Below are 56307 nucleotides of genomic sequence, written 5' to 3' on the forward strand. Positions count from 1 at the left end.
CGCGAGCGCACGACGATCCACGCAACCGCTACCCCACTGACGAACAGTTCTACGGAAGCGATCGCCCGGGCCGCGCCGAGATCCCGGAGGACCGCCCCCGAGGCGGGAACCGGGAGGTCAGTCCGCTGAAGCACCGCGGGACGTGGGCCACGGTCGGGCTCGTCGCCGGCGTCATCCTTCTCATCCTCGTGGGAATCGCGCTGTTCCCGTGACAGGGGCGAAGCCCCCGGGCCACAGCCGCCCTCATGAGTGAGGTGGTGCGTATGAGCGAAGACGGTCGTCGACGGCGTACCCCCGAGCGGGGTGCGCCGTCCTGACGCGTGTACCCCCGTCCACCAGCAGATCGGCGCCGGTGACCCACTGCGCCGCGTCCGAGGCCAGCCACAGCACGGCCCGCGCGACGTCCTCCGGCTCGCCGATCCGCCCGAGCGGCAGCCCGGCGGCCAGCTGCTCCTCGCCCGGCTCCCACACGAACCGCGCCATCTCGGTGCGGACGAGCCCGGGGGAGACCGAGTTGACGCGCACCTTCGGCGCCAGCTCGCCCGCCAGCTGCTGGGTCAGGTGCAGCAGCGCCGCCTTGCTCGTGCCATAGGCGCCGACGTGGGGTCCGACATGCCCGGCGCCCTCCGTGCAGATGTTGACGACGGAGCCGCCGTGATCCCGCATCCACGCCCGCCACGCGCACTGCACGAGCCGCAGCGGTGCCTCGACATTGATCGCGAACGCCTCCCGCCATGCCCCCGGATCGGCATCCATGAGAGGTCCGTACGGCTGGTTCGTCGCCGCGTTGTTGACCACCACGTCGATCCGGCCGAACGCGCGCAGGGCCAGCTCCGTGACCTCCCGCAGATGAGCCGGATCACCGACGCTGCCGGCCAGACCCACGCCCCCCAGCTCCTCGGCCGTGCAGCGCACCTCGTCCGCGTCCCGGGCGGTCACGCACACCAGCGCCCCCGCCGCGGCCAGCTGCCCGGCGACCGCGCGTCCGATCCCGCGCGTCGCCCCGGTGACGACGGCGGCCCTGCCCTTGAGTCCGTACGACGACGTCATCGCCGTACCGTCTCATGGCGGTCCGTCAGTCAACAGCCCCGAGGCGGGAGTTGCGCGCGGCGACGAGTTCCAGGACCGTGCGCCAGTCCTCCAGTACCCCCGCGTCGAAGCCGGCGCTGCGGCCCTCCTCGTCCGCCTGGCGCAGGCGCAGCAGATCGTCGTCCGGGGGTGCGTCGGAGCGGTGGTGCTCGCGGACGAGCCGGGAGACCCGCTCGCCGAGCAGGGGCCGCACGGCGTCGGCCGCACAGCCCGGGTGGGCGGACTCGTCCCCCGGCCCCAGGAGCGGCCCGATGACGTGGACCAGGCCCGCCACCTGCAGTTCCTTGTCGGCGGGGCGGCGACGCCGCAGCAGGGCGGCGGTCTGCAGCGCGTGTTGGTGCAGGTCGACCCGGCGACTTCGCAGGCCCGGGGCGTCCCATGAGCCCCGGCAGGCGTACAGCAGATCCATCAGCTCTTCGACACTGCGCAGCTCCATGCGCCAGTCCTCCCGCCGGACAAGCCGTTGCCTCCGAAAGCAGATCATGGCCGCCTTGCGATTCGGCCAACGGGACCTGAACTGCGTGGCCTGTCCGGCGCTCGCCGTCAGAGTCCTGGCCCTGACGCGGGCGCTCAGCTCACGGTTGATGTGTCCGGGTCCTCCGGGAGCCGCCGTCCCGTAGCGGCCGAGAAGCAGTGCACGGCGTCCGCGCGTATGGCCACCCGCAGCGCCGCACCTGAGCCGTGGGCGGGGCGCCCCGGGAGCCGGACGACGATGGAGGCGAGCCCCTCGCCGGTCCATGCGGTGGTGTGGAGGAAGACGACGGCGCCGGTGTCCTCGACCGTCTCGACGACGAGGTCCAGTCCGGGAGTCTCCCGGTCCCCGGGCGGGAGCAGCTCGAACTGTTCGGACCGGACGCCGAGCACGATCTCGTCGGCGCCCCCCGCTGCGGCCGCCCGCAGGGTGGCGCGGGTCAGCGGTATGTTCAGGGCGCCCAGCCGGGCCCCGTCTGCGGACAGCGGAAGCCGGAAGAGGTTCATCGCGGGCGAGCCGACGAAACCGGCCACGAAGGTGTTGGCCGGGTGCGCGTACACCTCCTTCGGCGTGCCCACCTGCTGCAGCACGCCGTCCTCGAGTACTGCCAGACGGTCGCCCACCGCCATCGCCTCGGTCTGGTCGTGGGTCACGTACACGGTCGTGATGCCGAGGTGGTTCTGCAGCCGGACGATCTCCGTCCGGGTCTGTGCCCGCAGCCGGGCGTCCAGGTTGGACAGCGGCTCGTCCATCAGATAGACCCGCGGGTCCCGCACCAGCACGCGCCCCGTCGCGACGCGCTGCCGCTCGCCGCCCGCGAGTGTCCTGGGCCGGCGGCCGAGGTACTGCTCCAGGTCGAGCACGGCGGCGGCGTGGTCAACTCGCTGCCGGGCGGGCACCTTTGACATGCGAGCGATCTTCAGGGCGAAGCCCATGTTGTCGGCAGCCGACAAATGTGGGAGGAGGGCGTAGTCCTGGAACACCATGGCGATGTCGCGATCCCGGGGCGGAAGATGGGTCACGTCCCGTACACCGATCAGGACCGAACCCGAGTCGACCTCCTCCAGTCCGGCGAGCATGCGCAGGCAGGTCGACTTCCCACAGCCGGAAGGACCAAGCAGGACCATGAACTCACCGTCCTCGATCTCGAGGTCGAGCGAGTCGACGGCCGGTCGTTCCATCGAGGGGAAGCGCCGGGTGGCCTTGTCGAAGGTGACAGATGCCATGACATCCCCCTCCCGGACATGTCCCTGGAACCCAGCATGGAACGGGTGTTGCCCTTTCGGCAGGCCTGTAGGCCGAATGAGTGACAGAAGAGGGCCCTGAAGTCGGACAATTTACGACAGTAGGCCCAAGTTTTGAGCCCCATAGAGCGTAGGTCTGCTCATTTGGTTAATCTGGAGCGGACGGACAGTAACACCGGGTTCCACCCACACCCACGTCCGTCCCGGGGCAAGCCGGTTCACAGCGGCCTGTTCACGCACGAGTTACCGGCGCCACCGCGTCCGAACTGCTTTCCACTCACACCCGAGCGGGCGTCAGGCGCCGGACCGCAGAGTGACCGGCCCGCCCCGAGGGTGACCCGACACATAAGGAGTGCGCGGTGACACCAGAGAAGACGAATCGCGAAAAGCGCCCCAAGGAACGCACGGAGCGCGGCGCCGGCCACCGGCCCGGCGAGATCGGCAGCCTGGACGTGTGGGCCCGGTCCGCCCCGATCCGCCTGGCAGGTTACGAGGACGACCTGGCCGAGCCTCACATCCTGCCCAGCGTGGACTGAGCCACCGGCAGGACTCTCGCGATCGCCGACGGCATGGGCGTGCGACACTCACGCCCATGCAGATCAGAGAAGCCGCGGCCGACGACTGGCCGCGGATCTGGCCTTTCTGGCACCGCGTCGTCGCCTCCGGCGAGACGTACACCTGGGACCCGGACACCTCCGAGGAGGCTGCCCGGGTCCTTTGGATGAATCCGGCCAAACGCGTCTACGTCGTCGAGGACGACACCCGCGCGATCGTCGCCTCGGCCTACGTCACCCCCAACTACGGCGGCCCCGCGGCCGGCATCGCCAACGCCGGCTTCATGGTCGACCCCGACCGGGCCGGCCGGGGCATCGGCCGCGCCCTCGCCGAGCACGTCCTGGCCGCCGCCAAGGCCGACGGATACCGCGCGATGGTCTTCAACGCCGTCGTCGAGACCAACCCCGCCGTCCGGCTGTGGACGTCCCTGGGCTTCACGATCCTGGGCACGGTGCCGGACGCGTTCGAGCATCCGCGGCACGGCCGGGTGGGTCTGCACATCATGTACCGGGCGCTCTGAGCGGGCGAGGAACACGGCACGCGTGAACAGGATGGCCGGCCCCGGGGCGGACCGGGGCCGCGGCACAGGTCAGGGATCAAGCTGGTCCAACGGTGCCGTCCGCCGCCACGGATGCAGCTTCTCCAGCTGCTCCGCCAGGTCCAGCAGCAGTGCCTCCGCGCCCGGGCGGCCCACCAGTTGGACGGCGCAGGGGGCGCCGGACCGGAGGGCGCCGAAGGGGAGGGACAGGGCCGGCCAGCCGGTGAGGTTCCACGGCGGGGTCAGGGGCGAGTAGGTGGTGTTGGCGAGGAGGTTGGGGAGCCAGCCGCGTTCGTGCCAGGCCACGGACTTGGGGGAGCGGCGGGCGAGCGTGGGCGTGAGCAGGACGTCGTACTCGGCGAAGAACGGCTCCAGGCGACGGCGCAGTCGGTCCCGGCTGTCGCTGGTGCGGACGCTGCTCACGAAGCGGCGGCCGACGGCGGCGTGTACCCGGGTGCGGCGGGTGAGCAGGCGTGGGTCCAGGGCCGCCGCGTCCACCGCCGTGCCCGCCGTCCAGTGAGCGAGGGACGTCGTGCTCAGGGAGAGCGGGTAGGGCGGGTCGGCGCGGCGGACCTGGTGCCCGGCCTTGATGAGGACGGCGCCCGCGTCACGGGCCGCGGTCGTGTACGGCTTGGTGATCGTGACGCCGAGCAGGGGACTGCGCAGCGAGACGGCGATCTTGCGCATGGCGGGCTCTGGCGGTCGTACCGCCTCGGTGCCGGCGTCCGCCAGGATCGACAGCATCAGGCGGGCGTCCTCGACCGTCGTGGCGAGCGGACCGTTCTCGGACATGCCGAACCAGTCGCCCTCGCCGATGCCCGCAGGGACGACGCCGTGGCCCGGCTTGATGGTGACGAGACCGCAGTTGGCGGCCGGGATGCGCAGCGAGCCCATGCCGTCGTTGCCGAGTGCGACCGGCACCAGCGCCGCGGCGACCGCGGCCGCGCTGCCGCCCGAGGAGCCGCCCGCCGTGCGGGTCAGGTCCCAGGGGTTGCGGGAGGTTCCGTGCACACCCTCGGTGGTGCCGAAGACGCACAGTTCGGGCACGTTCGTCAGGCCCACGACCACCGCGCCCGCCGCCCGCAGCCGGGCCACCGTCACATGGTCCTCGTCGGCGGGGGTGTCCGGCGTCGCCGCGGAGCCGACGCGGTTGGACTCGCCGCGTACGGCGAGGTTGTCCTTGACGGCCACCGGCACGCCGGCCAGCGGCAGTTCGGCGAGATCGGCGCGGGAGGCCACCTCGTCGGCCTCGGCGAGCGCCGCCCGGCCCCGCACCACACGGAAGGCTCCGACGCGGGCGTCGAGCCGCGCGATCCGCTCCAGGTGTTCGGCCACCACCTCCCGAGGCGTGGCCCGCTTCTCGCGTACGGCGGCGGCGATCTCGGCAGCGGTCCGGCCGACCCAGCTGGTCACAGGGCTCCTCGGGAGTGCGGTAAGCGGGCTACTCGTGAGTATGGGAAGCACTCTGCCCGGCGACGGCCCCCGCCGTCGAGACCATCGGCTCTTGGACATTCGGGCGGCTCTTCGTGGACCTTTCACGGGGTGGCTGCCGGTCGCCTGCCCCTGACCTGTCGTTCATCCGATCACTTGGTCAGCTGTTGGGCGTTCACGCCTCGTCGACAGGACTTCACCGCTCGCTCAATGATCAGACATCCGATGAATTGGGCCACTCATGAGTCCGCATCCAAGACGTCAGGTCCTGGTGCCGCGGTGGCGGTCACCGCCTCGACCGGCCGGCTGTGGGTCGAGGCGGTGCGGGACACCGTGCGGATCGCGCGGTTCGAGCTGTACCGATCAAGGGACTGAGGGGTACCAGCAACGAGGTGGTCACCGGGGTGTCGGCGCTCCGGTGGCCGCCTCTTCGCCGAACGGGGCTTCAGCTGCCGGAGCCGCGGTGCCGGCGGATGTGCCAGACGACGAGGGCCACGAGGACGAGCGCGGCCGTGGCCAGGGCCAGGGTTCGGCCGACCAGGCCCACGACGCGCTCGTAGGCGGCCCCCGCGGCATAGCCGACAAGGACGTTGCCGACGCCCCAGAGCAGGCCGCCGATGGCGTTGTAGAGCAGGAAGCGGCGGTACGGCATGTTCGACGCGCCCGCCAGTGCCGGCACGAGCGACCTCAGGAAGGCGAGGAAACGGCCGACGAAGACCGCCGCAGGACCGCGCCGGCGGATCAGGTCGCGTGCCTTGTCCACGCGCGCGGCCCGCCGGCGCAGGGGGCGGCTGCCCAGCAGCGGCGGTCCCAGGCGCCGGCCGATCTCGTAGCCGACGCTGTCCCCGGCGATCGCCGCGAGAACCACGGCGAGCGTCAGCCAGGCCAGGTCGACGTTGCCCCGCCGGGCCAGCACGCCGCCGACGATCGCGGCGGTCTCGCCGGGCAGCACGAACCCGAAGAACAGCGCGTCCTCGGCGAACACCAGGGCCACGACCACGACGTAGACCACGGATCCGGACAGATCGGCGAGCCAGTCGACGAGCGCGTGCATCTGGCGCCTCCCTTCCGTTCCGGCTACGAGTCCGGTTACGAGTACCCGTCGGAGGCGATCTCCTCCGGGACCGTCCGGCGCAGCAGGAAGTTGACCGCGGTCATGGTCAGGACGGGCTCGCCGTGCCGGCCCAGGACCTCGATCCCGGTGTGGACGAGTCCGCGGTCCGGCTTGGACCGGGAGACGCGGGTCTCCAGGACGGTCGTACGCAGGGAGAGGCTGTCGCCGGGCCGTACCGGGCGTACCCAGCGCAGATCGTCGATGCCCGGGGAGGCCAGGCCGCCGACCTTGCTGATGTAGTGGTCGGCGTACATCCGCATCATGACGGCGCAGGTGTGCCAGCCGCTGGCGATCAGCCCCTGGTAGGGGCCCCGCAGCGCGGCCTGCGGATCGGTGTGGATGCCCTGCGGATCGAAGTCGCGGGCGAAGCGGAGGATGTCCTCCTCCGTCATGGTGATGCTGCCGTAGACGTAGACCGCACCCGGCACGTAGTCCTCGAAGTAGCGGTCCCCGATGGGCACGGCGAAATCCGCGTCGCCGATCGTGGTGGTCGTCGGTGCTGACATGCGCGGCACGATAGCCGCCGGGTGGGGCGATCTCGGGGCGCGACGGGCTCAGGTCTGCTTCAGGACCTGTTCCAGGAAGGTCACCGAGTCCGCGGCCGGTGCGGCGACCAGGCTGAGGCGGTCCATGACCGCGAGATAGTGGTCGACCTCCTCGGGCTTGTCCAGGTACAGGGCGCTGGAGAGCTGCTCGAGGTAGACGACGTCGGGCAGGTCGGGCACCGGGAAGCGCAGCACGGTGACCGGGCCCCCGGCCGCCGCGTGGCCGCCGACATGGAAGGGCAGCACCTGGAGGGTGAGGTTCGGCAGGGCGGCCACCTCGATCAGGTGCTTGAGCTGGTCCCGCATCACCTCGCAGCCGCCGAGCGGACGGCGCAGCGCCGCCTCGTCCACCACGACCCACAGCTTCGGCGCGCCCGGCTTGGCGAGCAGCTCCTGCCGGGTCATGCGCAGGTCGACGCGGCGCTGGATCGCGTCCGGGTCGGAGATGGCGTGGCCGAGCCGGATGACGGCTTCCGCGTACGCGGGTGTCTGCAACAGCCCGGGAATGAACTGGACTTCGTAGGTGCGGATGAGTGACGCGGCCTCCTCCAGGCCGAGATGCTGCTCGAACCAGCTCGGGAAGGCGTCTCCGTACGCCCGCCACCAGCCCGGTTCGTTGGCGCGCTGCACCGAGTCGAGGAACTCCTGGCGTACGTCCGGGTCCTGGACGCCGTACAGGGTGAGCAGGTCGGCGATGTCGCGCTGCTTGAAGCCCACGCGGCCCAGTTCCATGCGGCAGAGCTTGGCGTCCGAGGCGCGTATCGCCGAAGCGGCCGTGTCCCGGCTGATGCTGAGGGATTCGCGCAGGCGGCGCAGCCGGGTGCCCAGCATGATGCGCTGCACGGTCGGCCCGCCCCGCTGCAGGCTCAGAACATCGGGAACGGAGGGAACGGGTGCTGGTTGAACTGCCGTCATGGTCATCCCCTTGGCCGCCGCCCCGGCTGCGTCTGCATGTGTTCGGGACTCAACCATGGAGGGTAGCACCGTGCCGTCGAACGGCTGCGGTGCGTGAAGTGGCCGGAAGGCGCCGATCGTTGACCAGCGCCTTCCGGCCGTCCGCGAGCGCTGCCTGACTTCAACGGCCGGGGAGTAGGCCGTCGAAGTCGCCGTCCTTCACGCCGCGGACGAACGCGGAGATCTCGGCGCCCGTGTAGACGAGCGCGGGACCTTCGGGGTGGCGGGAGTTGCGCACGGCGACGCTGCCGTCCGGAAGCGCGGCGAGTTCGACGCAGTTGCCCTCGGGGTTGCTGTGATGGCTCTTGCGCCAGACCACTCCTGTGAACTCGGTGGCAGGCATGCCGTTGCTCACGTGCTGCATCTGAAAGCCTCTTTGAGACGAAGTCGCGGCCAGCTCTGCAATTGCATCTTCAATTGCATCCACGGGTGGTGTGCGGGACGATAGCGCCCGGCATCCAACGCTCGCAAGATCATCTGCAATTGCAGCGGTAATTGCCGATGCACTTGCGTGCGGACTGCTGGACGTAGCACGATACTTCGCACAGGTGTAGCGCTCGGTAGTTCTCTCCGCAGGGGTCTCAGGGGTCGCAATGTCCGCAGAGCAAGTCGCAGAACCGGCGAACCCCCCGCGTATCGAGGCGACTTGGGAATGGCTGTGCCGGGCCGTGGACCGCGTAGGCCGCCCCGCCCCCGGGTTGAGTCTGCCCCTCGCTCCCGCCTCCGAGGACGGCCCTGGACCGGCCCACTGTTCGGTGCTCGTCGTGCCGCCTGTTCCCCAATCCGCCCACATCGCCCGCGGCTTGATCCGGCGGACGCTCGTCGACCGGGCCGCGCACGAGCGCGTCGAGGACGTGGCCGTCACCGTGTCGGAACTGGTGAGCAACGCCCTGCGCTACGGCCGGGCGCCGGGCGCCGAGGGGGAGTTGCACCCGGCGCTGTGGCTCGCGTACTGGGACCGCTGGTCGTGCGTGGTGTGTGCGGTGAGCGACGAGAGCGACCTGGTCCCCGTCGCCGTGGAGGCGGACGAACTCGCGGAGTCGGGACGGGGACTGCAGGTCGTCTCGGCGCTGAGCGACACCTGGGGCTGGAACCCCCGGGCCGACGGCGGAAAGCTCGTGTGGGCCCTGTTCATGCTCTGACGCCGCAGTCGGGATTCGCTCAGGCCTTGCGGCCGATACCGCAGATGGCGTCCACCCCGGAGGGTGAGCGCCCCACGTCGACGGGCTCGGGGTGCCACTGCGAGGTGGGAACGACCCCCGGTTCCACCAGTTCCAGCCCGTCGAAGAAGGCCGCGATCCGCTCGGGCCCGCGTAGGTGGTACGAGCTGGCCGAGTTGGCGTTGTAGACGGAAATGGCCTGGTTGAGCGCCTCGTTGGTGTCGGTGCCGTCGCTCAGGGCGAGATAACTGCCCGCAGGCAGCGCGTCGAGGAAACGGGCCACGACGGCCTCCGGCTCGTCGGAGTCGGGGATCTGGCCCAGGATGCCGAGCATGGTCAGCGCCACCGGCCGGCTGAAGTCCAGGGTTTTGGCCGCCTCTTCGAGGATCCGCTCGGGCTCGCGCACATCGGCGTCGAGGTAGGCGCAGGCGCCCTGCGGGGTGCTGGTGAGCAGGGCCTGGGCGTGCACCAGCACGAGCGGGTCGTTGTCGACGTACACGATGCGGCTGTCGGGGGCGACGCGTTGCGCGACCTCGTGGGTGTTGTCGACGGTGGGCAGGCCGGTGCCGACGTCGAGGAACTGGCGGATCCCCGCCTCGGCGGCCAGACGGCGCACGGCCCGGACGAGGAAGCGCCGTTGAAGGCGGGCGAGCAGCGCGATGTCCGGGAACATCTGGAGGATCATCTCGCCGGCCTGGCGGTCGGCGGCGTAGTTGTCCTTGCCGCCCAGCAGGAAGTTCCACACGCGGGCCGAATGCGGCCGGTCCAGCTGCAGCCGGTCGGCCAGCGGGTCTTCGGAGGTCATGGGCAAAGCCTCACATGAAGTAGGCGCCGGTGTCCGGCCGTTCACGCGGTTCGGCCCGCGGGCGCGCGGCGTCGTCTCGCCGCCGTGCCCCCCGGGCTGGTGCCACCGTGTCCGACGGTCCGCAACGCCGTCGATACCGTGCCCGCTGTGAATTCTTGAGGAACCCTGCGCAGGCCGAAGACCTGCTGCGCCGGACCGCCGGTCCGGTGGGTGGGTGTCCCGAGGGCACCGCGTGGAGCGGCCGGCTCACGACCCGAGCTGCGCCCGCAGCCACTGTTCCACTTCCCCCACGTGTGCGGCCGCCGCCGCTCGGGCGGCCTCCGGGTCGTGGGCCACCAGTGCACGGTGGATCGCCGCGTGTTCGCGGCGGGTTCGGGCGAAGGCGCCCTCCTCCTGGTAGCCGCGCCACACGCGGGCGCGGAAGGTGCGTGAGGACAGGCCCTCCAGGATGGCGGCCATGGTCTCGTTGCCCGCGGCCGTCGCGATCTCGCGGTGGAAGGCGAGGTCGTGGGCGAGGATCTTCTCGGGGTCGTCGGTGGCGTTCATCGCCGTGAGGTGCTTCTCGACCTCGGCCAGCTGGTCGGGCGTGATGCGGGCCGCCGCCAGCGCGGTCGCCGTCGACTCCAGGATGCGGCGCACCTCCAGCAGCTCCACCAGACGCGTGCCCCGGGAGAGGTCGGCGACCACGCCGAAGGTCTCCAGCAGGTCGCCGGCCTCCAGCTGGGTGACGTAGATGCCGGAGCCGTGCCGAGCCTCCAGGACGCCGAGCACGGTGAGAGCGCGGATCGCCTCGCGCATCGAGCTGCGGGAGATGCCCAGCTGGACCGCGAGGTCGCGTTCGGTGGGAAGTCGCTGGCCGGGCTCGAGACGGCCCCCCGCGATCATGGCCTTGATCTGCTCGATGGCGCGGTGCGTCACCGTGCCCTTCGGCGGAGCGGGCCCGGTCACGGTCTCCCCGGCCAGGGTCTCGTCCATGCCCACTCCTTCAGTCGCCGGTGCGCCGCAGTCTAACTGTGAAGGTGGTCGGACCACTATGGCTCGAAATCGCGAAAACTCGGCGTCGAGGGCTGTTGTTCGACGGAAGTGGTCTGATAAATATGCGGGCAACTGCTCGATCACCGTCAATCTCGATCACGCTCGACGAGGAGCTGACAGATGCCCGGCAGCACTGCGCGGAACAACGGACGACACGGCAGGCGACTCTCCTCGTGGGCGGTGCGCACGACGGCCACGGCCGCCATGGCCGCCCTCGCGCTCACGGCATGCGGGAGTACGAACGACACCGGTTCCGGCAGCTCGGGAGGCGGCGGCACCGGCAAGGTCGGGGTGATCCTGCCCCTGCTGACCTCGCCGTTCTGGCAGTCGTACAACGACTACGTGCCGAAGATGGCGAAGACGCAGGGCGTCGAGACACTCAAGACGGTCAACTCCAACAGTGACCCCTCCCAGCAGATCACCGACATCAACAACCAGCTCAACCAGGGCGTGAAGGGCCTGGTCGTGGCCCCGCTGGACAGCGCCGCCATCGAGGCCGGCCTCGACCAGGCCGATCGCAAGGGCGTGCCCGTGGTCGCCGTCGACGTGGCACCGGACAAGGGCAAGGTCGCCATGGTCGTACGCGCCGACAACGTTGCGTACGGCACGAAGGCCTGCGACTACCTCGGCGGGCACATCACCAGCGGCAAGGTCGTGCAGATCATGGGCGACCTTGCCTCGGTCAACGGCCGGGACCGCTCCGAGGCCTTCCGCGCCTGCGTGAAGAAGAAGTACCCGGCGCTGAAGGTCCTGGAGATCCCCGCCAAGTGGGAGTCGGACACCGCGGCCTCCAAGCTCGACACGCTCCTCAACGCCAACCCCGACATCAAGGGCATCTACCTGCAGGCCGGCGGTGTCTACCTGGCGCCGACCCTGCAGACCCTGAAGTCGAAGGGGATGCTGAAGAAGACCGGCACCGCGGGCCACATCACCATCGTCTCCAACGACGGCATCCCGCAGGAGTTCGACGCGATCCGCAAGGGCCAGATCGACGCGACCGTCTCCCAGCCGGCCGACGCCTACGCCAAGTACGGCATGTACTACGTCAAGGCGGCGATGGAGGGGAAGACCTTCAAGCCGGGCCCGACCGACCACGACTCGACGATCGTCAAGCTGCCCAACGGCATCCTCGAGGACCAGCTGCCCGCCCCGCTGGTCACGAAGGACAACGTCGACGACCCCAAGCTCTGGGGCAACACGGTCAAATGAGCCTCCAGGAAAGCCAGTTGGTGCCCCTTGTCGAGGCGCGGGGCATCGTCAGGCGCTACGGCCCCACCACCGCCCTCGCGGACGGCCGGCTCACCGTGCTGCCCGGCGAGTCCCACGCCCTCGTCGGCCGCAACGGCGCCGGCAAGTCGACCCTGGTCAACGTCCTCACCGGACTCCAGGCACCCGACGAGGGCACGGTCCGCTTCGACGGCGAGCCCGCGCCCCCGCTCGCCGACCGGGACGCCTGGCGCCGCACGGTCGCCTGCGTCTACCAACACCCCACGGTCGTACCCGAGTTGACGGTCGCCGAGAACCTCTTCATCAACCGCCAGCCACAGCACCGCGGCTTCATCAGCTGGCGGCGGCTGAAGACCGAGGCGGCCCAGCTCCTCGACACCTGGGACGTGCGCGTCGACCCGGAGGCACGCACCGCCGACCTCAAGGTCGAGGACCGCCAGATGGTGGAGATCGCCCGGGCGCTCAGCTTCGGCGCCCGCTTCATCATCCTCGACGAGCCGACCGCCCAGCTCGACAACCGCGAGATCGAGCGGCTCTTCGACCGTATGCGCGCACTGCAGGACTCGGGCGTCACCTTCCTGTTCATCTCGCACCACCTCCAGGAGGTGTACGAGGTCTGCCAGACCGTCACCGTGCTGCGCGACGCCCGCTGGATCACCACCGCCCCCGTCGCCGACCTGCCCAGGGCGGCCCTGGTGGAGGCGATGGCGGGGGAGAGCCTGGAGGCGATCGCCGAACAGGCCGTGCAGGAACAGCTCGTCGACGACGACGCACCCGTCCTGCTCGACGCCCGCGGGCTCACCTCGGACACATACGAGAACGTCGACCTGACCGTCCGGCGCGGCGAGGTCCTAGGGCTCGCCGGCTCCAGCGCCAGCGGCAAGACCGAGCTGGCGGAGGCCTTCGCGGGCCTGCGCACACCCACCGGCGGAAGCGCCCGACTCGACGGCGAACTGCTGCGGTTCGGGTCGGTGCAGGCCGCCCTGAAGGCCGGCATCGGCTGCGTCCCGCGCGACCGGCACCAGCAGGGCCTCGTCCGCGGGATGACCATCGGCGACAACACCACCATGAGCGTCCTGGACCGGCTGGGCCGCTTCGGTTTCATCGGCACCGACCGCAAGCGGGGCTTCGCCACCGAGCTGATCGACCGGCTCGACATCCATGCCGAGGGCCCCGAGCAGCCGGTCTCCGACCTCTCGGGCGGCAACGCGCAGAAGGTCGTCATGGCCCGAGCCCTCGCCTCCGAGCCGCGGCTGCTCGTCCTGATCAACCCCACCGCCGGCGTCGACGTGAAGTCCAAGGAGTCCCTGCTCGCCCGCGTGGACACCGCCCGTGAGGACGGCACCGCGGTCCTGGTCGTCTCCGACGAACTCGACGACCTCAGGCGCTGCGACCGCGTCCTCGTTCTCTTCCACGGCCGCGTCGTCGCCGAGCACTCGGCAGGCTGGCGCGACCACGAGCTGATCGCCTCCATCGAAGGAGTGGACCATGGCTGACACCAAGGCGGCCGCGCCCCGCTCGCCGTCGAAAGCCCCAGCAGCGCGGTCGGCCAGGACGGTGCTGCTGCGCCGGGCCCGCGAACTGGCCCTCGTACCGGCCCTGTTGGTGCTCATGGTGCTCGGCGCTGTGGTCAACGACTCGTTCCTCACCGAGCGCAACCTGATCTCGATCCTGGGCGCCTCCGCCGCGCTCGCCATGGTCGTCCTCGCCGAGTCCCTGGTGCTGATCACCGGCAAGTTCGACCTGTCCCTGGAGTCGGTCGTCGGCATCGCGCCCGCCGTGGGCGCACTGCTCGTACTGCCCGCCGCGCAGTCCGGATGGGGCACCGAACTCCCGCCCTGGCTCGCCCTATTGGCGATCCTCGTGGTGGGCGGGGCCGTCGGCGCCTTCAACGGGGTCCTGGTCGTCAAGTTCAAGCTGAACGCGTTCATCGTGACCCTCGCGATGCTGATCGTCCTGCGCGGACTGCTGGTCGGCGCGACCAAGGGCAAGACGCTGTTCGGCATGCCCGACAGCTTCTACTCCCTGGCGACGAGCACCTTCCTGACCGTCCCGATGTCGGTGTGGCTCGCGGCGGTCGCCTTCGCCGTCGCCGGGCTCGTGCTGAAGTACCACCGCGTCGGACGCGCCCTGTACGCCATCGGCGGCAACGCGGACGCCGCCCGGGCGGCCGGTATCCGCGTCGAGCGCGTGATGCTCGGCGTGTTCGTCGTCGCGGGCGTCCTCGCCTCGGTCGGCGGGATCATGCAGACCGGGTACGTCGGCGCGATCAGCGCCAACCAGGGCAACAACATGATCTTCACCGTGTTCGCGGCGGCGGTCATCGGCGGCATCAGCCTGGACGGCGGCAAGGGCACCATGTTCGGCGCCCTGACCGGCGTACTCCTGCTGGGTGTCGTACAGAACCTGCTCACCCTCGCCCAGGTGCCTTCCTTCTGGATCCAGGCCATCTACGGCGGAATCATCCTGGTCGCCCTCATGATCGCCCGTGTGACGACGGGCCGAGCACAGGACTGACCCTCCGCCCGACCTGCCACCGACCGAAAGGCCCCCTGTGTCCCCGACACCCGACCCCTCCTGCCGCATCTCCGCGGTCGACACCTTCGACGTCCGTTTCCCGACCTCGCGCGAACTCGACGGCTCCGACGCGATGAATCCGGATCCCGACTACTCGGCCGCGTACGTCGTGCTGCGTACCGATGCCGAGGAGGGACCCGAGGGGCACGGCTTCACCTTCACCATCGGGCGGGGCAACGAGGTCCAGGTCGCCGCGATCCACGCGCTGCGCCACCATGTGGTCGGACGGTCCGTCGACGAGGTGTGCGCCGACCCGGGGGCCCTCTACCGGGATCTCGTCGGCGACAGTCAGCTGCGCTGGCTCGGGCCCGAGAAGGGGGTGATACACATGGCGATCGGCGCGGTCGTCAACGCCGCGTGGGACCTGGCGGCCAAGCGGGCGGGCAAGCCGCTGTGGCGGCTGCTCGCCGAGGCCGACCCCGAGTGGCTGGTCGGGCAGATCGACTTCCGTTACCTCACGGACGCGCTCACGCCCCAGGAGGCGCTGGAGATCCTGCGCCGGGGCAGGCCCGGCGCCGAGGAGCGCACGGCCCGACTGCTGGAGCGCGGATACCCCGGCTACACGACGTCGGCCGGCTGGCTCGGCTACAGCGACGAGAAGCTCACCCGGCTCGCCGCTCAGGCGATCGCTGACGGCTTCAGGCAGATCAAGCTCAAGGTCGGGGCGGACCTCGACGACGACATACGCCGCTGCCGGGTCGCCCGGTCCGTCGTCGGCCCGGACATCCGTGTCGCGATCGACGCCAACCAGCGCTGGGGCGTCGACGAGGCGGTCCGCTGGACCAGGGCGCTGGCCGAGTTCGACCCGTACTGGATCGAGGAGCCCACCAGCCCCGACGACGTCCTCGGCCATGCGGCGATCCGCAGGGCGGTCGCACCGGTCAAGGTCGCGACCGGCGAGCACGTGCAGAACCGGATCGTGTTCAAGCAGCTCCTGCAGGCCGGCGCCCTCGACGTCCTCCAGATCGACGCGGCCCGCGTCGGCGGCGTCAACGAGAACCTCGCGATCCTGCTGCTCGCGGCCAAGTTCGGCGTGCCGGTCTGCCCGCACGCGGGCGGCGTGGGCCTGTGCGAACTCGTCCAGCACCTGTCGATGTTCGACTACGTGGCGGTCTCCGGGACCACTCAGGACCGGGTGATCGAGTACGTCGACCATCTGCACGACCACTTCCTCGACCCCGTGGTGATCCGCGAGGGTCACTACACGGCACCCACCGCGCCGGGCTTCTCGGCCGCGATGCGCCCCGAGTCCATCGCGCGGTACACCTTCCCCGGCGGCACCTTCTGGGCCGCCGACCTCGACGAGAAGAACGGACAGGCAGCATGAGCGACTTCGAGGGGCTCAAGGCCCTGGTCACGGGCGGAGCCTCGGGCATCGGACGGGCGACGGCCGAACTCCTCGCCGCCCGCGGCGCCCAGGTAGCCGTCCTCGACCTCGATCCCACCTCGGTCGACAAGCCGCTGCTCGCCTACCGGACCGACGTCACCGACGACGCGTCGGTGCGCGAGGCGGTGGCAGCCGCCGCGGCCGAACTCGGCGGGCTGGACATCCTGGTGAACAACGCGGGCGTCGGAGCCCTGGGCACCGTCGAGGACAACGACGACGCCGAATGGCACCGCGTCCTCGACGTCAACGTCGTCGGCATGGTCCGCGTCAGCCGCGCCGCCCTGCCGCACCTGCGCCGCTCCGAGCACGCGGCCATCGTCAACACCTGCTCCATCGGGGCCACCGCGGGCCTGCCGCAGCGGGCGCTGTACTGCGCGACGAAGGGTGCCGTGTACTCGTTGACCCTCGCCATGGCCGCCGACCACGTCCGCGAGGGTATCCGCGTCAACTGCGTCAACCCCGGTACGGCGGACACCCCGTGGATCGGCCGGCTGCTCGACGCCGCCCCCGACCCCGCCGCCGAACGCGCCGCCCTGGAGGGCCGCCAGCCCACCGGCCGCCTCGTCAGCGCCGCCGAAGTCGCGGGCGCCATCGCCTACTTGGCGAGCCCGCTGTCCGGCGCCACCACCGGCACCTCCCTCGCCGTCGACGGCGGCATGCAGGGCCTGCGCCTGAGGCCGGTGGGCCAGTGAAGCGGCTCGGGGGCAGCGGCGTCGACGTCAGCGCGCTGGGCTTCGGCGCCGCCGGCATCGGCAACCTCTACGCGGAACTCAGCGACAAGCAGGCCCACCAGGCCATCGAGGCCGCCTGGGACGAGGGCATCCGGTACTTCGACACGGCCCCGCACTACGGCCTCGGCCTGTCCGAACGCCGCCTCGGCGCCGCCCTGCGCGCTCGCCCCCGTACCGCCTACACGATCTCCACCAAGGTGGGCCGCCGCCTGGAGCCGTCCGACGCGGGCGGCGACGACCTCGCGGACGGCTTCGCCGTGCCCGCCACCCACCGCCGCGTGTGGGACTTCAGTGCCGACGGCGTACGCCGCAGCCTGGACGCCAGCCTGGAACGCCTCGGCCTGGACCGCGTCGACGTCGTCTACCTCCACGACCCCGACGACCACGCCGAACAGGCCTTCAAGGAGGGCTATCCGGCGCTGGAGAAGCTGCGCGCGGAAGGCGTCGTGGGCGCGATCGGCGCCGGAATGAACCAGGCCGAGATGCTCACCCGCTTCGTCCGGGACACCGACGTCGACGTGGTGCTGTGCGCCGGCCGCTACACGCTGCTCGACCAGCGGGCCCTTGCCGAACTGCTGCCCGCAGCCCAAAAACGCGGCACCTCCGTGGTGATCGGCGGTGCCTTCAACTCCGGCCTGCTGGCCGACCCGCAGTCCGCGGCGACGTACGACTACGCCGCGGCGCCCCCCGAGATACTGCAGCGCGCCCTGCATCTGCAATCCGTCGCCGAGCGCCACGGCACGCACCTGCGCGCCGCGGCCCTCGCCTTCTGCGCCGCCCATCCGGCGGTGGCCGGCGTCCTGGTCGGCGCCCGCACCCCGGTCGAGGTCCGCGACTGCGCCGAACAGTTCGCCGCACACGTACCCGCATCCTTCTGGCAGGAGCTCCGCGGCACCGGCCTCCTGCCCGCCGAAGCCCCCGTACCCGTCGAGGAACCGTCATGAGAGCCGCCCTGCCCACCACGGTCCGCGCGGCCCGGATCGCCGCGGCGGACCCCGGCTCCTGGAGCGTGGACGACCTCCGCCCGTACACCGAGGCGGCCCTGGAGGCCCTCCGCCCGCACCTCTGATGTTCGGCTCGGACCCGGCCGGTGTGCACGGCGGCCGCGACGTACGGCGAAGTACTGTCCCCGACGCGGGAGTTGACGGGAGGTCTCGACGCAGGCGAACGCGCGGACCTCTTCGATGGTGCAGTGACCCGGGTGCACGGCCTCTGACGCCCGGCGGCGCCTCGCGCCGGACGTCAGCTGCGCTGGGCCACCCCCGCCAGCCGCGTCGGCGGAAGATACTCCCGCACATACGTCCGCTCCCAGCACGCGCCCGTCTCCCGTAGCTCGCGCCAGCTCGTGTACTGGTAGCGGAAGAGGCGGGCGCGGATGTAGCGGGGCGGCGCGTCGGGCGGGAACGGGGACCGGCGCAGCAGCCGCAGCGTGTCGCGGTCGTTCTCCAGCAGCCGTTCCACCAGGGCGCCGAACCATGCCCCGGCGTACGAGGGGGAGAGCGCGGCGAACCACATCAGCCAGTCCAGGCGCAGGTGGTACGGCGCGAACTGACGTGGCCAGCGCCCTGGATCGCCCGGCTTGCCCTTGAACTCGTACTCCCGCCACTCCGAGTCCTCGTGCGGTACGGCGTCGTCCGTGCCCTCGATCACCACCTCGTACCGCTGCCGGCTGACGCTGCCGAACGCGCCGTAGGTGTTGACCAGGTGGAGCGGGTCGAAGGAGCGGTTCATCACCTGGCGGCGGGAGAGCATGTTGCGGACCGGTTGGTGACTGAGGGTGAGGAGCAGCGCGGCGACGACGAGGACCACGACCTCGTACCAGAGGGGCGCGCCTGGCACGGACGGCGCGTCGGCCGGGAGCCCGAGCGCCGAGACGGCGAGTACGACGGTGATCCAGTTCAGCCAGGCGAAGTTGCCCGACAGCACCAGCCACAGCTGGGTGACGATCATCAGGGACGCGGCGGCCGTGGCGACCGGCTGGGGAGTGAACAGCAGTACGGGGACGAGGAGTTGTGTGACGTGGTTGGCGGCCACCTCGACGCGGTGCAGGGGCCGCGGGAGGTGGTGGAAGAACCAGCTCAGCGGACCCGGCATCGGCTGCGTCTCGTGGTGGTAGTCCAGGCACGTCAGCTTCCGCCAGCACGCGTCGCCGCGCATCTTGATCAGGCCCGCGCCGAACTCCACCCGGAACAGGATCCAGCGCAGCAGGAACAGGACCACGATCGGCGGGGCCACGTCGTCGTTGCCGAGGAAGACGGCCAGGAAGCCCACTTCCAGCAGCAGGGACTCCCAGCCGAACGCGTACCAGGTCTGGCCGACGTTGACGATCGACAGGTACAGCGCCCACAGGAGAAGCCACAGCGCCATCCCCGCCCAGAGCGGGAGCCGGGAGTCCAGCCCGGCGGTCAGCGCCGCCGAGGCGGCGCAGCCAGTCCAGCAGCAGACCGCGAAGAAGCGGTCCGAATAGTGGAGTTGGAACAGGCTCGGCGCCTGCCTGAAGCGGACCCGCTCGACGAAGAGGGGGACCGGCAGCATGCCCCGCTCACCGATCAGCGCCCGGAACTGCCGCGCCGCCGTCAGGAACGCCACGAGGTACAGGCCGGCCAGCGCCCGCTGGAAGACCAGCCGGCTCCACCAGTACTCGGGTGCGGTGAACCAGTCCACGGCCGTGCGCTCCTCACTCCACATTGTCGCGCCGAACCTTATGTCACGCTCCGTGTGTCCTTCTTCCGCTTGCGTAACCCACGTGAATGACGCTGAATGACGCAGACAACAGTGACGCATCGCCTGCAGTGAGGCGGGAAGACGAGCTGCGCGCTGCATCTTCGACAGTCCCACCGGTGTCCCCGACGGCTGACCACCGATCGAGACCGGGAGCCTGGAATTCCTCCCTCCTCCCCGGTCGAAGAATCGGGGGAAGCCTGGCAAGGTGGGCCCATGGTTGATCGGGGCGTGAGCGCCCTGTCTCTCCCGGACGACTGGCCCGCCCACCCGGATCCGATCCTGGCGCTCAACCGCATGGGCAGCTTCGACTGGGACCTGGACAGCGGTCTGTTCCACATGGACTCCCAGGCCCACGAGGTCTTCGACCTGCGCCCTGACGAGTACGACGACCACCCCGAGACCCTTGCCGTACGGGTGCCCAGATCCGAGGCCTACCGGCTCGACGCGGTGGTCGCGCAGGCCATGAAGGACGGCAGCGAGAACTACGGCGCCTACTTCCGCATCCGCCGCCGCGACGGCACCCTGCGCTGGACCCACACCCAGGGCTACATCCGGCGCGACGAGACGGGCCGTCCGCGCCGCATCATCGGCATCGTCCGGGACGCCACCCAGGAACTGGGCGACAGCGAGGCCCGCAGGGAGCAGGCCGCCCAGGACGCGGCCCGGCGCGAGCAGACCAACGTCGTCCAGCTCACCACGGCCGCCCTCGCGCACGCCCGTACCGTCCAGGACGTCATCGACGTCGTCAAGGACACCCACGGCCTCACCCATCTGGGCGCCACCAGCCTGGTCATGGGCCTGGTCGAGGCCGGCCGCATCCGGCTGATCGCGGAGGGCCCGGCGGGCAGCTTCGTCCCGGGCACCCTCGTCACCCGCATCGACGAGCCCTACCCGATGAGCGAGGCCGTACGGACCCTCACGCCCTGCTTCATCGAGTCGCCCGAGGAGTTCGCCGCGCGCTATCCCCTGCTGTGGCCGCACATCACCGGCCTGAAGATCACCGCGGCCGCCTATCTGCCGCTGATCGTCCAGGCCCGGCCGATCGGCGCGATGGGCCTGCTCTACAGCGACCGGCGTGGTTTTTCCACCGAGGACCGCAACGTGCTGCTCGCCCTCGGCAGCAGCATCGCGCAGAGCCTGCAGCGGGCCACCTTCTACGAGCAGGAGAAGGACCTGGCCACCGGCCTCCAGCAGGCGATGCTGCCGCGCACCATCCCGAGTGTCCGGGGCGCCGACGTCGCCGTCCGTTACCGCGCCGGTACCGCCGCCGGCTCCCTGGACCGGGACATCGGCGGCGACTGGTACGACCTGATCCCGCTGCCCGGCGGCAGGGTCGGCGCCGTCATCGGCGACGTCCAGGGCCACGACACGCACGCGGCCGCCGTCATGGGCCAGCTGCGCATCGTCCTGCGCGCCTATGCCGCCGAGGGGCACACCCCCGCGACCGTCATGGCCCGCGCCTCCGTCTTCCTCAACGAACTGGACACGGACCGCTTCGCGACCTGCCTGTACGCGGAGGCCGACCTGTCCACCGGGGTGGTCCAGGTGGTCCGCGCCGGACACATCGACCCGCTGATCCGGAGCACGGACGGCAGCTGCCGTCGCGTCGCGGTCCCCGGCGGACTGCCGCTCGGTCTTTCCGCCGAGTTCGGGAGCCTGGAGTACCCGGTCGGCACCCTGGAACTCGACCCCGGCGACACCCTCCTGCTGTGCACAGACGGCCTGGTCGAACAGCCCGGCGCGGATCTCGACGAGGGCGTGCAGGTCCTCACCGCGCTCATCGCCTCCGGCCCGCAGGACGTACGGGACCTCGCGGACTGCCTCATCGACGTGGCCGAGGAACGCGGCGGCGACGACGACGTGGCGCTGCTCCTGCTGCGCCGCCGCGCCCTGGACACCGCGCAGCCCGGCGGCCGGCTCCAGCAGCACGTGGCACCCGGCGACCCCGAGGCCCTCACCCAGGCCCGGCACATGATCGGGGCCGCGGTCCGTGCCTGGGGCGCCAAGGAGCGCGCCGACGAGATCGAGCTGGTCGCCGACGAGATGATCACCAACGCGCTGATGCACACCGAGGGCTCCGCGATCGTGACCCTCAGGGTCCTCGGCGGCAGCGACCGCCGTCTGCGCGTCGAGGTCGAGGACTCCTCCAGTGCCCTGCCGCGCCGCCGTGAGGCGGGGGAGTCGGGCGTCTCCGGGCGGGGCCTGCTGCTGGTCGAACTGCTCACGGATGCGTGGGGCGTGGAGGCCCGGGGCGGCGGCAAGTGCGTGTGGTGCGAGTTCGTGGTCCCCGGACTCGACTGATCCCCTCTGGCACTGTCGGTGCCGGATGGCACTCTGGACGTATGCCGGAACTCCCCGAGGTCGAAGCACTCAAGGACTTCCTCACCGAGCACCTGGTCGGTCACGAGGTCGTGCGGGTGCTGCCCGTCGCGATCAGCGTCCTCAAGACGTACGACCCCCCGCCCACGGCCGTCGAGGGCCGCGAGGTCACCGCCGTGCACCGGCACGGCAAGTTCCTGGACCTGGAGACGGACGGCGGCCCGCACTTCGTGACCCATCTGGCCCGCGCGGGCTGGCTGCACTGGAAGGACAGACTTCCCGACGGCCCGCCCCGCCCCGGCAAGGGACCACTCGCCCTGCGCGTGGCCCTGGAGACGGGGGCGGGCTTCGACCTCACGGAGGCGGGCACCCAAAAACGCCTCGCTGTGTACGTGGTCCGGGACCCCCAGGAGATCCCGGGCGTGGCCCGCCTCGGCCCCGACCCGCTCGCGGACGACTTCGACGAGAGACGCTTCACGGAACTCCTCCGACCCGAGCGGCGCCGGCTCAAGGGGGCCCTGCGCGACCAGAGCCTGATCGCGGGCGTGGGCAACGCGTACAGCGACGAGATCCTGCACGCCGCGAAGATGTCCCCGTTCAAACTGGCCGCGTCCCTCACACCCGAGGACACCACCCGCCTCTACGAGGCCCTGCGGGCCACGCTCACCGAGGCGGTCGAGCGCTCCCGGGGAGTGGCGGCGGGCCGGCTGAAGGCGGAGAAGAAGAGCGGCCTGCGTGTCCACGGCCGCACCGGTGAACCCTGCCCGGTGTGCGGCGACACGATCCGCGAGGTCTCCTTCAGCGATTCCTCGCTGCAGTACTGCCCGACCTGCCAGACGGGGGGCAAGCCACTGGCGGACCGGCGGATGTCACGGCTGCTCAAGTAGTCGCCGACGCGCTCGCGGCCCGGACGAGCCGGCAGGGCCTTGAAGGGGCGGATGCGGGGAACGGCGCGGCCGGTCACGAGGGCGTCGCAGACGATCGACGGCCCATCGGCACTTCCAGCGGTGCGCTCAGCCGTGCTGGAGCGTCACGAGGTGTTCCCCGGTCGCGGTGCGCACCTCGTACCGGGCGATCTCACCGGTGTGCATGGCCGAGCTGCCCTGGACGGTGATCGGGCGGGCGTCGTGGCCGGGGACGGTCCAGCTGCTGACGGTCTGTTCGGAGCCGTCGCGGCCGATGGCGATCAGACGACAGGAACGCGGGCCCGCGCCGTCCTTCACCTCCAACTTGACCCGGCTGCCCGATTTCTCGTCCTGGGTCGTCACCTGGGCCCACACGCCCGACTTCGTGTCGGTCGCCGCCATCCGTACGGCCGCGTTGCGCGTGCTGCCCTCCGCCATCATCGTGAGCCCGGGCCCGGCCACCCCGATCACCAGGGACGCGGCCACGGCGTACAGGAAGCGCCGGCGTCCGGCCCGGTGCCGGGTCGCCACCGCGGCCAGCAGCCGGTCCAGCAGCTGGGGGCCGGGCCGGGTCAGGGGACTCACGAACCGTGGCGTCGACCGGCGATACAGCATCATCTGCCGGGTGATGGGTCCGAATTCGGTCACGGAGGCCGCGCAGCGCGTGCACTCCATGAGGTGGTCCTCGAAGCGGAAGGCGTCCGCCTCGTCCAGCACGCCGAGCGCGTACGCGGCGACGTCGCGATGCCTCTCCTGGGACCTCATGCCGAATCCTCGTGCCGTTGGGTGTGGGTGGGGTTACTCCTTGCTCCCACCGGTACGCACCAGACAGCCGAATCACTCAAGGCACCTACAGAATCGCAAGCAAGTGATTCGGAGCCGTCAGGGCCGCGGATTGGCCCGAATCTCAACAAGGCTAAAAAAGGTGGATGGCGAGGTGACCGAGCGGCAGACCCAGTTGCCACGCCTTCGTCCACACCTTCGGGCCCTCGTCCTCGCCGGCCGCCCCGGCCCCGCCCGGCACCGCGTTCAGGTCGGGCGCGAGCAGCTCGGTCTCCTCCAGCCAGCGCCAGGCCGCCTCAGCAAGCTCCAAGTCCGGAACACAGCCGCCGGACTCGGCCGCTTCGGCGGCGACCGCGGTCATCCGCTCACGCACCCAGTCCTGCCACGGCTGGTCGTACGCCGTCAGCGACAGCCAGGTCTCCAGCTGGGTGACCACCCTGATGCCGGGGAGCTCGCCGTCCGTGTCCGAGAGGAAGACGGTCAGCGCCAGGGCGTCCCGCCCGGCGCGGAACTCGAAGGACGTCGGTGGCATCAGGTCGCCCGTCCGCAGCAACTCGTCGGCGATGTACTCGGCGTACAGCCAGGCCATGGGGACGACCAGTTCACCGCCGCCGGTGCCGTCCGTGCTCTCTTGACCTCTGTGCAGCATCCCTTCCTGCCTTCCTCCGGTGCGTGCGCGTCGCCCGAATCCGGGCCCCTGTGTGAGGCCCCCCGAGCCCCCAGTCCGGAACACGGATGAGGACAGCTGATTGCTCAACCGGGGTCCTCAGCAAGGCGCTTTACGGAGGTTTGACTCAGCCGACGGTTTCACCGCAGGTCGGCCGAATATCCCGGAAGCACCCGGCGCAGGGCGCGCAGCGCGTAGTACGCGCGGGACTTCACGGTACCGGCAGGGATTCCGAGGGTTTCGGCGGCTTCCGCAACACTCGCCCCCTGGAAGTACACGAGCACCAGGACTTCACGGTGCTGCGGAGTGAGTGTCTTCACAGCCTCGCGTACGTCGAGGGCGGCGGCCGCCCGCTCGGCGTGGTCGCCGATCACCCGGGCGTTCTCCAGGATCGCGTCCCCGACCTCGGGCGGCCGTGCCTGCCGGGCCCGTCGCGCGTCGATGGCGAGCCGTCGTCCGACGGTCATGAGCCACGGCCGTACGGAATCGAAGTCGTCGGCGCGCAGCGCCTCGGGATGCTGCCAGGCGCGGACGAGGGTCTCCTGCACGAGGTCCTCGGCCCGCTGCCGGTCGCCGTCACAGAGCCGGAGCAGGAGCGCGAAGAGGGGCCGGCCGTGCTCCCGCTGCAGTGCGGCGAGCTCGTGGTCGGCGGTCGTCCCGTTCGTGAGGGTGGTTCCGGCCGTCATGGGCGTATGGCATCGCAGTGGACCGGTTTGGGACAGGGTCCGCACCAGGCTCTGCGGCGGACGGTCGATCGCGTCGACGAACGGTTCGACGAACGGTTCCGGACACCGCCGGACGCGGTCCTGGAGGCCTGTTCACGGGCGCCGGACGGGCTAATCGGTGGGCCGGGGTTGTTTGGGGGCGCCCAGAAGTTCGTACCTATTTGTCCGTAAATAGGACCACAGTGGGGTGAGCTGATGATTGCACGCAGACGACAGGTTGCCCTGGCCCTGACGGCCCTGCTGGCAGCGGGCGCCGCCTGCCAGGCCCGGCACCACCAACCGTCCACCGCCGGACGGCCGGCCCCGGCCCAGTCCGCAGCCCGCGGATTCACGCTGGTCGCCTCCGGCGACGTCCTCCCGCACAGCACGGTCATCGACCGTGCGCGCTTCGACGCCGGTGGCACCGGCTACGACTTCCGTCCGATGCTCCAGGGCGTCGAACCCGTCATCTCCCGCGCCGATCTGGCGCTGTGTCACATGGAGACCGTCTACGGGGCGAACGGTGACTACACCGACCACCCCGTCTTCAAGTCCCCGCCCGAGATCGCCCAGGGCCTCGCAGCGACCGGCTACGACGGCTGCTCCACGGCCTCCGAACACAGCCTCGACGACGGAGCCGACGGTGTCCGCCGCACTCTCGACGCCCTCGACCGCGCGGGTGTGCGGCACACCGGTTCGGCACGCACCGAGGCCGAGGCGCGCACCGTCACGATCCTGCGCGCAGGCCCCGCCAAGGTCGCCCACCTCGCCTACACCTTTGACACCGGCGGCCATCCGCTGCCGCAGGGCCAGCCGTGGGCCGTGAACCTGATGAACGAGAACAGCATCATCACGGACGCCCGGGCGGCCCGGCGGGCGGGCGCCGACGTGGTGGTCGTCTCCCTGCACTGGGGCACCGAATGGCAGGACGCGCCCGACCGGCAACAGCTCGCGCTGTCCCAGCAGCTGACCGCCTCCCGCACGGGCGGGCGCCCCGACGTCGACCTCATCCTCGGCACCCACGCCCACGTCCCGCAGGCGTACGAGAAGGTCAACGGCACCTGGGTCGTCTACGGCATGGGCGATCAGATCGCAGGCGAGATGGCCGACAACGCCGGAGCCCAGGACCCGCGCGGCAACGAGTCCACCCTCGGCCGCTTCACCTTCACCCGGCCCGCCCGGCCGGGGGGCCGCTGGGAGGTCACCAAGGCGGAGTTCATTCCGCAGATGTTCGACGTCGACGCCGGACGGGTGGTGAACCTCAACCAGGCGCTCGCCCAGGGCGCGGAGGTGAAGGCCGTACGCGACGCGATCCGGGACGTGGTGCTCAGCCGGGGCGCCGCGAAGGACGGGCTGGCGATGGGGCAGTAGGCCGGACCATGCCCGCGCGGACCGCCTCTCAGGACGGGCTCGGGGAGGCCGATGCCGACGAGCGGCTCGGCGTGCGCGACGCGGGCGGGCAGCCGGGGCGCAGCGGGGCGGAGAGCGGAGCCCCGGCGCCGGCGGTCGCCCCTTGTTTCCGCCAGCCGCCCTTCAGTGCCGGGGCCCGCCCGCTGTGGGGAGGTGACGCGCCCGTGTTCACCCCCTACGGCACGCATTTCACCCAGACGTTCCACGGGTGCTGCCCCGATCGCTCGACGCCGCGAAGGACCGAAGCGGACAACCGCATGGCCGTCCTCGCCGAGCCGGGTGAAGAAGCCGTGTTCCGTGGCCGGTGACCGTGACGCCTACGGCACCACGGTCACCGGCCACCGTCCGGCCTTCACCAGCCGGATGGCCACCGAGCCGACGATCCGGTGCCCTGCCTGCTCCGAGGCGCCCACCACCACCGCGTCCGCCTTCAGCTCGTCGGCCGCCTTCACCAGGCCGCCGTACGGGTCACCGCGGAACGTGTGGAACTCCCAGCGGACGTCGAATATCCCCTTCATCCGCTCGGTCGCGTCCCGGATCTGGGCGACCAGGTCCTCCGCGATCGCGTCCGTCGTCTCGGCGACCGGCACCCCCATGGCCGCACCGGCCGCCATCACCGGCTGCACGTACACGACGGCGAGCAGCGCATGCTGGCGCCGGGCCAGGCCGCCGGCATATGCCGCGGCGCGCAGTGAGGAGTCGGAGCCGTCCACTCCGACCACGATGACCTTGGGCCCGTCGGTGCCCCGCTCGAACTGGTTGGAGTGCTGTTCCGTCACGGCTGCGAGGCTATCGGAAGCCCCAGGTCCCCCCGTCATGCGGGACCTCTCGACGGGCGCGGCAGCCGTGCCCTTCCTACAGTCGGAACCATGAGTGCCACAGCGGAGGTCTCTCCGCCCAAGGACACCACCGGCCGGATACGGCCGCCCGGCCACGGGCCGATGAGCAAGGTGCCCGAGGCCTTCGCGGCCTTCTTCGGCGCCCTCGGACTGCTCTGCGTGCTGCTGGCGCTCATCCCACCGCTGCGCGCCCTGCTGCGCCCGGTGGTCCGCTTCCTCGACCTGCTCATCGTCCCGGTCAGCGCCAACCTCGCCTACGCCGTCTTCCTCTTCCTGCTCGCCGCCGCGACCGCCGCCCGCAAGAAGATCGCCTGGTGGCTGGTCGTCGTCTACCTGGGACTGCTGGTCCTCGACGACGTCCTCGGCGTGGCGTTGGGCCTGTACGCCGAGTCCATCCCCTCGCTCGTCGTCTGCTCCCTCGCGCTGACCCTGCTGATCGTCGCCCGCCGGGAGTTCTACGCCGCCTCCCGCCGCGCCGCCGTCCGACGCGCCCTGCTCGTGCTGCTCGCCGGGCTCGCCGTCGGCATCCTCGTCGGCTGGGGCCTGGTGGAGCTGTTCCCCGGCACGCTCCCACGCGGCCAGCGCCTGCCATGGGCCGCCAACCGGGTCCTGGGCGGTCTGGTCTCGGGCCGTTCCTTCGACGGCCGCCCACCCCGAGCCCTGTTCTTCCTGCTCGGCCTGTTCGGCGCCCTCGCCCTGCTCAACGCCGCCGCCACCCTGTTCCGTTCGCAGCGAATGGAATCCGCCCTGCACGGTGACGAGGAGCCCCGCCTCCGCGCCCTCCTGGGGGCCTACGGCGAGCAGGACTCCCTCGGCTACTTCGCCACCCGCCGCGACAAGGCCGTCGTCTTCTCGCGCAGCGGCAAGGCCGCCGTCACCTACCGCGTCGAAGCCGGCGTCTGCCTTGCCAGCGGTGACCCCGTGGGCGACCGTGAGGCGTGGCCGCACGCCATCGCCGCCTGGCTGGACGTGGCCCGCCGACACGCCTGGGCCCCCGCCGCGATGGGCGCCTCGGAGGACGGCGCCAAGGCCTTCGCCCGCGCCGGACTCGGCGCGCTGCAACTCGGCGACGAGGCGATCCTGAACGTCGCCGGCTTCGACCTCGACGGCCGCGACATGCGGGTCACCCGGCAGGCCGTGCACCGGGTCCGCCGCACCGGTGCCCACTGCCGCGTCCGCCGCCACGCCACCCTGACCGACGAGGAGATGGAGGCGGTCGTCGACAAGGCCGATGCCTGGCGCGACACCGAGACCGAACGCGGCTTCTCCATGGCCCTGGACCGCCTCGGCGACCCGTCCGACGGCGACTGCCTCCTCGTAGAAGCCCTCAGCGAGGACGGCCGCCTCCTCGCCCTGCTTTCCTTCGTGCCCTGGGGCCGCGACGGCGTCTCCCTCGACCTGATGCGCCGTGACCGCAGCGCACCCAACGGGGTCATGGAGTTCATGGTCGCCGACCTGTGCGCCGCCGCCCCGAAGCTGGGCGTCCGCAGGATCTCCCTCAACTTCGCCGTCTTCCGCTCGGCCTTCGAGGAGGGCGCCCGCATCGGCGCCGGACCCGTCCTCAGGCTGTGGCGGCGCCTGTTGCTGTTCTTCTCCCGTTGGTGGCAGCTGGAGGCCCTGTACCGCTCCAACGCCAAGTACCACCCCGAGTGGTACCCCCGCTTCATCTGCTACGGGGACACCGGCTCGCTCGCCCGTATCGGCCTGGCCTCCGCCATCGCCGAAGGCTTCGTTTCCGTACCGTCCCTGCGCAAACTCTGGGGAAAGGGGCACCCGAGGGGCGCGTCCAGGCCCGCGACGACCGAGGGCCTGCCGTCGCTGTCGGCGCTCGGCCTCGCCGGAGGGGACGAGGCCGGGCCCGGCGATCCGCATGCCGGCCTGCCCGAACAGGTCCGCATCCGGCACCGCACCCTCGACCGGCTGCGCGCCGACGGCACCGACCCCTACCCCGTCGGCATACCGCAGCGCACCCACGCCCTCGCCGACGTCCGCGAGGGCGAGCAGGTCACCGTCGCGGGCCGCATCATGCTGGTCCGCGACTTCGGCGGCATCGTCTTCGCCGTACTGCGCGACTGGTCAGGCGACCGCCAACTCGCCCTCACCCATGAGGACTCCGGTCCCGCCCTGGACCGCTTCACCGCCGACACCGACATCGGCGACCACATCACCGCCACCGGCCGCGCGGGCATCAGCGACAAGGGCGAGCTGACCGTCTTCGTCACCTCCTGGCAGCTCGTGGGCAAGTGCCTGCGCCCGCTGCCCGACAAGCGCAGGGGCCTCGCCGACCCCGAGGCCAAGGTCCGCATGCGCTACCTCGACCTGGTCTCCAGCCCCGAGGCCCGCGCGGTGGTCCGCGCCCGCTCCACCGCCGTACAGGCCCTGCGCCAGGGCCTGTTGGAGCGCGGCTACCTCGAGGTCGAGACGCCGATGCTGCAGCAGATCCACGGCGGCGCCAACGCCCGCCCCTTCACCACCCACATCAACGCCTACGACCTCGACCTCTACCTGCGTATCGCCCCCGAGCTGTATCTGAAGCGGTTGTGCGTCGGCGGGATGGAGAAGGTCTTCGAGCTGGGCCGCACCTTCCGCAACGAGGGCGTCTCCTACAAGCACAACCCCGAGTTCACGATGCTGGAGGCCTACCAGGCCTTCGCCGACTACGACGTGATGCTCGACCTCGCCCGTGAACTGATCCAGGGCGCGGCCACCGCCGCCTTCGGCTCACCCGTCGCCCACAAGGACGGCAAGGTGTACGACATCTCCGGGGCCTGGCCGGTCAAGACGGTCCACGGCGCGATCTCCGAGGCGCTGGGGGAGGAGATCGACGCGGACACGGACCTGGAGGCGCTGCTACGGCTGTGCGACCGGGCCGGCGTCCCGTACACCGCCGACGACGGCCGCGGCGACGTCGTACTCGAAATGTACGAACGCCTCGTCGAGGAGAAGACCCGACTCCCCACCTTCTACAAGGACTTCCCGACCGACGTCTCCCCTCTGACCCGCCAGCACCGCACCGACCCGCGACTGGCCGAGCGCTGGGACCTGGTCGCCTTCGGCACTGAACTCGGCACCGCCTACTCCGAGTTGACGGACCCCGTCGAACAGCGTCGCCGCCTCACCGCCCAGTCACTGCTGGCCGCCGGGGGAGACCCCGAGGCGATGGAGCTGGACGAGGACTTCCTCGACGCCCTCGAATACGCGATGCCGCCCACCGGAGGCCTGGGCATCGGCGTCGACCGGCTGGTCATGTTCCTCACGGGCCTGACGATCCGCGAGACGCTGCCGTTCCCCCTGGTACGCCGTCGCTGACCGCCCACGCCTGCGGTGCGCGCCCGCCGGCACACGCCGGTACCCGCCGGCATCCTCCGGAACCTCGGGACGCCGAAAGCGAGTTCACGCCCCCGTGCCGGCGACACACCGCGACCGGGCCCGGCTGCTTGGGCCAGGCAGGTGGATTTCTGCCGCCGATTCGGTGTTGCTGGGGAGCGTCGGCCTTCGGGCGGGCGACTGATGAGTCATGCAGAAGGATCAGTTGCTCACGCGGCGCCGGGCGTTGATCGCGGGCGCCGCCGTTCTGGGCGCGGCCGGCACCGGTGGCGCCCTCGCGATGACTGGGGGCGAGGAGCCGGTCCGGCGAGCCCCCGCCCCCGCTGCCCCCGCCGCCGGCCCCCAGGCCGGCTCGCTCAGGCCCTCCGCCTATCGTCTTCGGCCCCTGACCGGGTACGGGGGGCCGCCGCGTGCGGCACCCGGCAGGACGCCCGTGCGGCACGAGCCGTTCCTGCGCATGTCCGGCCGCGGTCGCACGATGGTGCTGACCTTCGACGACGGACCCGACCCCCGCTACACCCCGCACATCCTGGACACTCTGGCCGAGCACGATGTCCGCGCCATGTTCTTCGTGTGCGGGGAGATGGCCGTCGACAACCAGGACCTGCTGGCCCGGATGGCCGACGACGGCCACATCGTCGGCAACCACACCTGGACCCATCCCCTGCTGACCCGTCTCAAACGCTCCCGGATCCGCTCCGAGATGGAGCGCACCAGCGACGTCATCGAGAAGGCGTACGGGGAGCGGCCCGTGTGGTTCAGGGCCCCCTACGGTGCCTGGAACCGCGCGGCCTTCCAACTCGGCGCGGAGATGGGCATGGAGCCCCTCGCCTGGACGGTCGACAGCCTCGACTGGACCACCCCCGGCACCCGCACCATCGTCCACCGTGTCGAAAACGGCGCCGCCCCCGGTGTCGTGGTGCTGTCGCACGACGCCGGGGGCAACCGTTCCCAGAGTGTCCGGGCCCTGCGCTCCTATCTTCCGCAACTACTGGATTCCGGCTACCACATCACCCTGCCGAGAAGGCGACACGCATAACCGGATTCCGTCCGCCCGGTCGGGAAAACGCTCAGCGGACCTCGACCAGGCGGGCGAAGACGACGACGTTCCCGTCGTAACCGTGCTGCTTCGAGAATCCGCCCCCGCAGGTGATGACCCGCAGTTCCGGGCCGCCTTTTGACGCGTAGACGCGGTCGCCGGGGAAGTTGTTCTTGTCGAAGACCTCGATGCCGTAGATCTCGAACACGGCCGTCTTTCCGTCCTTCCGGGCGACCTCGACACGACTTCCCTTTTTCAGGGCGCCGAGGTTGTAGAAAACGGCAGGGCCCTGTTTGTTGTCGACGTGGCCCACCACCACCGCGGTGCCCTTCTCGCCGGGAGAGACGCCGCCGGTGAACCAGCCCGCCAGATTCGGGTCCTCCGGGGGCGGCGCCGCGACCCAGCCGTCCGAGTCCAGGCCGACGGGAAGGACCGGTGCGTCGACCCGGATCGTGGGGATCCTGACCCGGTCGGGCAGGGCGTACGGCAGCGGCTGGACGGTGCCCGGGGCGCCGGGGACGCGGCTGTCGGCGGCGGCCGCGGAGGCGGGCTGCGGCGGACCCACGTCGAACTCTCCCGAGCCGTTACGAATGAGCGCGAGGCCGGTCAGCAGAACAAGCGCTATCACGCCCCAAGGAGCACGCTTCTTCCGCCGCTCCTCCTCTTCAGCCAGTTCGGCCAACTCGGACGCAGACATTCGTTTCCCCTCTCGACGCGGCCGTCGCCCCGCCATTCGCGCATGAGGACAACGCTAAATGCCGCGGGTGAAACCGGCGACGGGACGGAAGCGAACGGGTGGCCTCGGCGCTTCGGGTGCGCCATCCGAGTTGCGGCGGACGAGGAATTTTCTGACGGTCCGTGACCTGCGGCGATATCCGATTGTGCGGCAATGGCCCGGCGTGTCCTCTCACCAGGACGGACCATCGCCGAAATGCGGGCACGTCCAGGGCAACTGAGGGTTTTTCTGGGAGACGCTTTCTCGCCGACAGACCGGGGACGGGCCCCGGGGCGTCTTCCGCGGAGGATCACATGAGTACTCATCGTGCCCTGGCGGTCTCTGCCGCCGCCGTCGCCGCCCTCGGCCTCACCGCGCCGGTGGCCGCCGCGCGGGACGGCATGAACATCAGCCCGACCAACATCGTCGCCCTGCCCAGTGTCATCGCCCGTGGCGGTCAGCTGACCATCACCGTCGACGGCTGCCCTGGCGGCGGCACGGCGACCTCGGAGGCGTTCCAGCCCACGCCTCTGACCCCGGTCAGAAACACCAACACGGCCAGGGGCACCGCGACGGTCAACAGGAACGCGCGGACGGGTTCGCACAGCATCACCGTCAACTGCAACGGCAAGACCCTGACGAACCCTGCCGCCTTCACCGTCATCGGCGGCGTCCAGGGCGGTCTCGGCGGCAGCAGCTCCAGCGGGGCGACGCCGACCGACGTGGCGATCGGTGGCGGGCTCGTGGCCGCGGCCGTCGTGGCCGGCGGGGTGTTCTGGTTGCGCCGGAGGTCCGAGAGGCGCATCTGACCCCTCCCCGGATCCGACCTTCCCGCTTCGGACAACTGCTCGCACGCCGACAGGCCTTCGCCCCGGAACCTGCCCAGGGTTCCGGGGCGAAGGCCTGTCTGTCCTCAGGCGTCGTCCTCGCCGTTGCGGCGGCGCGAGAAGTGGTACGCCGCCCCGACCGAGCCCGCGATGAGCGCCGCGCCCATCCCGATCTCCTTGAGGTCGAACCCGGCGAGGCTGCCGCCCTCACCGGCGTGCACGCCGCGGCTGGGAGTGACGGGCACCACCGTGGGGTTGACCGGTACGGGTGTCGGGTGGTGCGGGTGGCCGCCGGCGATGGTCAGATCCGTGGAACCGCTGGCGCCGTCACAGGTGAACGTCACCCGGTACACGGCGCCCGGCTTGGCGTCCCAGTCGACCTTCGCCTGTGCCCAGGAACTGCCCGGCCGGATGGTGACCGTGTCGAACACCGCCGATCTGACCGTCGCAGGTCCCTTGCAGTCGCCGTCCCGGTTCACATGAAGCGTGACCTGGGCACCGGCCGCGGCGGTCGAGGGCAGGACGCTGAAGGCGAAAGGTGTGAAGTGGTGGCCGTCGTCTCCGGCGACGGCGGCCGGTGCGGAGAGGGCCAGGGCGCCGACGCCCAGCAGTGCGGCCGAAGCGACGCGTATCGCGCGCATGATGTTCCTCCGGTCCCCGAGGAGCAGCTGCGGACCCTTTCCGCTTTCAGGGAAAATGCACCTCGATAACCGAAACGCTAGGAACAGGTGTGCGTGCGCGCGATCGGAGTAGCGCGAATGGGGCAACCTGGTGGGTCGGCCAGGGGACGGTGGCGGCGTGGCGCGCGTCCCCCGGCGGGCGGTTCGTCGGGTGAGAGCCGGTCAGGACTGGATGTGCGGGAAGAGATTCAAGAACGGTGACGCCGAGGCGGTGATGCCCCGGGTGTACGGCGCGTCGAAGTCCCAGATGAGGAACAGCAGGAAGGCGATCAGAGCGGAGAACATCCCGGCGAGGATCAGTTCACGCATGGTGCGCCGGATCTGCAGCGCGAAGATCATCCCGATGGTGACCACGGCCCCGGCGAGCAGCCCGAACCACACCACACCCGGCATGGTCGCCCCCATGGAGTCGGCCCGGGCGTTGCGGGCCTGGTCCGCCGCGGTGACCTGGTCCAGGAGCGGCTGGTACGCCTGGGCCTCGAAGTCCGTCCTCGGCTGGTAGTCGGTGACGTCCTGGCGGATGCGGGCGAAGAGTTCGTCGCCGCGCGAGGTGAGGCGGCCGTCGTCGGCCATTGTCTTCCACTCGGTGTTGACGACCTGTCCGACATAGGCGTTGACATCGTCCCGAATCCGGTCACGGACGTCGGCCGGATAGACCCGCACCCGCTCCGAGATCTCGTGCAGTGCGACGGCCTCCGCCTGCACATGGTCCTGGGCGGCGCTGCGTCCCTCCCACACCCCGGCGATGGCCAGGCCCAGGACGATGGCGTACACCACGCCGATCCACATGGTCATGTACTCGATGACGTCCGGGGTCTCGTTGGGGTCCTCGTCCTCGGGCGCGGCCCGGTGCCGCACGAAGGTGATGATGACCACGACGGCGCAGGCGGCCAGCATCGCGAGGGTGAGAACAAGCCATTCCGGCAAGAGATGCCTCCAGAAATCAGCGCGGCCGCAGGGCGGCGACGGCGATCACGGCGGGCGCCGTGATGATCAGGACAAAGACGATCGGTGACGCGGGGCCGTGCGACGGGCTCTTGCGTACCGGCGTCCGGTAGTGCGGGTAGCTCAGCGGGGCCGCGACCGGACGGGGGGTCGGCTTCGCCGGCGGCCTCGGGGCGGGGGGCGGAGCCGGAGGGGCCGGCGCGGGCGGCGGAGCCGGACTCGGGGTCGGGCGAGGTGGCGCGGGCCGCCCAGGCGCCGGAGAGGGCGAGGCGTGCGGCGGTTCGGGTTTCGGTGGCGGCTTCGGTGTCGGTTTCGGGGTGGGCGTGGGCGTCGGAGGAGGCGGCTTCGGCCGGGGTGGTGTCGGCGTGGGCTTGGGTGCCGGTGTGGGGGACGGTGTCGGCTCGGGCGGGGGGCACATCGGGGGAGTCGGCCAGGAGAGGTCTCCGGCGACCGCCACCGCCTGTATGCCGTCCGGGCCGGCCGAGGCGTATGCGCAGGCGTCGGCCGTCGCCGGGCCGGCCGGTGCTCCCACCAGCAGCCAGGTCAACGTCACCACCGCCAACGCCCTTGCGGCGAAGGCGGTTTGGTTCGGTTCGGGTCCATACACGACGAAGATCATGAGCCTTGGCGCGCCGAGGCGTGCCGGAGCGCGCCGAGATTGGCCCGAACGGGGGATGAAGGGCGTGCGGTGGTTTGACCGGCGTGCACCCGGGCGGCCGTAGATGCGTACGTATGTGCGAGTTGGGGTGCCGGTGTCACGGGTTCGGGAAAGAAATTTGTGAGGCGGTTGAACACAACCACCGGTCCCGTTCGTACCCATGCTCGTGCAGCGGCGCAGCAGGGCGCTGCAACACCGTTGTGATTATGGGGAGTTGTTGACGATGAAGACCTCCTGGCGGAGCGCCTCGTATGTGGTGGGCGCCGCGGCCATGCTGGCCCTGACGACGGCGTGCGGCCAGGACAGCGGCACTTCCTCCGTGGGCAGTCAGAACGTGGGGGCCACGGCCGCGGCGGGCGATTACGGCAGCGTCGGCGCCGGTGGCACGACCGCCGCCAGCCCCAGCAACGGCTACGGGGCCGACGGGCAGGGCTCCGCGGCCCAGGCCTCGGCCGCGGGCAAGCTTGCCGTCACCCAGAACGCCGAGCTGGGCAAGGTGCTGACGGACGGCGGCGGTCTGACCCTGTACCGCTTCGACGCGGACACCGCCGAGCCGCCCAAGTCGAGCTGCGACGGCGACTGTGCCAAGACCTGGCCGCCGGTTCCCGCGGACGACGCCACGGCCGGGGCGGGCATCGACAAGGCACTGCTCGGTGAGGTCACCCGGGCCGACGGCACCAAGCAGCTGACCATCAGCGGCTGGCCCGCGTACCGCTATGCGAAGGACTCCAAGGCCGGGGACACCACCGGTCAGGGCGTGGGCGGCAAGTGGTACGCGCTCGCCCCCGACGGCAAGAAGGCCACGCTCGCGAGCCTGCCGGGTCTGTCCGTGCGCACCGACCCCAAGCTCGGCAAGATCGTCGTCGACAAGAACGGCATGACGGTCTACCGCTTCCTGAAGGACGTGGCCTGGCCCGACCCGATCTCCAACTGCACCGGTTCCTGCCTGGACAAGTGGCCGGCCGTCGCCCCGGTCGAGCCCAACGACACCAAGGGCATCGAGAAGAAGGGCCTGATGGGCTTCACCCGCCCCGACGGCGTCAAGCAGATGACCGTCGACTGCTGGCCGGCGTACACCTTCTCCGGTGACAACGCACCCGGGCAGACCAACGGCCAGGGCGTGGGCGGCACGTGGTACGCCATGGCGCCCGACGGAAAGCCGGTCGGCGCGCCGAAGAAGTAGCCGTCACCTCCCCAGGGTTGATTGCACCGGACGCGCGTACGACCGTGGTCCGCCCCCTCCGCACCGCACGGAGGGGGCGGACCTCTTTGCGTTGTGCGGCTGGAGGGCCGGGGGCCGGTCCCAGGGGCGGCGCAGTACCGGACGAATGCGGCAAGTGCCACAGGCAGTGACCGGGAACGGACGGTCAATTTCCGTTTCGGCTCGCCCTGTTGGCAGGCGATCAGTAGCCTCAGCTCGAACACCGGATCGCCAACGCCTTGGAGAGATAGATGGAGCGTCCCGCCTGGGCCCCACGAAGCATCGACATCTCGGTGCCGAGCGTCTCGCGCATCTACGACTACTACCTGGGCGGTTCGCACAACTTCGAGGTCGACCGGGAGGCGGCCCGCAAGGCGATGGAGTTCATGCCGGGGCTGCCCAAGATCATGCAGGCGAACCGTGCCTTCATGCGCCGGGCCGTGCGCTTCGCCGTGGGCGAGGGCATCGACCAGTTCCTGGACATCGGTTCGGGCATTCCCACCTTCGGCAACTCCCACGAGGTGGCCCAGTCGGCCCGGCCCGGCGCGCGCGTCGTGTACGTCGACCACGACCCGGTCGCCGTCGCGCACAGCGAGGCGGTCCTCGCGGGCAACGAGGGCGCGGGCGTCATCGCCGCCGACCTCCGTAAGCCCCAGGAGATCCTCGCGAGCGCCGAGGTGGGGCGCCTGATCGACCTGAACCGGCCAGTGGCGCTGCTTCTCGTTGCCATACTGCACTTCGTGGAAGACGAGGACGACCCGTACGGGGCGGTGGCCGAACTGCGCGACGCGCTCGCGCCCGGCAGCCTGCTGATCCTCACCCATGCCTCGTACGAGGGAATCCCGCTCCCCGCCGAGCGGGCGGCGGGCACGGTGGACGTGTACAAGGACATTCGCAACCCGCTGATCATGCGTTCGCGCGACGACATCGCGCGGTTCTTCGAGGGGTACGACATGGTGGAACCGGGACTGGTGTCGATGCCGCACTGGCGGCCGGAGACGGCACCGGAGGACGAGGATCCCTATGCCTTCTCCGGGTTCGCCGGCGTGGGGCGTACGGCGTGACCGCGGAGCAGGACGGGCCCCTCGACAGACTGCGCAGGTTCGCGACGATCTGGAGCCGGGCGGTCTTCCCGGTGACGTCGACGTCGCTGACCCGGCCGGAGTTCGAGCAGCAACTCCTGCCGTTGGCCCGGCGGTTGAGCGAGGCGCTGCACACCCGGACACTCGACGCGGGCGAGGGCAGAGCCGTCGGCGCGGCCCTCGTCGGCGCACACTGCACCGACCCGGAGGCGCTCACCCGCACCCTGGACTGCGTCGACGCCTACCTGGTGCTCTACTGCGGCGAGGACGGCGACCGGGAGGAACTGCGGGTGCGTTCGGCGCGGTTGCAGCACGCCATGGCCGCCGGGTTCGCGCAGGCGCTGCGCGAACGGACGCTGGCCGAGCAGGAGGCGATCTCCGCGGCCGCCCTGAAGGCGCAGGGCCTGGTGGCGCAGGCGCTGCACGACACCGAGGCCCGCTTCCGCGCGGTCTTCGAGGGCGCGGCCATAGGAATCGGCATCGCCGACCTCGACGGCAACGTCCTCCAGGTCAACGGCGCCCTGCTGCGCATGTTCGGTCTGACCGACGAGGTGATCCGCGGCCGCAGGGTCCGGGAGTGGACCCACCCCGAGGACGCGCCGCAGACCTGGACGCTCTACGACGAACTCGTCCGCGGCGAGCGCGAGCACTACCACCTCGAGAAGGCGTTCTACCGGCCTGACGGAACGGTCCTGTGGACCAACCTGACGGTCTCCCTGCTGCGCGACGCGGACGGCACCCCGCAGTACCAGCTGGCCCTCATGGAGGACACCACCGAACGCCGGCTGCTCAATCTGCGGCTGCGCTACGAGGCCACCCACGACGCGCTCACCGGCCTGCCCAACCGCACCTTCTTCTTCGAGCGCCTGGAGAAGGCGCTGGGCGCGGGCAGCGGCCAGCGCTTCGGCCTGTGCTACCTCGACCTCGACGGCTTCAAGACCGTCAACGACAGCCTCGGACACGCGGCCGGCGACCGGATGCTCGTCGAGGTCGCCGACCGGCTGCAGGGGTGCACGACCGCGCCCGGCGAGATGGTCGCCCGGCTCGGCGGCGACGAGTTCGTGGCGCTGACCACCGGCGCCGACACCGAGCACGAGGTCGACGAACTCGCCGCCCGCATCATGAACGCGCTGGTCACCCCGATCAGCATCGACGGCCGTGACCTCACCGTGCGCGGCAGCATCGGCATCGTCGAGGGGCCGGCGGGGGAGCGCAGCCCGGCGGAGGTGCTGCGCAGCGCCGACATCACCATGTACCGGGCCAAGTCGGCGGGCGGCAACCGCTTCGAGCTCGCCGACGAGGAGGCCGACGCCCGCGCCATCACCCGGCACGGGCTGACCACCGCGCTGCCGACGGCGCTGGACCGGGGCGAGTTCTTCATCGAGTACCAGCCGCTCGTCCACCTCGGCGACGGCAGCGTGCGCGGCGCCGAGGCGCTGGTGCGCTGGCTGCACCCGCAGCACGGCGTCCTCGGCCCGGACCGCTTCATTCCGCTCGCTGAACACACCGGCCTGATCGTCCCGTTGGGCCGCTGGGTGCTGGAGCAGTCGGTGCGCCAGGCCCGCGAGTGGCGAGAACGGTACGACGATGCGGGCCCGCTCCGTATCAACGTCAACCTCTCGCCCTGCCAGCTCACCCACCCCGGCCTGGTCCAGGACACCGTCGACATCCTGGAGCGCGCGGGCGTCGCACCGGACGCGCTGTGCCTTGAGGTCACCGAGTCCGCCCTCATCGGCGCCGACGACGACCTGCTCAAGCCACTGCGCCGGCTTGCCGAAATGGGCGTCGACATCGCCCTGGACGACTTCGGCACCGGCTACTCGAACCTGGCGAACCTGCGCCGCCTCCCGGTCAGCATCCTCAAGCTGGACCGCTCCTTCACCCAGAGCATGCAGCAGTTCCCGGCGGACCCCGTCGACCTCAAGATCGTCGAAGGGATCGTTTCCCTCGCCCACAGCCTCGACCTCGCGGTGACGGTGGAGGGCGTGGAAACCGGCGCCCAGGCCGAGCAGTTGCGGATACTGGGCTGCGACACGGCGCAGGGCTGGTACTACGCCCGCCCGGGCCCGCCGGACCGGCTGCACGAGTTGGCGCTGGTGGACGCGACGGGCTGACGCACGGCACCGACACGGCCTCACCGCTCCAGGAGCATCCGCTGGAGTTCGCGGGCGGCCCGGGGCGGGGCCACGTCGCTGCGGTGTGCCAGGGCGATCGTGCGGTGCAGTCCGGGGCGGGCGAGCGGGGTGACCCGTAGACCCCGTCCGGACCGCGTGGCGACCATGCGCGGTACGACGGCCACGCCCAGGCCCGCCCGGGCGAAGCCCAGCACGGCGTCCATCTCCCCGCCCGCCACCGCGAAGTCGGGTTCGAAGCCCTCGGCGCGGCACGCTGCCACGGTCAGTTCCCGCAGGTCGTAGCCGTGCCGGAACATCACCAGGCGCTCGCCCTCCAGATCGCCGACGCGGACCGTGCGTCGGCCCGGGCCGCCGGGCGCGGGCGCCTCCGGCGAGGACACCACCACCAGGTCCTCACGCAGCAGCTCCACGGTCGTCAGCGCCGGGGAGGGCGTCGGCAGCGGCAGGACGACCAGGGCGAGGTCGAGGGCGCCGCGGGCGAGTTCCCGTACGAGATCATGGGAGCCGCCCTCCTCGATCAGCAGCCGGATGCCCGGGTAGCGGTCGTGGAAGGCGCGCAGCACGTCAGGCAGCAGCCCGGTGCAGACACTGGGCGTCGCGCCCAGCCGGACCCGGCCGCTGCGCAGCTGCACCAGCTCCTGCACCTCGTGCCGGGCCGTGTCCGCGTCGGCCAGGATGCGGCGGGCCAGCGGCAGCAGCGCCTCGCCCGCGTCGGTGAGCGTGATGTTGCCGCGTGCCCGCAGGAACAGACCCGCCCCGAGTTCCCGCTCCAGTGCCTTGATCTGCTGGGAAAGGGACGGCTGCGCGACATGGACGAGCTCCGCGGCCCGGGTGAAGTGCCGGGTCTCCGCGACCGCAACGAAGTACTGGAGCTGCTGGAACTGCATGGCCCGATGATAGCCACAGCCTATGGAATCAAGCCGGACCATGTCTTGGACCGATGAGGTGCTTCGGCCCTAGCGTCTTGAGCCATGGCTCTGGCAACGCGGACGGACCGACGGCCGTCAATGGCGCGCACCGTATGGGACAGCTCCGTCGGCAAGAAGACGGTGATGGCCGTCAGCGGCGTGATCATGCTGCTGTACCTGGTCGCCCATGTGATCGGCAATCTGAAGATCTTCTTCGGGGCAGGCGAGTTCAACCACTACGCGCACTGGCTGCGCACCGTCGGCGAGCCCTTCATGCACTACGAGTGGACGCTGTGGCTGATCCGGGTGGTGCTGGTGGCCGCGGTCGTCGCCCACGCGGTCGCCGCCTGTCAGCTCAGCCGCCGCGACATCAGGGCGCGGCCCAGCAAGTACGTGCACAAGAAGGCGGGAGCGAGTTACGCGACGCGCACCATGAGGTGGGGCGGGATCATCCTCGGCCTGTTCATCGTGTGGCACATCCTCGACCTGACCACCGGCACCGTGCACCCGGGCGGCTTCCAGGAGGGCCACCCGTACCAGAACGTCGTGGACACCTTCTCCACCTGGTACGGCAACGTCATCTACATCGTCGCGATGCTCGCCCTCGGCCTGCACATCCGGCACGGCTTCTGGAGCGCGGCCCAGACCCTTGGCGTCGGCAGCCGCGCCCGCGACCGCGCCCTCAAGACCTCCGCAAACGTCCTCGCAGTGCTGCTCACGGCCGGCTTCATCGCCGTACCGGTGGGCGTCATGACCGGAGTGGTGAGCTGACATGACTTCTTACGCGGACTACGTGACCGGAGAGCCGGTAGTCGACGACAAGGCACCGTCCGGCCCCGTCAACGAGCGCTGGGACAAGCGCCGTTTCGAGGCCAGACTGGTCAACCCGGCCAACCGGCGCAAGCACACGGTGATTGTGGTGGGCACCGGACTGGCGGGAGGTTCCGCCGGTGCCACGCTGGCCGAACAGGGCTACCACGTCGTCCAGTTCTGCTACCAGGACTCCCCGCGCCGCGCCCACTCGATCGCCGCCCAGGGCGGCATCAACGCGGCGAAGAACTACCGCAACGACGGCGACTCCGTCCACCGGCTGTTCTACGACACCGTCAAGGGCGGCGACTTCCGGGCGCGGGAGTCGAACGTGCAACGGCTCGCGCAGATCTCCGTCGAGATCATCGATCAGTGCGTGGCGCAGGGCGTGCCGTTCGCCCGTGAGTACGGCGGCCTCCTCGACACCCGGTCCTTCGGCGGCGTACAGGTCTCCCGGACCTTCTACGCCCGCGGCCAGACGGGTCAGCAGCTGCTGCTCGGCGCCTACCAGGCCCTCAGCCGGCAGATCGCCGCGGGCACCGTCGAGATGCACCCGCGCACCGAGATGCTCGACCTGATCGTCGTCGAGGGCAAGGCCCGCGGCATCGTGGCCCGGGACCTGGTCACCGGCCGTATCGACACGTACTTCGCGGACGCCGTCGTCCTGGCGAGCGGCGGCTACGGCAACGTCTTCTACCTGTCGACGAACGCCATGAACTCCAACGCCACCGCGATCTGGCGGGCCCACCGGCGCGGCGCCTACTTCGCCAACCCCTGCTTCACGCAGATCCACCCCACCTGCATCCCGCGCACCGGCGACCACCAGTCCAAGCTCACCCTGATGAGCGAGTCGCTGCGCAACGACGGGCGGATCTGGGTGCCCAGGGCCAAGGGCGACGACCGGCCGCCGAACAGGATTCCCGAGGACGAGCGCGACTACTACCTGGAGCGCATCTACCCGTCCTTCGGCAACCTGGTGCCCCGCGACATCGCCTCCCGCGCCGCGAAGAACGTCTGCGACGAGGGGCGGGGCGTGGGCCCCGGCGGGCAGGGCGTGTACCTGGACTTCGCCGACGCCATCAAGCGGATGGGCCGCAAGGCGGTCGAGGAGAAGTACGGCAACCTCTTCGACATGTACGCGCGGATCACCGCCGAGGATCCGTACACGGTCCCGATGCGGATCTACCCCGCCGTGCACTACACGATGGGCGGTCTGTGGGTCGACTACGACCTGCAGACCACCATCCCCGGCCTGTTCGCGGTCGGCGAGGCCAACTTCTCCGACCACGGCGCGAACCGCCTCGGCGCCTCCGCCCTGATGCAGGGCCTGGCCGACGGCTACTTCGTGCTGCCTGCCACCATCAACGACTACCTCGCCCGCAACCCGCACCACGAGCCGGTGACCGACGAACACCCCGTCGTACAGGAGGTGTTGGCCGAGACCGAGGACCGCCTCCACCTGCTGCTGTCCGTCGACGGCGACCGCACCCCCGACTCCTTCCACCGCGAAGTCGGCGAACTCATGTGGGAGTTCTGCGGCATGGCCCGTACCGACTCCGCTCTGCGAAAGGCCCTGGAGCGCATCCCGCAGATCCGCGAGGAGTTCTGGCGGCGCATCAAGGTGCCCGGTGCCGGTGAGGAGTTCAACCAGTCGCTGGAGAAGGCCAACCGCGTCGTCGACTACCTCGAACTCGCGGAGCTGATGTGCCTCGACGCACTGCACCGCGCCGAGTCCTGCGGCGGCCACTTCCGTGAGGAGTCGCAGACCCCGGACGGCGAAGCGGCCCGCAGGGACGACGAGTTCGGCTATGCGGCGGCCTGGGAGTTCACGGGCACGGGCGAGGCCCCGACCCTGCACAGGGAAGACCTGGTCTTCGAGTATGTCCACCCCACTCAGCGGAGCTACGCATGAAGCTCACCCTGCGCGTATGGCGGCAGCGCAACGCCGGCGCCGACGGCGCCATGTCCACGTACGAGGTGGACGGAATCTCCTCCGACATGTCGTTCCTGGAGATGCTCGACACCCTTAACGAGGAGCTCATCCTCAAGGGCGAGGACCCGGTCGCCTTCGACCACGACTGCCGCGAGGGCATCTGCGGCGCGTGCAGCCTGGTGATCAACGGTGACGCGCACGGTCCCGAGCGCACCACCACCTGCCAGCTGCACATGCGGTCCTTCGAGGACGGCGACACGATCGACATCGAACCGTGGCGGGCCTCCGCCTTCCCGGTGATCAAGGATCTCGTGGTCGACCGCTCGGCCTTCGACCGCATCATCCAGTCCGGCGGCTACATCACCGCCCCGACCGGCGCCGCACCGGAGGCCCACGCCGCCCCCGTACCGAAACCGGACGCCGACTTCGCGTTCGAGCACGCCGAGTGCATCGGCTGCGGCGCATGCGTGGCGGCCTGCCCGAACGGGGCGGCGATGCTCTTCACCTCCGCCAAGATCAACCATCTCAACGTCCTGCCACAGGGCGCGCCCGAGCGGGAGACGAGGGTGCTCGACATGGTGGCGCAGATGGACGAGGAGGGCTTCGGTGGCTGCACGTTGACCGGCGAGTGCGCCACCGCCTGCCCGAAGGGCATCCCGCTGGTGTCCATCACGAGCATGAACAGGGAATGGCTGCGGGCCACGCGGAAGGCGGCCAAGCGGTAGCGGAGCGTTCGCCGGCCGGCGCGGACGGGCGGGGCCGGGAGTGGTGCTCCCCGGCCCCGTCTCGCATGTGTGGGGTCTGTAGTGTTCGTGGACGGGAGATCTCGTCCTGGAGCGCGTGCTCGGCGAGACGGAGGCCCGCGGATGGCCGGAGCGCTGCGCACCGGTGAAATGACGGACACCTTTTGACCGTTCGGGCCATGGCCGAGGCCCCGGCCCGAGCCGTTCAACAACCTCACACCCTCTCTCTCTGCGCCGGACACGCCAAGGTCAGTCGGCATCGGAAGAACAGGGGCGGCGGACCGCATGACACCGCTCAGCCGCCCCGTCTCGCCGCCCCGGCCCGTGACCAGGAGAGAGCCATGACCGGCGTATCCACGCTCGACCGTCCCCCGCAGCCCACGGCACCCACCCGCTACACCGTCTCCCTCGCCCGCGACGAGGCCGACGTGCGTGCCGCACAGCGGCTGCGGCACGACGTCTTCGCCGGAGAGATGGGGGCCCTGCTGACCACCCCGCAGCCGGGCCACGACATCGACTCCTTCGACGCCTACTGCGACCACCTGCTCGTGCGCGAGGAGGTGACGGGACAGGTCGTCGGCACCTACCGGCTGCTGCCGCCGGAGCGCGCCGCCGTCGCCGGACGGCTGTACTCCGAGAGCGAGTTCGACCTGGCCGCGCTCGACGCGATCCGGCCCGGCCTGGTCGAGGTCGGCCGTTCCTGTGTCCACCCCGACCACCGCGACGGCGCCGTCATCGGCCTCATCTGGGCCGGGATCGCCCGCTACATGGTGGACCGCGGCCACGAGTGGCTGGCAGGCTGCTGCTCCGTCCCGCTCGGTGACGGCGGCGCGCTCGCCTCCGCGACCTGGGAGCGGGTGCGGGGCAAGCACCTGGCCCCGGAGGAGTACCGGGTCCAGCCGCTGCTGCCCTGGGTCCCGAACGCCGCCGCGGCCGCCCCCGCCTCGGCCGAACTGCCCGCCCTGCTGCGCGGCTACCTCCGCCTCGGTGCATGGGTGTGCGGACAGCCCGCCCACGACCCGGACTTCGGGGTCGCCGACATGTACGTGCTGCTGTCGATGCGCCGGATCAACCCGCGCTATCTGCGGCACTTCCTCTCGCTGGTGCCGTCCTGATGAGCGTCTGGCTGCCCAGCGCGCCCTGCACCCCGGGGGCGTGCATCGAGCCGACGGGGTCCGCCACGGCCGTACCGCGAGCCGTGCTGCGGATGGCGGCAGTCGTGGTCCTGGTGCTCGCCGGGATCGTGCTGTCGCCGCTCGGCGGGCTGATCCCCGCCGAGCTGGTGAGGCGGTGGAGCCGGTGGGTCGTACGGGCCGCAGGGGTCCGGATCCGCATCACCGGCGCCGCCGCGCCCACCGGCGGACTGCTCCTGGTCGCCAACCACATCTCCTGGCTGGACATCCCGCTGCTCGCCACCGTCCGCCCGGCCCGCATGCTCGCCAAGGCCGAGATCCGGCACTGGCCCGTGGCGGGACCGGTCGCCGCGCGCGCCGCCCTGTTCATCGACCGCGACCGGCTGCGCGCCCTGCCGGACACGGTCGCCCGGATCGCGGACCTGCTGCGCGACGGGGGAGCGGTCGCCGTCTTCCCCGAGGGCAGCACCTGGTGCGGACGCGCCCAGGGAGACTTCCGCCGGGCCGTCTTCCAGTCCGCCCTCGACGCGGGCGTCCCCGTCCAGTCGGTCCGTCTGCAGTACCGGATCGCCGGGGGCACGGCCAGCACGGCGCCCGCCTTCATCGGCGACGACTCGCTGCTGGCCTCGGTGTGGCGGGTGGTGACGGCGCGGGGGCTGGTGGCCGAGGTCGACGTACAACAGCCCATCGCACCGGGCAGCCATGACGACCGGCGCTCGCTCGCCCGCGCGGCTCAGCCCGCGGCCACGGCCCAACCGGGCTGGATTCACACGGCGTTGGTGGCCTAGGACCTGTCGGCGCCCCGCACCGCTCGGGTCCAGTGGCCGGTCCGGCGCACGGGTCCGGGACGGCGAGATCGACCGGCTGCCGGCAAACCTCCGCGGCCGTCTCCAGGGCGAGGGTGACGTTCGCGCCTGGCTGCAGGTGGGTGAGCAACAGCCGGGCGGCGCCCGCCTGTTGGGCATGCCGGCCGGCCATCCTGGCGGTCAGCAGGCAGGGAGTCTCGGTGGCCGACACCTGGAGGAGGCAGGCGGCTTCCGACAGGAACAGATCGGCGCACAGCAGCCGGAATCCGCCGTCCTCGACGCGACAGCCGCTGCACGCCCGGACCGCCGTAGGCCACACCCCGCCCAGCCGCCGAGAACCGTCAGTCGCATGACCGAGACCCTGGGCCGGAAATCCCGGCGACGGGCCGGCGGCCCCCTGCTAGCGTGGCTTCCATGAAGGTCAGGACCTGTTGCAGGCACACCGCAGTCGCGCGAGCGACCAGCTCGCCGGCTGCCGACGCCTAATGGGAGCTACGGAGCCGGGGAATGCTCGGGTCCGTAGCCGCCAGCAGGTGAGCACTACCGACGCCGGAAGCATTCGACTTCTGAGGTCAGACCGTGCCCCTGCTGGTCGGCCGGGAGGCCAGACCGTTGATGGGGTGGCGTGCCCGCCGGGCAGTGGGGCGTGAGCACTGGATCCATTAGGCCGCGTGCCGTGCCTTCCGCAGGCTGCATGGAGCAAAGCACCTGACCAGGAGGACGAGTTGCTGCTGATCGGCGATGACTGGGCCGAAGACCACCACGACGTCGAGGTCCAGGACGAGGCAGGCCGAAAACTCGCCGCGGCGAGGCTGCCCGAGGGCGTGGAGGGAATCGCGAAGCTGCACGAGCTCCTGGCCAAGCACGGCGGCGAGGGCCTGGATGCCGCCGACGTGGTGGTGGGGATCGAGACCGACCGCGGCTCCTGGGTGCAGGCCCTGATCGCCTCCGGCTACCAGGTCTATGCCATCAACCCGCGGCAGGTCGCCCGGTTCAAGGAACGCTATGCCTCCTCCGGCGCCAAGAGCGACAGGGGCGACGCGCACGCGCTGGCGGACATGGTCCGCATCGACCGGGCCCAGCTGCGGCCGGTGGCCGGGGACAGCGAGCAGGCGCAGGCCGTCAAGGTCGTCGCCCGCGCCCACCAGACCTTGATCTGGGAACGCGTTCGCACGTTCCAGCGGCTGCGCAGCACGCTGCGCGAGTACTTCCCCGCCGCCCTGGCCGCCTACGCGGACCTCACACTGACCAGCACGGACGCCCTGGAACTGCTGATCAAGGCCCCTACCCCGGCGGCCGGGGCGAAGTTGACCCGTGCCCAGATCACCGCCGTTCTGGCCCGTGCCCGCCGGCGCAACCGGGACGCGAAAGCGGCCACGATCCAGGCCGCGCTGCGCGAACGGCAGCTGGGCCTGCCCGAGCCGGTCACGACCGCCTACGCGGCCACCGTCACCGCTCACGCGAAGCTGCTGATCGCCCTGAACGAGCAGATAGCCGACCTGGAAGGGCAGGTGAGGGCCCATTTTCTCAAGCACCCAGACGCTGAGATCTACCTCTCGATGCCCGGCATCGCGGAGATCACCGGCGCCCGGGTGCTCGCCGAGTTCGGGGACGACCCCACCCGCTACGCGTCCGCCAAAGCCCGCAAGAACTACGCCGGCACCAGCCCCATCACCCGGGCCTCCGGCAAGAGCCATACCGTCCAGGCCCGCTACGTCCGCAACAACCGGCTCGCCGATGCGTTGCAGACCCAGGCGTTCTCCGCCCTGCGCGCCTCGCCCGGCGCCCGCCACTACTACGACAAACAACGCGCCCGCGAGGCCGGTTACAACCCGGCCCTGCGGCAGCTCGGCAACCGCCTCGTCGGCATCCTCCACGGATGCCTCAAGACCCGAACCCTCTACGACGAAGCGACCGCCTGGTCGCACCACGCCCACACCCCTGCCGCTTGACACCAAACGACATGGGGTGTCTGACCTCTCCACCTCTCCCCGGCGGCCGGAAACGGACCGCCGGGATGTGCTTCCCCTCTGCGCAGGTTCACAGTCCGCTCCCGCGGTGCGGTTTCCGGTCCCATGACCCGAAGGAACCCCGCCATGAACACCGACGAGACGGTACGGACGTTCACCGACTTCTACCGGGAGCGCGGCCACCACCTCATCACCGGAAGCACCCTGCTGCCGCCGCCCTCGGACCCGGTGCTGTTCACCACCTCAGGCATGCACCCCCTCACGCCCCACCTCCAGGGGCGCCCGCACCCCCAGGGGCGGCGCCTGATCAACGTCCAGCGCTGCCTGCGCACCACCGACCTCGACGAGATCGGCGACCTCACCCACCTCACGGTCTTCGAGATGCTCGGCTCCTGGTCCCTGGGCGACTACGGGCATTCGCAGAGCCTGCGGTGGGGATACGAGCTGCTGCGCGACGGGTACGGCATCCCGCGGGAACGGCTGTACGTCACGGTCTTCGGCGGTGACGGCCGGCTCGGCCCGGACACCGAATCGCTGCGCACCTGGCAGGAGTTGGGCCTGCCCGTGGAGCCGACCGACGACGAGAACTGGTGGTCCAACGGGTCCGTCGGACCCTGCGGCCCCGACTCGGAGATCTTCGTCTGGACCGGCGACCCCGGCACTCCACCCCAGGGCACCCCCACCACCGACCCGGGATGGGTGGAGATCTGGAACCACGTCAACATGCGCTACCGCCGTCACGAGGACGGCAGCCTCGAACCCCAGCGGCAGCCCGCCGTCGACACGGGCATGGGCCTGGAACGGCTGACGGCTGTCCTGCAGGGACACCGCTCGGTCTACGAGACGGACCTGTTCGAACCGTGGATGCGGCTGCTTCCGCCGCTGTGGCGGCTGGACGGGCCGTCGACGCGACTGGTCTGCGACCACCTGCGTTCGAGCATCGTCGTACTCGGCGACGGCGTCCGCCCGTCCAACACCGGCCGCGGCTACGTCCTGCGCCGTCTGATCCGCTGCCTCCTCACCACACTGCGGCGAGAGAACCCCTCGCACACCCTGACCGACCTGCCCGTGGAACTCGTCGGGCACACGCTGGACCACTTCCGTCAGTCCTGCGGGGCCGGCACGGTCCGCGAGCTGCTCCTGGACGAGGAGCAGCGGTTCACCCGGCTCCTCGAACGCGGTCAACGGGTGCTCTCCCGGCCGGAGTTCGGCGGCCCGCTGAGCGAGGAGGACTACCGGTACCTCCACGACACCCACGGCCTGCCCCGCGATCTGGTCGCCGGTCTGCTCACCACCGACTGACGCTCGTCCCGGCTCTTCGTCTTTCCGGCTCTCCGCAACCGGAGTGTGAGGTGTGCAGCGGCGGAGCAGCCGTACCTCTCGATTCGGCGGCGTTATAGGGTGCGCGTGTGGAGCGGATCATGGTGGTGGGTGTCACCGGCGCGGGCAAATCGACCCTCGCGCGGGCCGTGGGCGCGCGTCTGGACGTGCCGTACCACGAGATGGACGCCCTGTACTTCACCGGCCCCGACTGGGCCGTCAACGACAAGCTCACCGAGACGGTGTCGCCGCTCGCGGCCGAACCCCGCTGGATCATCGACTCCATAGGCTATCCGGAAGTCCGTGACCTGCTCTGGGAGCGGGCCGACACCGTGCTGTGGCTGGACTACGCCAAGCGCGTCGTCCTGCCCCGCGTCCTGCGCCGCTCGCTCACCCGCGAGCCGGTCTTCGGCGGCAACACGGAGACCTGGGCTGGCTGGCTCAGCAGGGAACATCCGGTGTGGTGGGCCTGGTCCCAACACGCGGGCCGCCACCGCGAAATCGCCCACCGTACAAGCGATCCACGCTTCGCGCCGCTTCAGACCCTGCGTTTTCCGCGCCCCGCCGCGACCGCGGCCTGGCTGGCCACGCTCACGCCTTCCGCGGCAGCACCCGGCGCAGATACGGCGCCGTAACGCTCGCCTCCGCTCCCGCGACCTCCGTCGGCGTGCCCGCCGCGACGATCCGTCCGCCCGCGTCCCCGCCACCCGGGCCCAGGTCGATCACCCAGTCCGCGCCGGCCACCACCGACATGTCGTGCTCGACGGCGATCACGGTGTGGCCGGCGTCGACCAGGCCGTGCAGCTGGCGCATCAGGACCTCGACATCGGCCGGATGGAGACCTGTGGTCGGTTCGTCGAGGAGATAGAGGGTGTGGCCGCGGCGGCCACGCTGCAGCTCGCCGGCCAGCTTGATGCGCTGGGCCTCGCCGCCGGACAGCTCGGTGGCATGCTGGCCCAGGCGCAGATAGCCGAGGCCCACGTCGAGCGGCGCGCCGAGACTGCGGGCCACCGCCGAAGTGTCCGCGAAGAACTCCGCCGCGCTCTCCACCGTCAGGTCGAGCACCTGCGCGATGTTCCGTCCCCGATACGTCACTTGGAGTGTCGCCGGGTTGTAGCGGGCCCCGCCGCAGTCCGGGCACGGCGCGTACGTACTCGGCAGGAACAGCAGCTCGACGCTGACGAACCCCTCGCCCTGACAGGTCTCACAGCGCCCGCCCGCCACGTTGAAGGAGAAGCGGCCGACGCCGTAACCCCGGGTGCGCGCCTCGTCGGTGGCCGCGAACTCCCTGCGTACGACATCGAAGAGGCCGGTGTAGGTGGCCAGGTTGGAGCGGGGGGTGCGGCCGATGGGCTTCTGGTCGACCGACACCAGCCGTGCCACCCCCGCCAGGTCTTCGGTGATCTCGCCGATGAGCGTGGACTTCCCGGACCCGGACACGCCCGTGACCGCGGTCAGCACGCCGAACGGGAACTCGGCCGTCACCCCGCGCAGGTTGTGCCGGTTGACCGGCCCGATCTTCAACTGGCCGCGCGCGGCGCGCACTTGGCGTACGGGGGTGGGGGAGCGGTCGAAGAGGAAGCGGGCCGTCGCCGACCGCTCGACCGAGGCCAGCTCCGGCACCGGGCCACTGTGCAGCACCTCACCGCCGTGCTCGCCGGCCAGCGGCCCCACGTCCACGAGCCAGTCGGCGCCGCGCATGACGTCGAGGTGGTGCTCGACCACGAACACCGAGTTCCCGGCCGACTTCAGCCGCTCCAGGACGGTGAGCAGGGCCTCCGTGTCCGCCGGGTGCAGGCCCGCGGACGGTTCGTCGAGCACGTAGACGACACCGAACAGCCCGGAGCGCAGCTGTGTCGCCAGGCGCAGTCGCTGCAGCTCGCCCGCCGAGAGGGTAGGTGTCGAACGGTCCGGACTGAGGTAGCCGAGGCCGAGTTCGAGGATGGGTGCGATACGGGAGTGCAGGTCCTCGGTGAGGACGCGGGCGGCCTCGGAGGTGGCCTCCAGGGCGGAGGCGAGGTCCGCGACGGGCAGCGCCGCCAGCTCGGCGATCGTACGGCCCGCGGCCCGTCAGCAACAGCACGCCTGCCGTCACGGCGGCCGTGAGCCACGCGGTGCGACTTCGGCGGGCCCGCCGCTCCGCCGCCACCGTCGGCCGCATCTGCAACTGCGGCTGCGCGAGCAACGGCTGCGCGGGCACCAGGTGTGTGTGCACCGGCTGCGTATGTGTCCGGGTGGGGTCGGGAGCCGGAGCCGGGACCGTCACCTCCGGCCCCGTGACCTGCCGCCAGACGGCCGGCCCACCGCCCGCGTCGGCGTCCCGGCCCAGCCGCTGCCGGCACCACGCGATGACCTCCGCGAGGGTCGCCCGTTCCGTCGGGCCGGCGGCCAGGCACCGGGCGATCAGCGGACGGAGCTGTTCGGGCAGCAGGGCCAGGTCCGGTTCCGAGTGCACGATCCGGTAGAGGACGGTGGCTGAAGGGCCGTCCCCGTACAGCGGCTCGCCCAGTGCGGCGAACGCCGCCGTCTGACCGAGCGCGAAGACGTCGGTCGCCGACGTGACCTCATCCGCTGTCACCTGCTCGGGAGCCATGAACTGAGGCGTACCGACGGTGGAGCCCGCGGCCGTGTGCGAAGTGGCGTCCGCGGCCAGCGAGATACCGAAGTCGATCACCCGCGGCCCGTCGGCGGCCAGCAGCACGTTCGACGGCTTCAGGTCCCGGTGCACGATTGCCGCGCCATGGATGGCCTGCAGCGCCTCGGTCACCCCCGCCATCAGCCACAGCACCGCGGGCACCGGCAGCGGTCCGCTCCGGGCGACGGCCTCCGCCAACGAGGGCCCGGGCACATAGAGCGTGGCCAGCCACGGCGGTACACCGTCCGGATCGGCGTCGATCAGCTCGGCGGTGTACGCGCCCCGGACCCGCTGGGCCGCCTTGATCTCCCGGCCGAACCGCCGCCGGACGCCGGGTCGTCGGCCAGTTCCGGGCACACCACCTTGATCGCCACCGGTCGGCCGCCCTGCGTGTGCGACAGATAGACCCGCCCCATGCCACGGGCGCCGAGCCGGGCGGCCAGACGATATCCGGCCACGATGGGCGGATCGTCCGCCTGCAACGGCTGGAACACCTCAGTCGCATGGTTCATCGGCACTCGTCCCCCTGGCCCCCTGGCCCCCTGGTCACCCATGGGTTGGCCAATCACAGAACCTTAAGGGTTGTCCTGGTGACCGCTGATCGGAAACGGGGTGCGCGAGACGCTCGAACTTTCCGCGGACGCCCAGCAGTTGGTCGTCTTTCTCCCGGTGGACGAGAAGACCGCACGGGCAGTCCCGGGAGTCACTGCCGCGTGGGCAGCTGCCGCAAGCCGTTCTCCAGCAGCGCGAAGGCGTGTTCCGCGTCGGCCACCGCTCCCGGATACCGCTTTTCGACCGCCTCCCCGTATGCCAGGCGTTCGGCGTTGTCCAGGGCCAACGCCCAGTGGACCGCGACGATTTGGACGGCGGCGAGTCGCGCCGTGAGTTCCGGAGTGTCCGCGGTTTCCCGCAGTGCCTGAGCCAGTGCGCGTTCGCCGCCGGTCTTGAACCGTTGCATCCGGGCCACGAGTGAGGGCGTGTCGAAAATCATCCGCACGAGCCTGCGCACCTGGGGGTGATCGTTGAGCCCGGTGATCGGGTCCCGCTCGCGCAGTCCCTTGAGGAAGTGTTCCCGCACTGCGGCCAGCGGGGCCTTGCCGTCCGGGCGGGCCCGGACCACGCGTGCGATCTCGGTCTCGTGGTCGGCGAGGCGATGGACCACGAGGTCCTCCTTCGCCGGGAAATAGGCGAAGAGCGTGCGCTTGGACACCTCCGCCGCCTCAGCCACCTGGGCCACCGAGACCTCGTGGAAGCCGTGTTCGAGAAACAGCGTGATCGCCGCGTCGGAGATCGCCGCGTGGGTCCGCTGCTTCTTTCGTTCCCGTAGCCCTGGCTTGCCGTCCACGGAGCCAACATAACAGGAACCTGCCCCCAGGGGATTTCTGCACCTGGTATACATTTACTCCGAGGTGAGAAACGGGATGGAGTGAGGGTGTTGACGTTGACGGAGAGCACGGCCGAGGTCGTTGTCGCGGGCGCCGGCCCGACCGGACTGATGCTGGCCTGCGAACTGGCTCTGGCCGGGGTCGAGACCCTGGTGCTGGAGAAGCTGCCCCAGCGCATCGAGCAGGTGAAGGGCGGCGGCATCCAGCCCCGCACCGCCGAGCTGCTGGAGTCGCGCGGGCTGCTGGAGCCGCTGCTGAAGCGGGCCATGCCGCGTGACCCGGTCGGTGGTCACTTCGCGGCCCTGCCCGTGCCCCTGGACTGCACGCCCTGGCGCACCAGGCACCCTTTCCCGATCGCGATCCCTCAGTGGGAGATCGAGGAAGTGCTGGAAGAGCGGGCGCTCGCCGCCGGCGTGCGGGTGGTACGTGACGCCGCCGTCTCGGCCGTCGAGTCCGATGACGACGGCGTGGTCGTGACGGCGGACGGACTGCGGGTGCGCGCCAGCCACCTGGTGGCGTGCGACGGCGGCCACAGCACGGTACGGAAGCTGCTCGGGCTGTCGTTTCCCGGCAGGCCCGGCACCCACCAGGCGGTGGTGGCCGACATCCGGCTGTCCGCCGTATCGGCGTATGTGCCGCGGCAGATGGGGCACATGAGCAGCCTGACCCGCCACGCGGGCGGCTACTGGGCCATGCTGGTCCCGCTCGGCGACGACCGGTACCGGTTCACCTTCGGGCGCGCGGACCAGGCGGACGACACCCGCGACATCCCCGTGACCGCCGAGGAGATCACCGGCGCGCTGCAGACCGTGTACGGCCCGGAGAGCACCCTGGGTGCCGTGGACCACTCCTCCCGGTTCACCGACGCCACCCGGCAACTGGAGCACTACCGCGCGGGCCGGGTCCTGTTCGCGGGCGACGCCGCACACATCCACCCGCCCCTGGGCGGCCAGGGTCTCAACCTCGGCATACAGGACGCCTTCAACCTCGGCTGGAAACTGGCCGCGGTCGTCCAGCACCGCGCACCGAGCGACCTCCTGGACAGTTACCACAGCGAACGGCACCCGGTCGGAGCCCAGGTCCTGCACCACACGTCGGCGCAGCGCGTCCTGGCCGACCCGAACCCGAGCGACGACGTCGCCGCCCTGCGTGACATCGTCATCGACCTGCTGCGCCTGCCCGACACCAACCGCCACCTCGCGGGACTGATGTCCGGCCTCTCGCTGCGCTACGAGCTGCCCGGCGAGCATCCCCTCACCGGGCAGCGCATGCCGGACGCCGACCTGGTCACCGAAGCAGGCCCGACCCGGCTGTCGGCCCTCTTCGGCTCGGGGCACGCCGTCCTGCTCGACCTCGCCGCAGCCGTCCCGGCCGGCCTCCCGCTCCCCCCGCGAGTCGACCTCGTCCGCGCCACCTGCGCCGACGACCTGGGCTCGGCAGCCCTGCTCATCCGCCCCGACGGTTACGTCTGCTGGGCCGCGGACACCCCCACAGCCCGCGCCGACACTCTGCTCACCGCGCTCGCCGCGCTCACCGGCGGCCTTGCGCAGGTGCACTGAGCAAGGCGGGCGCGCACGGCGGCACGCCACCACAATGGGCCGTATGGACGCCGAAGCACAGAACTACATCGACGGGATCGCACCCGAGCACCGCGCGCTGTTCGACCGTGTGCGCCGGTTGATCCTGGAGGCGTGTCCCGAGGCGAACGTCGTGCTGTCGTACGGGTTGCCGACCTTCCGGGTCGGTAACCGCAAGCTGCACGTCGGGGTGTGGCAGCACGGGGTCTCGATCTACGGGTGGGACAAGGCCGCGGGCGCGGGCCTCACCTCCCGCCATCCGCACCTCGTCAGCGGCAAGGCGACCATCCGACTGCGCTCCCAGGACGCGGAGGGCGTCACCGACGGGGAGTTGAGTGACCTCATCCGCGCCTCGCTCGAACCTGGAACCGCGCCGTAGCGGCCTCGCGCCGCCGCGTGGACCGGAACCTGAGAAAATCTTGGGCGGCGATGTCGAGAACCCGGGACGGGCTCCGTCCCCGAGGCGAACGCGACCACAATGGGCGCACCAGTACCGAGGAGAACGACGATGGCCAAGTACCTGCTGCTCAAGCACTACCGCGGCGCTCCGGCGTCGGCCAACGACGTGCCCATGGACCAGTGGACGCCGGAGGAGATCTCGGCCCACGTGCAGTACATGCAGGACTTCGCGGCGCGGCTGGAGGAGACCGGCGAGTTCATCGAAAGCCAGGGACTGACCCCCGGGGGAACGTTCGTCCGGTACGACGGTGAGGGGCGACCGCCCGTCACCGACGGCCCGTTCGCCGAGACCAAGGACCTCATCGCCGGCTGGATGGTGATCGACGTCGACACCTACGAGCGCGCACTCGAACTGGCCGGGGAACTGTCGGCCGCCCCCGGCGCGGGCGGCAAGCCGATCCACGAGTGGCTCGAACTGCGCCCGTTCATGACCGCACATTGCACCATCACGGAGTGACCTCACCGATGAACGAGGCCCTGCTGAGGAGCCTCACACCGAGCGTGCTCGCCGTCCTCGTCCGCCGGGGAGCCGACTTCGCGGCGGCCGAGGACGCCGTGCAGGACGCGCTCGTCGAAGCGGTCCGCGTGTGGCCGGTCGACCCGCCGCGGGATGCGAAGGGCTGGCTGGTCACCGTGGCGTGGCGCAAGTTCCTGGACGCGACGAGGGCGGACGCCGCCCGCCGCCGGCGTGAGGACCGTGTCGACGAGGAGCCGGTGCCCGGGCCCGCGCCCGCGGTGGACGACACACTGCAGCTCTACTTCCTGTGCGCCCACCCGTCGCTGACGCCGTCGTCCGCGGTGGCC

The 56307-nt window shown here is 71.0% G+C and carries 53 protein-coding genes and 2 pseudogenes (2 of these 55 only partly in view); 33 read left to right on the forward strand and 22 right to left on the reverse strand.

Annotated features, from left to right (window positions below; all coding sequences use genetic code 11):
• Window positions 1-212: the 3' portion of a hypothetical protein gene (locus tag OOK07_RS38430; RefSeq protein WP_266801135.1), read on the forward strand. The gene continues 25 nt to the left of window position 1, outside the view; 212 of the gene's 237 nt are visible here — the last part of the coding sequence; its start codon lies beyond the left edge, outside the window; its stop codon occupies window positions 210-212.
• Between the two features lie 31 nt (window positions 213-243).
• Here OOK07_RS38430 and OOK07_RS38435 read toward each other — a convergent pair whose 3' ends face one another.
• From OOK07_RS38435 to OOK07_RS38445, 3 genes are all read right to left on the reverse strand, one after another.
• Complete coding sequence (locus tag OOK07_RS38435) at window positions 244-1050, reverse strand: SDR family oxidoreductase (RefSeq protein ID WP_266801137.1); 807 nt, start codon at window positions 1048-1050, stop codon at window positions 244-246.
• 25 nt (window positions 1051-1075) lie between these two features.
• Window positions 1076-1525 carry a hypothetical protein gene (locus tag OOK07_RS38440; protein ID WP_266801139.1) on the reverse strand — a complete coding sequence of 150 codons (450 nt, stop codon included), beginning with the start codon at window positions 1523-1525 and terminating at the stop codon, window positions 1076-1078.
• Window positions 1526-1659: 134 nt separating this feature from the next.
• Window positions 1660-2787: an ABC transporter ATP-binding protein gene (locus OOK07_RS38445; RefSeq protein WP_266801140.1), complete on the reverse strand. Its 1128-nt coding sequence runs from the start codon at window positions 2785-2787 to the stop codon at window positions 1660-1662.
• A 377-nt stretch (window positions 2788-3164) separates the two neighbouring features.
• Between OOK07_RS38445 and OOK07_RS38450 the strand changes: the two genes are divergently transcribed.
• Window positions 3165-3341, forward strand: a complete 177-nt coding sequence (locus OOK07_RS38450; protein WP_266801141.1) for a hypothetical protein — start codon at window positions 3165-3167, stop codon at window positions 3339-3341.
• Window positions 3342-3397: 56 nt separating this feature from the next.
• Window positions 3398-3880: a GNAT family N-acetyltransferase gene (locus OOK07_RS38455; RefSeq protein ID WP_266801142.1), complete on the forward strand. Its 483-nt coding sequence runs from the start codon at window positions 3398-3400 to the stop codon at window positions 3878-3880.
• A 69-nt stretch (window positions 3881-3949) separates the two neighbouring features.
• Here OOK07_RS38455 and OOK07_RS38460 read toward each other — a convergent pair whose 3' ends face one another.
• The 5 genes from OOK07_RS38460 to OOK07_RS38480 form a co-directional block, all read right to left on the reverse strand.
• On the reverse strand, window positions 3950-5311 hold the full coding sequence (locus OOK07_RS38460) for an amidase (RefSeq protein ID WP_266801144.1): 1362 nt from the start codon (window positions 5309-5311) through the stop codon (window positions 3950-3952).
• Window positions 5312-5774: 463 nt separating this feature from the next.
• Window positions 5775-6383: a DedA family protein gene (locus OOK07_RS38465; protein ID WP_266801146.1), complete on the reverse strand. Its 609-nt coding sequence runs from the start codon at window positions 6381-6383 to the stop codon at window positions 5775-5777.
• A 35-nt stretch (window positions 6384-6418) separates the two neighbouring features.
• A complete protein-coding gene (locus OOK07_RS38470; protein ID WP_266801147.1) occupies window positions 6419-6949 on the reverse strand; it encodes a MaoC family dehydratase in 531 nt (176 codons plus the stop codon).
• A 48-nt stretch (window positions 6950-6997) separates the two neighbouring features.
• Window positions 6998-7903 carry a Sco1979 family transcriptional regulator gene (locus OOK07_RS38475; RefSeq protein ID WP_266801148.1) on the reverse strand — a complete coding sequence of 302 codons (906 nt, stop codon included), beginning with the start codon at window positions 7901-7903 and terminating at the stop codon, window positions 6998-7000.
• Window positions 7904-8063: 160 nt separating this feature from the next.
• Window positions 8064-8306 (reverse strand): DUF397 domain-containing protein, encoded by a 243-nt coding sequence (locus OOK07_RS38480; protein WP_266801149.1) that lies wholly within the window; start codon window positions 8304-8306, stop codon window positions 8064-8066.
• A 400-nt stretch (window positions 8307-8706) separates the two neighbouring features.
• On the opposite strand from OOK07_RS38480, the gene OOK07_RS38485 reads away from it, so the two are divergent.
• Window positions 8707-9084, forward strand: a complete 378-nt coding sequence (locus OOK07_RS38485) for an ATP-binding protein (protein ID WP_266801151.1) — start codon at window positions 8707-8709, stop codon at window positions 9082-9084.
• Between the two features lie 19 nt (window positions 9085-9103).
• Here OOK07_RS38485 and OOK07_RS38490 read toward each other — a convergent pair whose 3' ends face one another.
• Complete coding sequence (locus OOK07_RS38490; RefSeq protein WP_266801153.1) at window positions 9104-9907, reverse strand: SAM-dependent methyltransferase; 804 nt, start codon at window positions 9905-9907, stop codon at window positions 9104-9106.
• A 246-nt stretch (window positions 9908-10153) separates the two neighbouring features.
• Entirely contained in the window at window positions 10154-10882 is a 729-nt protein-coding gene (locus tag OOK07_RS38495; RefSeq protein WP_266801155.1) for a FadR/GntR family transcriptional regulator, read from the reverse strand.
• Window positions 10883-11062: 180 nt separating this feature from the next.
• Here OOK07_RS38495 and OOK07_RS38500 point away from each other — a divergent pair, with 180 nt between their 5' ends.
• The 7 genes from OOK07_RS38500 to OOK07_RS38530 are packed head-to-tail and all read left to right on the forward strand — an operon-like array spanning window position 11063 to window position 17933.
• Window positions 11063-12151, forward strand: coding sequence for a sugar ABC transporter substrate-binding protein (locus tag OOK07_RS38500; protein ID WP_405670239.1), 1089 nt, complete (start codon window positions 11063-11065; stop codon window positions 12149-12151).
• On the forward strand, window positions 12148-13665 hold the full coding sequence (locus OOK07_RS38505) for a sugar ABC transporter ATP-binding protein (RefSeq protein ID WP_266801157.1): 1518 nt from the start codon (window positions 12148-12150) through the stop codon (window positions 13663-13665). The genes OOK07_RS38500 and OOK07_RS38505 overlap by 4 nt, the downstream gene beginning before the upstream one ends.
• Window positions 13658-14686 carry an ABC transporter permease gene (locus OOK07_RS38510; protein ID WP_266801159.1) on the forward strand — a complete coding sequence of 343 codons (1029 nt, stop codon included), beginning with the start codon at window positions 13658-13660 and terminating at the stop codon, window positions 14684-14686. The genes OOK07_RS38505 and OOK07_RS38510 overlap by 8 nt, the downstream gene beginning before the upstream one ends.
• A gap of 37 nt (window positions 14687-14723) precedes the next feature.
• Window positions 14724-16073 (forward strand): L-fuconate dehydratase, encoded by a 1350-nt coding sequence (locus tag OOK07_RS38515; RefSeq protein WP_266801160.1) that lies wholly within the window; start codon window positions 14724-14726, stop codon window positions 16071-16073.
• Window positions 16070-16825 carry an SDR family NAD(P)-dependent oxidoreductase gene (locus OOK07_RS38520; protein WP_266801162.1) on the forward strand — a complete coding sequence of 252 codons (756 nt, stop codon included), beginning with the start codon at window positions 16070-16072 and terminating at the stop codon, window positions 16823-16825. The genes OOK07_RS38515 and OOK07_RS38520 overlap by 4 nt, the downstream gene beginning before the upstream one ends.
• Window positions 16822-17808, forward strand: a complete 987-nt coding sequence (locus tag OOK07_RS38525; RefSeq protein WP_266801163.1) for an aldo/keto reductase — start codon at window positions 16822-16824, stop codon at window positions 17806-17808. Before OOK07_RS38520 ends, OOK07_RS38525 begins: the two co-directional genes overlap by 4 nt.
• Complete coding sequence (locus OOK07_RS38530; protein WP_266801164.1) at window positions 17805-17933, forward strand: hypothetical protein; 129 nt, start codon at window positions 17805-17807, stop codon at window positions 17931-17933. Before OOK07_RS38525 ends, OOK07_RS38530 begins: the two co-directional genes overlap by 4 nt.
• 173 nt (window positions 17934-18106) lie before the next feature.
• On the opposite strand, the gene OOK07_RS38535 is transcribed toward OOK07_RS38530, so the two are convergent.
• Window positions 18107-19528 (reverse strand): lipase maturation factor family protein, encoded by a 1422-nt coding sequence (locus OOK07_RS38535; RefSeq protein ID WP_266801165.1) that lies wholly within the window; start codon window positions 19526-19528, stop codon window positions 18107-18109.
• A 273-nt stretch (window positions 19529-19801) separates the two neighbouring features.
• Between OOK07_RS38535 and OOK07_RS38540 the strand changes: the two genes are divergently transcribed.
• Both OOK07_RS38540 and OOK07_RS38545 read left to right on the forward strand, forming a co-directional pair.
• Window positions 19802-21889 (forward strand): SpoIIE family protein phosphatase, encoded by a 2088-nt coding sequence (locus OOK07_RS38540; RefSeq protein WP_266801166.1) that lies wholly within the window; start codon window positions 19802-19804, stop codon window positions 21887-21889.
• Between the two features lie 41 nt (window positions 21890-21930).
• A complete protein-coding gene (locus tag OOK07_RS38545; RefSeq protein WP_266801167.1) occupies window positions 21931-22794 on the forward strand; it encodes an Fpg/Nei family DNA glycosylase in 864 nt (287 codons plus the stop codon).
• 126 nt (window positions 22795-22920) lie between these two features.
• On the opposite strand, the gene OOK07_RS38550 is transcribed toward OOK07_RS38545, so the two are convergent.
• From OOK07_RS38550 to OOK07_RS38560, 3 genes are all read right to left on the reverse strand, one after another.
• Window positions 22921-23577, reverse strand: a complete 657-nt coding sequence (locus tag OOK07_RS38550; protein ID WP_266801169.1) for a zf-HC2 domain-containing protein — start codon at window positions 23575-23577, stop codon at window positions 22921-22923.
• A 151-nt stretch (window positions 23578-23728) separates the two neighbouring features.
• Window positions 23729-24244, reverse strand: a complete 516-nt coding sequence (locus tag OOK07_RS38555; protein WP_266801170.1) for a hypothetical protein — start codon at window positions 24242-24244, stop codon at window positions 23729-23731.
• Between the two features lie 158 nt (window positions 24245-24402).
• Entirely contained in the window at window positions 24403-24948 is a 546-nt protein-coding gene (locus tag OOK07_RS38560; protein ID WP_266801172.1) for a sigma-70 family RNA polymerase sigma factor, read from the reverse strand.
• A gap of 234 nt (window positions 24949-25182) precedes the next feature.
• On the opposite strand from OOK07_RS38560, the gene OOK07_RS38565 reads away from it, so the two are divergent.
• Together OOK07_RS38565 and OOK07_RS38570 are read left to right on the forward strand one after the other, a co-directional pair.
• Window positions 25183-26337, forward strand: a complete 1155-nt coding sequence (locus OOK07_RS38565) for a CapA family protein (RefSeq protein ID WP_266801173.1) — start codon at window positions 25183-25185, stop codon at window positions 26335-26337.
• Between the two features lie 8 nt (window positions 26338-26345).
• Complete coding sequence (locus tag OOK07_RS38570; RefSeq protein ID WP_266801175.1) at window positions 26346-26684, forward strand: hypothetical protein; 339 nt, start codon at window positions 26346-26348, stop codon at window positions 26682-26684.
• 9 nt (window positions 26685-26693) lie between these two features.
• On the opposite strand, the gene OOK07_RS38575 is transcribed toward OOK07_RS38570, so the two are convergent.
• Window positions 26694-27155, reverse strand: coding sequence for a universal stress protein (locus tag OOK07_RS38575; RefSeq protein WP_266801176.1), 462 nt, complete (start codon window positions 27153-27155; stop codon window positions 26694-26696).
• A 90-nt stretch (window positions 27156-27245) separates the two neighbouring features.
• Between OOK07_RS38575 and lysX the strand changes: the two genes are divergently transcribed.
• Both lysX and OOK07_RS38585 read left to right on the forward strand, forming a co-directional pair.
• A complete protein-coding gene (gene lysX / locus OOK07_RS38580) occupies window positions 27246-30524 on the forward strand; it encodes a bifunctional lysylphosphatidylglycerol synthetase/lysine--tRNA ligase LysX (protein ID WP_266801177.1) in 3279 nt (1092 codons plus the stop codon).
• A gap of 208 nt (window positions 30525-30732) precedes the next feature.
• A complete protein-coding gene (locus OOK07_RS38585) occupies window positions 30733-31581 on the forward strand; it encodes a polysaccharide deacetylase family protein (RefSeq protein WP_266801178.1) in 849 nt (282 codons plus the stop codon).
• Window positions 31582-31612: 31 nt separating this feature from the next.
• Here OOK07_RS38585 and OOK07_RS38590 read toward each other — a convergent pair whose 3' ends face one another.
• Window positions 31613-32278 (reverse strand): class F sortase, encoded by a 666-nt coding sequence (locus OOK07_RS38590; RefSeq protein WP_266801179.1) that lies wholly within the window; start codon window positions 32276-32278, stop codon window positions 31613-31615.
• A gap of 332 nt (window positions 32279-32610) precedes the next feature.
• Here OOK07_RS38590 and OOK07_RS38595 point away from each other — a divergent pair, with 332 nt between their 5' ends.
• Window positions 32611-33105 (forward strand): hypothetical protein, encoded by a 495-nt coding sequence (locus tag OOK07_RS38595; RefSeq protein ID WP_266801181.1) that lies wholly within the window; start codon window positions 32611-32613, stop codon window positions 33103-33105.
• Between the two features lie 104 nt (window positions 33106-33209).
• Here the strand turns inward: OOK07_RS38595 and OOK07_RS38600 are convergent, their stop codons facing one another.
• Window positions 33210-33764, reverse strand: coding sequence for a hypothetical protein (locus tag OOK07_RS38600; protein ID WP_266801183.1), 555 nt, complete (start codon window positions 33762-33764; stop codon window positions 33210-33212).
• A 201-nt stretch (window positions 33765-33965) separates the two neighbouring features.
• Window positions 33966-34730 carry a bestrophin-like domain gene (locus OOK07_RS38605; protein ID WP_266801185.1) on the reverse strand — a complete coding sequence of 255 codons (765 nt, stop codon included), beginning with the start codon at window positions 34728-34730 and terminating at the stop codon, window positions 33966-33968.
• An 899-nt stretch (window positions 34731-35629) separates the two neighbouring features.
• Between OOK07_RS38605 and OOK07_RS38610 the strand changes: the two genes are divergently transcribed.
• The 3 genes from OOK07_RS38610 (at window position 35630) to OOK07_RS38620 (ending at window position 39803) form a co-directional block, all read left to right on the forward strand.
• Entirely contained in the window at window positions 35630-36589 is a 960-nt protein-coding gene (locus OOK07_RS38610) for an SCO0930 family lipoprotein (protein WP_266801187.1), read from the forward strand.
• A gap of 269 nt (window positions 36590-36858) precedes the next feature.
• Window positions 36859-37671 carry an SAM-dependent methyltransferase gene (locus OOK07_RS38615; protein WP_266801189.1) on the forward strand — a complete coding sequence of 271 codons (813 nt, stop codon included), beginning with the start codon at window positions 36859-36861 and terminating at the stop codon, window positions 37669-37671.
• A complete protein-coding gene (locus OOK07_RS38620) occupies window positions 37668-39803 on the forward strand; it encodes a putative bifunctional diguanylate cyclase/phosphodiesterase (RefSeq protein WP_266801191.1) in 2136 nt (711 codons plus the stop codon). Before OOK07_RS38615 ends, OOK07_RS38620 begins: the two co-directional genes overlap by 4 nt.
• 20 nt (window positions 39804-39823) lie before the next feature.
• On the opposite strand, the gene OOK07_RS38625 is transcribed toward OOK07_RS38620, so the two are convergent.
• On the reverse strand, window positions 39824-40711 hold the full coding sequence (locus tag OOK07_RS38625; RefSeq protein ID WP_266801192.1) for a LysR family transcriptional regulator: 888 nt from the start codon (window positions 40709-40711) through the stop codon (window positions 39824-39826).
• Window positions 40712-40831: 120 nt separating this feature from the next.
• Here OOK07_RS38625 and OOK07_RS38630 point away from each other — a divergent pair, with 120 nt between their 5' ends.
• The 8 genes from OOK07_RS38630 (at window position 40832) to OOK07_RS38665 (ending at window position 50082) form a co-directional block, all read left to right on the forward strand.
• Window positions 40832-41503 carry a succinate dehydrogenase gene (locus OOK07_RS38630; RefSeq protein ID WP_266801193.1) on the forward strand — a complete coding sequence of 224 codons (672 nt, stop codon included), beginning with the start codon at window positions 40832-40834 and terminating at the stop codon, window positions 41501-41503.
• A gap of 1 nt (window position 41504) precedes the next feature.
• Window positions 41505-43454, forward strand: coding sequence for a fumarate reductase/succinate dehydrogenase flavoprotein subunit (locus tag OOK07_RS38635; RefSeq protein ID WP_266801194.1), 1950 nt, complete (start codon window positions 41505-41507; stop codon window positions 43452-43454).
• A complete protein-coding gene (locus OOK07_RS38640) occupies window positions 43451-44200 on the forward strand; it encodes a succinate dehydrogenase/fumarate reductase iron-sulfur subunit (protein ID WP_266801196.1) in 750 nt (249 codons plus the stop codon). Before OOK07_RS38635 ends, OOK07_RS38640 begins: the two co-directional genes overlap by 4 nt.
• A 359-nt stretch (window positions 44201-44559) precedes the next feature.
• On the forward strand, window positions 44560-45333 hold the full coding sequence (locus OOK07_RS38645; RefSeq protein WP_266801198.1) for a GNAT family N-acetyltransferase: 774 nt from the start codon (window positions 44560-44562) through the stop codon (window positions 45331-45333).
• Window positions 45333-46139, forward strand: coding sequence for a lysophospholipid acyltransferase family protein (locus tag OOK07_RS38650; protein ID WP_266801200.1), 807 nt, complete (start codon window positions 45333-45335; stop codon window positions 46137-46139). Before OOK07_RS38645 ends, OOK07_RS38650 begins: the two co-directional genes overlap by 1 nt.
• A 743-nt stretch (window positions 46140-46882) precedes the next feature.
• Window positions 46883-48109 (forward strand): IS110 family RNA-guided transposase, encoded by a 1227-nt coding sequence (locus tag OOK07_RS38655; protein ID WP_266801861.1) that lies wholly within the window; start codon window positions 46883-46885, stop codon window positions 48107-48109.
• A gap of 144 nt (window positions 48110-48253) precedes the next feature.
• Window positions 48254-49429 carry an alanine--tRNA ligase-related protein gene (locus OOK07_RS38660; protein WP_266801202.1) on the forward strand — a complete coding sequence of 392 codons (1176 nt, stop codon included), beginning with the start codon at window positions 48254-48256 and terminating at the stop codon, window positions 49427-49429.
• Between the two features lie 107 nt (window positions 49430-49536).
• Entirely contained in the window at window positions 49537-50082 is a 546-nt protein-coding gene (locus OOK07_RS38665) for a P-loop NTPase family protein (RefSeq protein WP_266801204.1), read from the forward strand.
• Here the strand turns inward: OOK07_RS38665 and OOK07_RS38670 are convergent.
• The 3 genes and pseudogenes from OOK07_RS38670 to OOK07_RS38680 all read right to left on the reverse strand — a co-directional run.
• A pseudogene (locus tag OOK07_RS38670) lies at window positions 50039-51511 on the reverse strand (ATP-binding cassette domain-containing protein); the annotation flags it as partial. The gene OOK07_RS38665 and the pseudogene OOK07_RS38670 overlap by 44 nt on opposite strands.
• Before the next feature lies 1 nt (window position 51512).
• Window positions 51513-52594: pseudogene (locus OOK07_RS38675) on the reverse strand (serine/threonine-protein kinase); the annotation flags it as partial.
• Between the two features lie 191 nt (window positions 52595-52785).
• Window positions 52786-53427: a TetR/AcrR family transcriptional regulator gene (locus OOK07_RS38680; protein ID WP_266801206.1), complete on the reverse strand. Its 642-nt coding sequence runs from the start codon at window positions 53425-53427 to the stop codon at window positions 52786-52788.
• Between the two features lie 87 nt (window positions 53428-53514).
• Between OOK07_RS38680 and OOK07_RS38685 the strand changes: the two genes are divergently transcribed.
• The 4 genes from OOK07_RS38685 to OOK07_RS38700 all read left to right on the forward strand — a co-directional run.
• A complete protein-coding gene (locus OOK07_RS38685) occupies window positions 53515-55026 on the forward strand; it encodes an FAD-dependent monooxygenase (RefSeq protein WP_406313048.1) in 1512 nt (503 codons plus the stop codon).
• 43 nt (window positions 55027-55069) lie between these two features.
• Window positions 55070-55423, forward strand: coding sequence for a DUF1801 domain-containing protein (locus OOK07_RS38690; RefSeq protein WP_266801208.1), 354 nt, complete (start codon window positions 55070-55072; stop codon window positions 55421-55423).
• Window positions 55424-55552: 129 nt separating this feature from the next.
• Complete coding sequence (locus OOK07_RS38695; protein WP_266801210.1) at window positions 55553-55960, forward strand: YciI family protein; 408 nt, start codon at window positions 55553-55555, stop codon at window positions 55958-55960.
• An 8-nt stretch (window positions 55961-55968) separates the two neighbouring features.
• A protein-coding gene (locus OOK07_RS38700; protein WP_266802232.1) for an RNA polymerase sigma factor crosses the window boundary here: on the forward strand, window positions 55969-56307 show its beginning. The gene runs 807 nt beyond the window's last position; only the first 339 of its 1146 coding nucleotides appear in the window; it begins with the start codon at window positions 55969-55971; its stop codon lies off the right edge, out of view.

It is taken from the genome of Streptomyces sp. NBC_00078, assembly GCF_026343335.1.
In the GTDB taxonomy this organism is placed as follows: domain Bacteria; phylum Actinomycetota; class Actinomycetes; order Streptomycetales; family Streptomycetaceae; genus Streptomyces.

Coding starts and splice junctions, on each gene's coding strand:
- OOK07_RS38590 (WP_266801179.1), bottom strand. CDS start 32,278: ATGTCTGCGTCCGAGTTGGCCGAACTGGCTGAAGAGGAGGAGCGGCGG.
- OOK07_RS38540 (WP_266801166.1), top strand. CDS start 19,802: ATGGTTGATCGGGGCGTGAGCGCCCTGTCTCTCCCGGACGACTGGCCC.
- OOK07_RS38465 (WP_266801146.1), bottom strand. CDS start 6,383: ATGCACGCGCTCGTCGACTGGCTCGCCGATCTGTCCGGATCCGTGGTC.
- OOK07_RS38435 (WP_266801137.1), bottom strand. CDS start 1,050: ATGACGTCGTCGTACGGACTCAAGGGCAGGGCCGCCGTCGTCACCGGG.
- OOK07_RS38445 (WP_266801140.1), bottom strand. CDS start 2,787: ATGGCATCTGTCACCTTCGACAAGGCCACCCGGCGCTTCCCCTCGATG.
- OOK07_RS38475 (WP_266801148.1), bottom strand. CDS start 7,903: ATGACGGCAGTTCAACCAGCACCCGTTCCCTCCGTTCCCGATGTTCTG.
- OOK07_RS38490 (WP_266801153.1), bottom strand. CDS start 9,907: ATGACCTCCGAAGACCCGCTGGCCGACCGGCTGCAGCTGGACCGGCCG.
- OOK07_RS38570 (WP_266801175.1), top strand. CDS start 26,346: ATGCCCGCGCGGACCGCCTCTCAGGACGGGCTCGGGGAGGCCGATGCC.
- OOK07_RS38505 (WP_266801157.1), top strand. CDS start 12,148: ATGAGCCTCCAGGAAAGCCAGTTGGTGCCCCTTGTCGAGGCGCGGGGC.
- lysX (WP_266801177.1), top strand. CDS start 27,246: ATGAGTGCCACAGCGGAGGTCTCTCCGCCCAAGGACACCACCGGCCGG.
- OOK07_RS38495 (WP_266801155.1), bottom strand. CDS start 10,882: ATGGACGAGACCCTGGCCGGGGAGACCGTGACCGGGCCCGCTCCGCCG.
- OOK07_RS38615 (WP_266801189.1), top strand. CDS start 36,859: ATGGAGCGTCCCGCCTGGGCCCCACGAAGCATCGACATCTCGGTGCCG.
- OOK07_RS38600 (WP_266801183.1), bottom strand. CDS start 33,764: ATGCGCGCGATACGCGTCGCTTCGGCCGCACTGCTGGGCGTCGGCGCC.
- OOK07_RS38690 (WP_266801208.1), top strand. CDS start 55,070: ATGGACGCCGAAGCACAGAACTACATCGACGGGATCGCACCCGAGCAC.
- OOK07_RS38550 (WP_266801169.1), bottom strand. CDS start 23,577: ATGAGGTCCCAGGAGAGGCATCGCGACGTCGCCGCGTACGCGCTCGGC.
- OOK07_RS38455 (WP_266801142.1), top strand. CDS start 3,398: ATGCAGATCAGAGAAGCCGCGGCCGACGACTGGCCGCGGATCTGGCCT.
- OOK07_RS38635 (WP_266801194.1), top strand. CDS start 41,505: ATGACTTCTTACGCGGACTACGTGACCGGAGAGCCGGTAGTCGACGAC.
- OOK07_RS38555 (WP_266801170.1), bottom strand. CDS start 24,244: ATGCTGCACAGAGGTCAAGAGAGCACGGACGGCACCGGCGGCGGTGAA.
- OOK07_RS38545 (WP_266801167.1), top strand. CDS start 21,931: ATGCCGGAACTCCCCGAGGTCGAAGCACTCAAGGACTTCCTCACCGAG.
- OOK07_RS38510 (WP_266801159.1), top strand. CDS start 13,658: ATGGCTGACACCAAGGCGGCCGCGCCCCGCTCGCCGTCGAAAGCCCCA.
- OOK07_RS38695 (WP_266801210.1), top strand. CDS start 55,553: ATGGCCAAGTACCTGCTGCTCAAGCACTACCGCGGCGCTCCGGCGTCG.
- OOK07_RS38660 (WP_266801202.1), top strand. CDS start 48,254: ATGAACACCGACGAGACGGTACGGACGTTCACCGACTTCTACCGGGAG.
- OOK07_RS38630 (WP_266801193.1), top strand. CDS start 40,832: ATGGCGCGCACCGTATGGGACAGCTCCGTCGGCAAGAAGACGGTGATG.
- OOK07_RS38625 (WP_266801192.1), bottom strand. CDS start 40,711: ATGCAGTTCCAGCAGCTCCAGTACTTCGTTGCGGTCGCGGAGACCCGG.
- OOK07_RS38520 (WP_266801162.1), top strand. CDS start 16,070: ATGAGCGACTTCGAGGGGCTCAAGGCCCTGGTCACGGGCGGAGCCTCG.
- OOK07_RS38650 (WP_266801200.1), top strand. CDS start 45,333: ATGAGCGTCTGGCTGCCCAGCGCGCCCTGCACCCCGGGGGCGTGCATC.
- OOK07_RS38560 (WP_266801172.1), bottom strand. CDS start 24,948: ATGACGGCCGGAACCACCCTCACGAACGGGACGACCGCCGACCACGAG.
- OOK07_RS38530 (WP_266801164.1), top strand. CDS start 17,805: ATGAGAGCCGCCCTGCCCACCACGGTCCGCGCGGCCCGGATCGCCGCG.
- OOK07_RS38595 (WP_266801181.1), top strand. CDS start 32,611: ATGAGTACTCATCGTGCCCTGGCGGTCTCTGCCGCCGCCGTCGCCGCC.
- OOK07_RS38610 (WP_266801187.1), top strand. CDS start 35,630: ATGAAGACCTCCTGGCGGAGCGCCTCGTATGTGGTGGGCGCCGCGGCC.
- OOK07_RS38470 (WP_266801147.1), bottom strand. CDS start 6,949: ATGTCAGCACCGACGACCACCACGATCGGCGACGCGGATTTCGCCGTG.
- OOK07_RS38440 (WP_266801139.1), bottom strand. CDS start 1,525: ATGGAGCTGCGCAGTGTCGAAGAGCTGATGGATCTGCTGTACGCCTGC.
- OOK07_RS38585 (WP_266801178.1), top strand. CDS start 30,733: ATGCAGAAGGATCAGTTGCTCACGCGGCGCCGGGCGTTGATCGCGGGC.
- OOK07_RS38640 (WP_266801196.1), top strand. CDS start 43,451: ATGAAGCTCACCCTGCGCGTATGGCGGCAGCGCAACGCCGGCGCCGAC.
- OOK07_RS38565 (WP_266801173.1), top strand. CDS start 25,183: ATGATTGCACGCAGACGACAGGTTGCCCTGGCCCTGACGGCCCTGCTG.
- OOK07_RS38500 (WP_405670239.1), top strand. CDS start 11,063: ATGCCCGGCAGCACTGCGCGGAACAACGGACGACACGGCAGGCGACTC.
- OOK07_RS38645 (WP_266801198.1), top strand. CDS start 44,560: ATGACCGGCGTATCCACGCTCGACCGTCCCCCGCAGCCCACGGCACCC.
- OOK07_RS38480 (WP_266801149.1), bottom strand. CDS start 8,306: ATGCAGCACGTGAGCAACGGCATGCCTGCCACCGAGTTCACAGGAGTG.